Annotated in this window: 53 protein-coding genes (2 of these 53 running past the window's edge); 25 read left to right on the top strand and 28 right to left on the bottom strand. The window is 64.4% G+C overall.

Going from position 1 to position 56800, the window contains the following annotated elements:
- The 4 genes from P0204_RS17125 to P0204_RS17110 form a co-directional block, all read right to left on the bottom strand.
- On the bottom strand, positions 1-973 hold the 5' portion of the coding sequence (locus tag P0204_RS17125) for an ABC transporter ATP-binding protein (RefSeq protein WP_276223945.1). It extends 200 nt beyond the left edge of the window; only the first 973 of its 1173 coding nucleotides appear in the window; its start codon is at positions 971-973; its stop codon lies beyond the left edge, outside the window.
- A gap of 84 nt (positions 974-1057) precedes the next feature.
- Positions 1058-1936 (bottom strand): carbohydrate ABC transporter permease, encoded by an 879-nt coding sequence (locus P0204_RS17120; protein WP_276223944.1) that lies wholly within the window; start codon positions 1934-1936, stop codon positions 1058-1060.
- Entirely contained in the window at positions 1936-2868 is a 933-nt protein-coding gene (locus P0204_RS17115) for a carbohydrate ABC transporter permease (RefSeq protein ID WP_276223943.1), read from the bottom strand. Before P0204_RS17115 ends, P0204_RS17120 begins: the two co-directional genes overlap by 1 nt.
- A 42-nt stretch (positions 2869-2910) precedes the next feature.
- Entirely contained in the window at positions 2911-4359 is a 1449-nt protein-coding gene (locus tag P0204_RS17110; protein ID WP_276223942.1) for an extracellular solute-binding protein, read from the bottom strand.
- 348 nt (positions 4360-4707) lie between these two features.
- On the opposite strand from P0204_RS17110, the gene P0204_RS17105 reads away from it, so the two are divergent.
- From P0204_RS17105 to P0204_RS17075, 7 genes are all read left to right on the top strand, one after another.
- Positions 4708-5742 (top strand): galactitol-1-phosphate 5-dehydrogenase, encoded by a 1035-nt coding sequence (locus P0204_RS17105; RefSeq protein WP_276223941.1) that lies wholly within the window; start codon positions 4708-4710, stop codon positions 5740-5742.
- 269 nt (positions 5743-6011) lie between these two features.
- Positions 6012-6779, top strand: coding sequence for an IclR family transcriptional regulator (locus P0204_RS17100; RefSeq protein WP_276223940.1), 768 nt, complete (start codon positions 6012-6014; stop codon positions 6777-6779).
- A gap of 601 nt (positions 6780-7380) precedes the next feature.
- Complete coding sequence (locus tag P0204_RS17095; RefSeq protein ID WP_276223939.1) at positions 7381-10467, top strand: FAD-binding and (Fe-S)-binding domain-containing protein; 3087 nt, start codon at positions 7381-7383, stop codon at positions 10465-10467.
- Between the two features lie 93 nt (positions 10468-10560).
- Positions 10561-12060 carry an aldehyde dehydrogenase family protein gene (locus P0204_RS17090; RefSeq protein WP_276223938.1) on the top strand — a complete coding sequence of 500 codons (1500 nt, stop codon included), beginning with the start codon at positions 10561-10563 and terminating at the stop codon, positions 12058-12060.
- 1 nt (position 12061) lies between these two features.
- Positions 12062-12952: an SDR family oxidoreductase gene (locus tag P0204_RS17085; protein WP_276223937.1), complete on the top strand. Its 891-nt coding sequence runs from the start codon at positions 12062-12064 to the stop codon at positions 12950-12952.
- 90 nt (positions 12953-13042) lie between these two features.
- Entirely contained in the window at positions 13043-13921 is an 879-nt protein-coding gene (locus tag P0204_RS17080) for a fumarylacetoacetate hydrolase family protein (protein ID WP_276223936.1), read from the top strand.
- A gap of 128 nt (positions 13922-14049) precedes the next feature.
- Positions 14050-14754, top strand: coding sequence for an ABC transporter ATP-binding protein (locus tag P0204_RS17075; RefSeq protein WP_276223935.1), 705 nt, complete (start codon positions 14050-14052; stop codon positions 14752-14754).
- A gap of 54 nt (positions 14755-14808) precedes the next feature.
- On the opposite strand, the gene P0204_RS17070 is transcribed toward P0204_RS17075, so the two are convergent.
- The 8 genes from P0204_RS17070 to P0204_RS17035 all read right to left on the bottom strand — a co-directional run bounded on the left by P0204_RS17070 (position 14809) and on the right by P0204_RS17035 (position 22138).
- On the bottom strand, positions 14809-15888 hold the full coding sequence (locus P0204_RS17070; RefSeq protein ID WP_276223934.1) for a branched-chain amino acid ABC transporter permease: 1080 nt from the start codon (positions 15886-15888) through the stop codon (positions 14809-14811).
- Positions 15885-16766 (bottom strand): branched-chain amino acid ABC transporter permease, encoded by an 882-nt coding sequence (locus tag P0204_RS17065; RefSeq protein ID WP_276223933.1) that lies wholly within the window; start codon positions 16764-16766, stop codon positions 15885-15887. Before P0204_RS17065 ends, P0204_RS17070 begins: the two co-directional genes overlap by 4 nt.
- A 3-nt stretch (positions 16767-16769) precedes the next feature.
- Positions 16770-18014 (bottom strand): amino acid ABC transporter substrate-binding protein, encoded by a 1245-nt coding sequence (locus tag P0204_RS17060; protein WP_276223932.1) that lies wholly within the window; start codon positions 18012-18014, stop codon positions 16770-16772.
- A 115-nt stretch (positions 18015-18129) separates the two neighbouring features.
- Positions 18130-19230, bottom strand: a complete 1101-nt coding sequence (locus P0204_RS17055) for a cupin domain-containing protein (protein ID WP_276223931.1) — start codon at positions 19228-19230, stop codon at positions 18130-18132.
- Between the two features lie 154 nt (positions 19231-19384).
- Positions 19385-19555: a hypothetical protein gene (locus P0204_RS17050; protein WP_276223930.1), complete on the bottom strand. Its 171-nt coding sequence runs from the start codon at positions 19553-19555 to the stop codon at positions 19385-19387.
- 69 nt (positions 19556-19624) lie between these two features.
- A complete protein-coding gene (locus P0204_RS17045) occupies positions 19625-20026 on the bottom strand; it encodes an acyl-CoA thioesterase (protein WP_276223929.1) in 402 nt (133 codons plus the stop codon).
- Positions 20023-20769: an acetate--CoA ligase family protein gene (locus tag P0204_RS17040; RefSeq protein ID WP_276223928.1), complete on the bottom strand. Its 747-nt coding sequence runs from the start codon at positions 20767-20769 to the stop codon at positions 20023-20025. Before P0204_RS17040 ends, P0204_RS17045 begins: the two co-directional genes overlap by 4 nt.
- Positions 20762-22138, bottom strand: coding sequence for a CoA-binding protein (locus tag P0204_RS17035; RefSeq protein ID WP_276223927.1), 1377 nt, complete (start codon positions 22136-22138; stop codon positions 20762-20764). The genes P0204_RS17040 and P0204_RS17035 overlap by 8 nt, the downstream gene beginning before the upstream one ends.
- Positions 22139-22230: 92 nt before the next feature.
- Here P0204_RS17035 and P0204_RS17030 point away from each other — a divergent pair, with 92 nt between their 5' ends.
- Positions 22231-22980 (top strand): ABC transporter ATP-binding protein, encoded by a 750-nt coding sequence (locus P0204_RS17030; RefSeq protein ID WP_276223926.1) that lies wholly within the window; start codon positions 22231-22233, stop codon positions 22978-22980.
- A 33-nt stretch (positions 22981-23013) separates the two neighbouring features.
- Here P0204_RS17030 and P0204_RS17025 read toward each other — a convergent pair whose 3' ends face one another.
- Positions 23014-23634 (bottom strand): MBL fold metallo-hydrolase, encoded by a 621-nt coding sequence (locus P0204_RS17025; protein WP_276223925.1) that lies wholly within the window; start codon positions 23632-23634, stop codon positions 23014-23016.
- A gap of 84 nt (positions 23635-23718) precedes the next feature.
- On the opposite strand from P0204_RS17025, the gene P0204_RS17020 reads away from it, so the two are divergent.
- The gene (locus P0204_RS17020; RefSeq protein ID WP_276223924.1) at positions 23719-25128 is read left to right on the top strand and encodes an SLC13 family permease; all 1410 of its coding nucleotides are present in this window, start codon (positions 23719-23721) and stop codon (positions 25126-25128) included.
- Between the two features lies 1 nt (position 25129).
- Here P0204_RS17020 and P0204_RS17015 read toward each other — a convergent pair whose 3' ends face one another.
- On the bottom strand, positions 25130-26677 hold the full coding sequence (locus P0204_RS17015; RefSeq protein WP_276223923.1) for a class I adenylate-forming enzyme family protein: 1548 nt from the start codon (positions 26675-26677) through the stop codon (positions 25130-25132).
- Positions 26678-26785: 108 nt separating this feature from the next.
- Between P0204_RS17015 and P0204_RS17010 the strand changes: the two genes are divergently transcribed.
- A complete protein-coding gene (locus P0204_RS17010) occupies positions 26786-27721 on the top strand; it encodes a UbiA prenyltransferase family protein (protein ID WP_276223921.1) in 936 nt (311 codons plus the stop codon).
- Here P0204_RS17010 and P0204_RS17005 read toward each other — a convergent pair.
- The 3 genes from P0204_RS17005 to P0204_RS16995 all read right to left on the bottom strand — a co-directional run bounded on the left by P0204_RS17005 (position 27638) and on the right by P0204_RS16995 (position 29839).
- Positions 27638-28405 carry an IclR family transcriptional regulator gene (locus P0204_RS17005; RefSeq protein WP_276223919.1) on the bottom strand — a complete coding sequence of 256 codons (768 nt, stop codon included), beginning with the start codon at positions 28403-28405 and terminating at the stop codon, positions 27638-27640. The genes P0204_RS17010 and P0204_RS17005 overlap by 84 nt on opposite strands.
- 220 nt (positions 28406-28625) lie before the next feature.
- Positions 28626-29138, bottom strand: a complete 513-nt coding sequence (locus P0204_RS17000) for a gamma carbonic anhydrase family protein (RefSeq protein WP_276223916.1) — start codon at positions 29136-29138, stop codon at positions 28626-28628.
- A gap of 101 nt (positions 29139-29239) precedes the next feature.
- Positions 29240-29839, bottom strand: coding sequence for a GNAT family N-acetyltransferase (locus tag P0204_RS16995; protein WP_276223914.1), 600 nt, complete (start codon positions 29837-29839; stop codon positions 29240-29242).
- A gap of 99 nt (positions 29840-29938) precedes the next feature.
- Here P0204_RS16995 and P0204_RS16990 point away from each other — a divergent pair, with 99 nt between their 5' ends.
- Positions 29939-30337: a universal stress protein gene (locus P0204_RS16990; RefSeq protein ID WP_276223912.1), complete on the top strand. Its 399-nt coding sequence runs from the start codon at positions 29939-29941 to the stop codon at positions 30335-30337.
- Between the two features lie 3 nt (positions 30338-30340).
- On the opposite strand, the gene P0204_RS16985 is transcribed toward P0204_RS16990, so the two are convergent.
- Positions 30341-31693: a methyl-accepting chemotaxis protein gene (locus P0204_RS16985; protein ID WP_276223910.1), complete on the bottom strand. Its 1353-nt coding sequence runs from the start codon at positions 31691-31693 to the stop codon at positions 30341-30343.
- 141 nt (positions 31694-31834) lie between these two features.
- Positions 31835-32278, bottom strand: coding sequence for a MaoC family dehydratase (locus P0204_RS16980; protein WP_276223908.1), 444 nt, complete (start codon positions 32276-32278; stop codon positions 31835-31837).
- 170 nt (positions 32279-32448) lie between these two features.
- Here P0204_RS16980 and P0204_RS16975 point away from each other — a divergent pair, with 170 nt between their 5' ends.
- The 3 genes from P0204_RS16975 to P0204_RS16965 all read left to right on the top strand — a co-directional run bounded on the left by P0204_RS16975 (position 32449) and on the right by P0204_RS16965 (position 35515).
- Positions 32449-33774, top strand: a complete 1326-nt coding sequence (locus P0204_RS16975) for a CoA-binding protein (RefSeq protein WP_276223906.1) — start codon at positions 32449-32451, stop codon at positions 33772-33774.
- Positions 33775-33826: 52 nt separating this feature from the next.
- Positions 33827-34147, top strand: coding sequence for a hypothetical protein (locus tag P0204_RS16970; RefSeq protein WP_276223904.1), 321 nt, complete (start codon positions 33827-33829; stop codon positions 34145-34147).
- Between the two features lie 132 nt (positions 34148-34279).
- A complete protein-coding gene (locus P0204_RS16965) occupies positions 34280-35515 on the top strand; it encodes an FAD-dependent monooxygenase (RefSeq protein WP_276223902.1) in 1236 nt (411 codons plus the stop codon).
- Between the two features lie 242 nt (positions 35516-35757).
- On the opposite strand, the gene P0204_RS16960 is transcribed toward P0204_RS16965, so the two are convergent.
- On the bottom strand, positions 35758-38124 hold the full coding sequence (locus P0204_RS16960; protein ID WP_276223900.1) for a heavy metal translocating P-type ATPase: 2367 nt from the start codon (positions 38122-38124) through the stop codon (positions 35758-35760).
- Positions 38125-38184: 60 nt separating this feature from the next.
- The gene (locus tag P0204_RS16955; protein ID WP_276223899.1) at positions 38185-38934 is read right to left on the bottom strand and encodes a helix-turn-helix domain-containing protein; all 750 of its coding nucleotides are present in this window, start codon (positions 38932-38934) and stop codon (positions 38185-38187) included.
- A gap of 175 nt (positions 38935-39109) precedes the next feature.
- On the opposite strand from P0204_RS16955, the gene P0204_RS16950 reads away from it, so the two are divergent.
- Positions 39110-39613 carry an amphi-Trp domain-containing protein gene (locus P0204_RS16950; protein WP_276223897.1) on the top strand — a complete coding sequence of 168 codons (504 nt, stop codon included), beginning with the start codon at positions 39110-39112 and terminating at the stop codon, positions 39611-39613.
- A gap of 702 nt (positions 39614-40315) precedes the next feature.
- On the opposite strand, the gene P0204_RS16945 is transcribed toward P0204_RS16950, so the two are convergent.
- The gene (locus P0204_RS16945) at positions 40316-42598 is read right to left on the bottom strand and encodes a nitric-oxide reductase large subunit (protein WP_276223895.1); all 2283 of its coding nucleotides are present in this window, start codon (positions 42596-42598) and stop codon (positions 40316-40318) included.
- Positions 42599-42842: 244 nt separating this feature from the next.
- Between P0204_RS16945 and P0204_RS16940 the strand changes: the two genes are divergently transcribed.
- On the top strand, positions 42843-43421 hold the full coding sequence (locus P0204_RS16940; protein ID WP_276223892.1) for a type IV pilin domain-containing protein: 579 nt from the start codon (positions 42843-42845) through the stop codon (positions 43419-43421).
- Positions 43422-43441: 20 nt separating this feature from the next.
- On the opposite strand, the gene P0204_RS16935 is transcribed toward P0204_RS16940, so the two are convergent.
- The gene (locus P0204_RS16935) at positions 43442-44083 is read right to left on the bottom strand and encodes a helix-turn-helix domain-containing protein (RefSeq protein WP_276223891.1); all 642 of its coding nucleotides are present in this window, start codon (positions 44081-44083) and stop codon (positions 43442-43444) included.
- An 83-nt stretch (positions 44084-44166) separates the two neighbouring features.
- Here P0204_RS16935 and P0204_RS16930 point away from each other — a divergent pair, with 83 nt between their 5' ends.
- Positions 44167-45051, top strand: coding sequence for an alpha/beta fold hydrolase (locus P0204_RS16930; protein ID WP_276223889.1), 885 nt, complete (start codon positions 44167-44169; stop codon positions 45049-45051).
- A gap of 11 nt (positions 45052-45062) precedes the next feature.
- Here P0204_RS16930 and P0204_RS16925 read toward each other — a convergent pair whose 3' ends face one another.
- Complete coding sequence (locus tag P0204_RS16925; protein WP_276223887.1) at positions 45063-45281, bottom strand: hypothetical protein; 219 nt, start codon at positions 45279-45281, stop codon at positions 45063-45065.
- Positions 45282-45394: 113 nt separating this feature from the next.
- On the opposite strand from P0204_RS16925, the gene P0204_RS16920 reads away from it, so the two are divergent.
- Genes P0204_RS16920 through P0204_RS16900 form a run of 5 tightly spaced genes read left to right on the top strand, consistent with a single transcriptional unit; the run spans position 45395 to position 51109 of the window.
- Positions 45395-46228, top strand: a complete 834-nt coding sequence (locus tag P0204_RS16920) for an aldo/keto reductase (protein ID WP_276223885.1) — start codon at positions 45395-45397, stop codon at positions 46226-46228.
- Positions 46229-46285: 57 nt separating this feature from the next.
- Positions 46286-47743, top strand: coding sequence for an ATPase domain-containing protein (locus P0204_RS16915; protein WP_276223883.1), 1458 nt, complete (start codon positions 46286-46288; stop codon positions 47741-47743).
- Positions 47743-49617, top strand: coding sequence for a PAS domain-containing protein (locus P0204_RS16910; protein ID WP_276223881.1), 1875 nt, complete (start codon positions 47743-47745; stop codon positions 49615-49617). Before P0204_RS16915 ends, P0204_RS16910 begins: the two co-directional genes overlap by 1 nt.
- Positions 49618-49649: 32 nt before the next feature.
- The gene (locus tag P0204_RS16905; RefSeq protein WP_276223880.1) at positions 49650-50057 is read left to right on the top strand and encodes a hypothetical protein; all 408 of its coding nucleotides are present in this window, start codon (positions 49650-49652) and stop codon (positions 50055-50057) included.
- Positions 49985-51109 carry a PAS domain-containing sensor histidine kinase gene (locus P0204_RS16900; RefSeq protein ID WP_276223878.1) on the top strand — a complete coding sequence of 375 codons (1125 nt, stop codon included), beginning with the start codon at positions 49985-49987 and terminating at the stop codon, positions 51107-51109. The genes P0204_RS16905 and P0204_RS16900 overlap by 73 nt, the downstream gene beginning before the upstream one ends.
- 9 nt (positions 51110-51118) lie before the next feature.
- On the opposite strand, the gene P0204_RS16895 is transcribed toward P0204_RS16900, so the two are convergent.
- The 4 genes from P0204_RS16895 to P0204_RS16880 all read right to left on the bottom strand — a co-directional run bounded on the left by P0204_RS16895 (position 51119) and on the right by P0204_RS16880 (position 54170).
- Positions 51119-52180, bottom strand: coding sequence for an ATP-binding protein (locus P0204_RS16895; protein WP_276223876.1), 1062 nt, complete (start codon positions 52178-52180; stop codon positions 51119-51121).
- Between the two features lie 45 nt (positions 52181-52225).
- Entirely contained in the window at positions 52226-52678 is a 453-nt protein-coding gene (locus P0204_RS16890) for a thiol-disulfide oxidoreductase DCC family protein (protein ID WP_276223875.1), read from the bottom strand.
- 139 nt (positions 52679-52817) lie between these two features.
- A complete protein-coding gene (locus P0204_RS16885) occupies positions 52818-53177 on the bottom strand; it encodes an Ig-like domain-containing protein (protein WP_276223873.1) in 360 nt (119 codons plus the stop codon).
- A gap of 129 nt (positions 53178-53306) precedes the next feature.
- Complete coding sequence (locus P0204_RS16880) at positions 53307-54170, bottom strand: hypothetical protein (protein ID WP_276223871.1); 864 nt, start codon at positions 54168-54170, stop codon at positions 53307-53309.
- Between the two features lie 128 nt (positions 54171-54298).
- Between P0204_RS16880 and P0204_RS16875 the strand changes: the two genes are divergently transcribed.
- From P0204_RS16875 to P0204_RS16865, 3 genes are all read left to right on the top strand, one after another.
- On the top strand, positions 54299-55084 hold the full coding sequence (locus P0204_RS16875; RefSeq protein ID WP_276223870.1) for a hypothetical protein: 786 nt from the start codon (positions 54299-54301) through the stop codon (positions 55082-55084).
- Between the two features lie 420 nt (positions 55085-55504).
- Positions 55505-56209, top strand: a complete 705-nt coding sequence (locus P0204_RS16870; RefSeq protein WP_276223868.1) for a hypothetical protein — start codon at positions 55505-55507, stop codon at positions 56207-56209.
- 180 nt (positions 56210-56389) lie between these two features.
- Positions 56390-56800, top strand: the 5' end (the start) of a protein-coding gene (locus P0204_RS16865; RefSeq protein WP_276223866.1) for a hypothetical protein. It continues 726 nt past the right edge of the window; 411 of the gene's 1137 nt are visible here — the first part of the coding sequence; it begins with the start codon at positions 56390-56392; its stop codon lies off the right edge, out of view.

Here is a 56800-nt window from a genome sequence, read left to right as displayed (position 1 = left end):
GGTCTTGCTGGACGGCACGCAGGTAGACGTACGAGATACTCCCCATCGGTTCCACGACGTCGACTTCTGCCACGAACTCGTGGCCGCCGGTGGGTTCGTCGTGGAGCACGATATCTTCCGGCCTGGCACCCAGCACCAGTGAACTCCGGTCGTCGACCGAGGTCTGCATCCGCTCGGTCAGATCGAAGTCGAAGCCGTCGGCACGCAGGGTCCCGCCTTCGACGTGGCCCTCGAAGAAGTTCATCGACGGGGACCCGAGGAACCCGGCGACGAACTGGTTGGCCGGCCGGTAGAAACACTCCAGGGGCGTCCCGATCTGCTGGAGTTCGCCGTAGTTGAGGACGACCAGTCGGTCACCCATCGTCATCGCCTCCGTCTGGTCGTGGGTGACATAGAGTGTCGTGACGTCCAACTCGCTCTGGAGGCGGTTGATCTCGGTACGCATCTCCGCCCGGAGTTTCGCGTCGAGGTTCGAGAGCGGTTCGTCCATCAGGAAGACGTTCGGGTCCCGAACGATGGCACGGCCCAGCGCCACGCGCTGTTGTTGGCCACCGGAGAGCTGCCCGGGGCGGTCATCCAGTAACTCGCCGATGTCCATCATCTCGGCCGCCGAGGTGACCGTCTCCTCGATCTCGTCGTCGGACAGCTCCGTCGACATCTTCAGACCGAAGGACATGTTCTCCTCGACGGTCATGTTCGGGTACAGCGCGTAGTTCTGGAACACCATCGCGATGTCACGCGCACGCGGCCCGAGTTGGTTGACGACGGTATCGCCGATCTTCACGTCGCCCTCGCTCTGTGTTTCCAGTCCCGCGACGATCCGCATGAGCGTCGATTTCCCGCTGCCGGACGGGCCGACGAAGACGACGAACTCGCCGTCTCTGATGTCCAGGGAGACGTCGTCGACTGCGACGACTGACTCGTCTCCCTCTCCGAACCGTTTCGTGACGTCGTCTACCGTGATTTTAGCCATTATGTTGCCTCCGTTGTGCGGCTGTTTCCCGCCGCCGCAGGGGCGTGGTTCGCGAGCAGTGCGTGTCCTCGACCGGAGTCGTGCTCATTCTTTGATCACCACACCGAAGCTGAGTCCGGCGGCGAGATACTTGTTGACCGCCACGAGGAAGACGACGACGGGAACGATCATCGCCGTCGAGGCGGCCGCTAGCAGCGACCACTCGATGGATCGAGAGCCGATGAACGAGTAGACGAACAGCGTCACCGGCACCGCTTCGAAGCTCGTCAACACGAGGCCGAACAGCAACTCGATCCAGGCGAAAATGAAGCTGATGATGGCCACCGAGAAGATCCCCGGTTTCGCTGCGGGCAGGACCACCTTCCGGAAGCCCTGGAACTGCGTCGCGCCGTCGACGCGTGCGGCCTCCTCTAAGGTCTCGGGGATGCCGTCGAAGAAGGCCTTCATCACCCAGACGACCAGCGAGAGGTTGATGCTGACGTACATCAACACCATCCCGATCCGGGTGTCGAAGAGGTTCAGCGCCCGGAAGATGACGAAAAACGGGATGACGACGGCGATGGGCGGGAGCATCCGCGAGGAGAGAATCCACACGAGCACGTCCCGCTCCATGGGGATGTCGTACCGCGAGAGCACGTACGCCGCGGGCACGCCGATCAGCAAGACGATCACGACCGACGCCGACACCATCATCACGCTGTTGGCGAAGGCGGCGACGAAATCGGACTGCTGGACCAACTGGATGTAGTTGTACACCGTCGGCAGGAAGATCCAGTCCGGCGGCAGCGAGTTTGCCTGTCCCGGCGGCTTCAACGACATGGAGACGAGCCAGTACAGCGGGAACAGAACGACAAAGGACCATCCCAGGAGGATCGTGTGGCGAGCGACCGTGACGAGCCTCTCCCGCGTCTCCTTGTCGAGTCGCTGCGAGCCGATCGCGGCGTCGGGATCGGAGGTCGCCATCAGTCCCACACCCCCTCGAAGCCGACCTTCGCGATGATGATGTTACAGAGTGCCACCACGAGTACGAGGTAGACGATGGCGATCGCCGCGGCCACGCCCAGTTGGTTGTTGATGAACATCTGTTCGTAGATGTTGATACTCACGAGCTGGGTCGCCGTCCCCGGGCCGCCGTTGGTCAGCCCGTAGACGACGCCGAAGGTACGGAACAGGTCGATGAGCCGGATGAGGGTGGCGACGAACACCACGGGCTTCATGTACGGGATGATGACGTGGACGTACCGTCGCCACAGGGGCGCGCCGTCGACTCGCGACGCTTCGACCAGCGTATCCGGCACCGACGAGAGGCCGGCGTAGAAGATGATGAACATGAACGGCGTCCAGTTCCACGTATCCAACAGGATCACCGTCAACAGCGGCACTTCCGAGAGGAAGTTCGGCGCCGCAAGCGGCGTCGCCGTCTCGATCACGTACGGGATGATCCCGATCTCGCTGTTCAGCATGAGCCGACCGATGGTCGCCAGCGAGACGGGTGCGACCGCCATCGGGATGATGAACAGCACACGGTAGAACCCCTTCATACGGCCGGAGTCGACCCCCGCGACGAGTGCGGCGAGGACGAACCCGAGCAGCGTCTCCAGAGCCAGCGCGCTGACGACGACAGTGATCGTGATGACGAACGAGTGGAACGCGCCGCCCCGGGTGAAGGCCGTCTCGAAGTGCTGGAGGCCGACGAACTCCGCCTCGAAGACGTTGAACGTCGGCTCGGCGATCACGCTGAGATAGAGGTCGTAGGCACCGGGGAAGAAGGTGATCATCACCATCACCAGCACCATCGGTGCCATGAACCAGTACGGGAGGTAGTCGTTCCAGAGGTCCCGGAGTCTACCGAGGGCCGTCTGGTTCGCCGTTTCTGTCTGCGTTGGTGTGCTCATGGGTTTCGAAGTGTTCTCATGATGCTGGCTCGGTGTGATACGTTAGTTGCTGTAGATGTCTTCGGCGACTTCCGCGGCCCGCGTCATCGCTTCCTCGGCGGATTTCTGGCCGGCGATCGCACGCTGCAGTTCCTCGGAGTAGCGCTGGCCCCACTCGGGGTACTTCCGGTCGAACGGGTCCGGTGCGGCCGCCTGCAGGGATTCGAGCGTGACCTGTGCGAAGTCGTCCCCCACCCGCGAGCGGAACTCGTCGTTCTCCCAGACCGACTGGCGCACGGAGAACGCCGCCTCGTTTTCGAGGTGCATCCAGGTGTTGGTCGGTTGCGAGGACGCCCACAGCATGAACAGGAACGCCTGCTCGGAGTTCGAGGCGTTCTTCGACGTGGAGATCTGCCAGTTGAACGCGTTCGGCGAGAACGTCCCGTCGGCGGGCTTCGGTGCTTTCGCGATACCGATATTGTCGCCGACCTGGGAGTCCTCACCGGTCAGACCCGGCCAGAACAGGTTCGCGTCGGCGACGATGTGGCCCGCTCGTCCCTCCTGCATCGTGGCGAGAACGTCGGACCACGTCTGGGTCGACGCGCCCTCTGGGCCGTAGTCCTGCAGCAGGCTGGTGTACCACTCCGCCGCCTGGATGACGCCCTCGGAGTCGAGTCCCGAGTCGGACGGGAACTCGGTCCAGAGCTCTGCGCCGTACTCGCGCAGGAACGTGTTCAGGATGTAGATGTTCATCCCGTACCCCTTCTGGCCGCGACCGACCGTCCCGACCACGTCGGACTCGTTTTCGTGGATCGTCTGCGCGTTCTGGCGGAACTGTTCGAGCGTCTCCGCCACTTCGAGGTCGTGTTTCTCGTAGAGGTCCGTCCGGTAGAACTGTGTCTGGACCTCGACGGTGATGGGGATACCCGTCCAGGTGTCGCTGTAGCCCCCGCCGTGGGCCTGCCACTTCGACGCCTCGAAGAGGTCGTCGGGCTGGTACCACTCCTCGTCGTACAGACTGCTGTCGTTGAAGTACGGGTCGAGGGGTTGGATCCAGCCTTCCTCGCGGAACTGGTTGACCACCTGATCCATGTAGAAGATGTCGAACTGGCCGGCTCCAGTACTGACATCGGTCTGGCGCTTGGTCCGGAACTGCTGTTCCGGGAGGACGTTCCAGACGACCTCGATGCCGGTCAGCTCCTCGAAGACGGGCACCGCGGGCTTGATCGCCGACACCCACGGGTGCTGGACGGCACCGATGTTGATCTGTGACCCTTCGAACTGTCGCCAATCGATGTCGGCGCTCTGGTACTCTTCGAGCGGGATAGCGAGATCGCCGTCGGAGCCAGTTCCGGTATCGGTCGAGCTACCGCCCGAACCGCCGCTACTCGATCCGTCACTACTCGATCCGTCCCCCGAACCGTTCGAGCCCCCTCGCGTACAGCCCGCGAGGCCGCCGAGCAGTCCGACACCTGTCGCTTTGATGAAATTCCGCCTGTTGCGCTCAGTCATTCTGACTTGCCTCGGTTTAGCAACAAAGTTCATGCATAATAAACCTATCCCCTTCTTCGGCACTGATCGGCTCTGTGAGCGACCGAAGTCCGGGGAGTTCCGGGCCGAACCGTGAAAAGATTTTAATAGAGGGTCAGTCAACAGTTGGTTCGAAGCCACGGGACGACAGCACAAGTCAGCCAAACGGTCCACGGCGTCGCTCTGATCGAGTGTCGGTACTCGCCGGGGTTCGACGCCGAGCCACTGACGGTAGTCTGACCGACCACTAGCTATCATGACCAGAGAGAAACGCATCTCAACACAGCACCGAACCATCGCAGATACCGGACTCACCGTGGAGGGGCAGTAATGCGAGCGACCACACTCACGGGCGTCGGAGAGATCGAAGTCCAGGAACGGGATCGTCCCGAGCCGAAGGCCGACGAAGTCCTCGTCCAAGTCGGTGCCTGTAGTGTCTGCATGACCGACTATCACATGTATCATGGGACGTTCGCCGCGCCGACTCCGCTGGTCCTCGGCCACGAGAGCGCCGGAACCATCACGGAGGTCGGGACGGCGGTCGAGACGTTCGACGTCGGCGACCGCGTCGCGATCAACCCGACCGTCCCCTGTAACGCCTGTTCGTACTGCAAGCGCGGCGAGACACACCTCTGTGAGAACAACACGAGCATCGGTGGGGCCGGCGAGACGATCCTCGACGGCGCGTTCGCCGAGTACGTACGCGTCCCTGCGATCAACGTCGAGGACATCGGTGACATGTCCTTCGAGCGGGCCGCACTGGCCGAACCGCTGGCCTGTTGTCTCCACGGCGTCGAGCAGACCGATCTCACGCCGGGCGATAGCGTCGCAATCATCGGCGCGGGTCCGATCGGACTCCTATTGTTGCAGTCGTTCCGCAACGCCGGTGCCGCCCCTATCGTCGTCTCCGAACCCGACGACGAGCGGCGTGAACTGGCCGCCGAACTCGGCGCGGACATCGTCGTCGACCCCGACGAGGAAGATCCCGAGACGGCCATCCCCGACGCCGCCGGCGGTAAGGTCGACGTCGCCGCGGAAGCGATCGGGTTGGTTCCGACGATCAAACAGGCCAACGCGGTGACCGCAGAGGGCGGGTCGACCCTCGTGTTCGGTGTACCCGACCAAGCGGCGACGATGGAGGTCAGCCCATTCGACATTTTCTTCGACGAGGTCGACTACCGCGGATCGTTCTCGCTCACCGTCGAGGACTTCGAACGGGCGGTGACGCTGCTCCAGCACGGCCGTATCGACGCTGAGACGCTTATCACCGAACGGATCGGGCTCGACGACCTCCCCACCGCGTTCGACCGCATGGAAAACGGCGAGGGACTGAAGAAAGTCGTCGTCCCCGGTATCGACGGCTAAGCGGGACTGTTCTGCTCACCACGCCGGTGCTCTACTGTTCGCAATGGTTGGGAGTCGATAGCGACGCTGCCCAGTCGTCACCGGGACCTCTCGGTCCCCGGACCCGTTCTGCTCTCAAGAACGATATGATTTCACGCCAAATACTGCGTACAAACATGTTCTACATAGTCATTCATGATATGAAGACGAGGGGTGGACAGTTGTCACTCGAAGCTCGTTCTGTTCTAAAGAACAGAGTTATACCGGTCGGAACCGTACGATGAGGAAATATGAGCGAGACACCAGGCTACACGATCGACTCGACGGAAACGTCGCTGGATCTGCTCGAAACACTCGTCGACTCGGCGGACCCGATGGGTGTGACGGCACTTGCCGATCGTCTCGGGGTCTCGAAGAGCGTCGCTTACAATCACCTCTCGACGTTACGGACTCGTGGCTACGTGATCAAACGGGGCGACCGGTACGAACCCTCGCTCAGGTCCCTCGATCTCGGTTCGCGCACGCGGACAGCGATGCCGCTCTACGAGTCCGCACGCCGACATCTCGACAACCTCGCGGCCGCCTCGGGCGAAACGACAGTGCTGTTCGTCCTGGAGGAGAACTCGGGAGTCCCGGTCTACATCGCGGAGGCTGGTGAGGGATGGTCACCCCGCTTTCACGAGGGGCAGCGACTCCCGCTACACGTGAACGCACCGGGAAAAGCGATTCTGGCATCGCTCTCCGACGAACGCGTCGACGAGATCCTCGCAGCGACTGATCTGGTCGAGCCGACGAGCGCAACGATAACCCAACACGACGAGCTCAAGGCCGCGTTGCGAGGCGTTCGGGAGGATACCGTAGCGTTCTGCAGAGGAGAACAGTACGAGGGGATCGTGGGTGTCGCCTCACCGGTGACGAACAACGATGTCGACCGCGTCGCTGCGCTGGGCATCTGTGGCCCGGTAGACCGACTGAACGGCCGATACCTGGAAGAGGACATCACGGGTCAGGTCCTCAGCACTGCCAAATCGATACAGGTCGATCTCACAGGACAGTGACCAGCGTGCATCAAATAACGAGGGTACATCCGTTATTCTAACCGGCGTGGATTCGTCGGCTAAGAACTCAGATCATGCCAGGCGGGGATAACAGATGGGCTAGTGATACTCGGGGAGCGGAACCGAGGCCAGTTATCCGGGAGTCGAGATACGATACGCGATATATGACTCTCATTATCCGTATTTGTATTCATATATGATCTATTTTTTCTTATATTTTCGTATCTATATTTGTTTTTCGTTTTTGAGGGTTTTTCTCCGAGATTGGTGTCTGCCCTCCAGTAGTTTAGATTTTCTTTGGGGTGATACGGTTATTTCCGGTATATTTTCTAAACGTGGGAGGGGTCAGTCATAAATACGGACCGCCATGGGGCGTGGAATCCGACGAAAAGGCGACGGTACGAACTCGACAGCGTCCCCTCCCTCGCCGATCCGATCGCCATGACGAACATGCAGAACTGGACCCGTATCGTCAGCCGGGACAACCGAGAGGGACGGTGAAGAGTCCTGCTTACGAGGGGGACCAGCACCGAATCGCTGTTGTCGAGTCAGCGGCCGACAACGGGGGGATTAAGTGACTGGTTCACACAGGGAAACGTACATGCGCGACGACGATAGCGATGCCGCCACAGACGGTGGTATCCAACTCGCCCCGACGGCGAGCGACGACCGAGCGGACTACGACTACGTCGGCGGGTCCGTGGAGCGGCCGGGCCTCGTCTCCGACCTCGAAGCCCGGATCGACGGCGAGGTCCGGTTCGACACCTACACTCGCCAACTGTACGCGACGGACGCGAGTGCCTACGAGGTGACGCCGATCGGCGTAGTATTCCCCACATCGACTGCGGAGGCGGCCAGCGTGGTCTCGTACTGCGCCGACCGCGAGATCCCCGTCCTGCCGAGGGGTGGCGGGACGAGCCTCGCCGGACAGACGGTCAACGAGGCGGTCGTCCTGGACTTCACACGACACATGGACGCTGTCGTGTCACTCGATTCCGAGAGTCGAGAGGCCCGTGTCCAGGCCGGCACGGTGCTCGCGGACCTGAACGACCGGGCCGCCGAGTACGGCCTGACGTTCGGTCCCGATCCGGCGGCAGGCAACCGGAGTGCCGTCGGCGGCGCAATCGGCAACAACTCCACGGGGGCACACTCGCTGGTCTACGAGAAGACCGACCACTACGTCCAGGAGTGTGAGGTCGTCCTCGCGGACGGGACCGTCACCACGTTCGGCGAGGTGTCTGTCGACACGCTCCGGGAACGGGCAGATCCGGAGAGCGACGACCTCGAAGCACGGATCGCGGCGGGCGTCGTGTCGCTGCTGGAGGGCCACGCCGACGAGATCGACGACCGCTACCCCGAACTCAAGCGCAACGTCTCGGGGTACAACCTCGACCGCCTGGTCGCCGAGTACAAGGGCGAGTACGGCGAAACGGGAACGGTCAACCTCGCCCGGTTGCTCGCCGGCAGCGAGGGCACGCTGGCGATCGTCACCGAAGCGACGGTCACGCTGGAACCGCTCCCGGAGACAAAGTCGGTCGCCCTGTTGACTTACGACAGCGTCGTCGAGGCGGTCAGCGACGTCCAGCATGTCCTCGAACACGACCCCGCGGCCGTCGAACTCATCGACGACGTGCTCATCGACCTCGCGTCGGACACGACGGAGTTCGCCGACGTGGCCGCGCGGCTCCCGGACCGGGCGCGGGCCGCGCTACTCGTGGAGTTCTACGCCGAAGACGACGACCACGGCCGCGAGCAGGTGGCCGGGTTGCTGGCCGATCGGGTCCCGAGCGATAGCGACGACGGGGAGGACGAGACAGAGTCGGACCCGGACCGCTACGCCTTCGACGCGCTGGAGGCGTACGACGCCACCGAGCGCAAAGAACTCTGGAAACTCCGGAAATCCGGTCTCCCGATTCTGCTGGGCCGAACGAGCGACGCGAAACACATCAGCTTCCTCGAAGACTGTGCGATCCCGCCCGAACACCTCCCGGCGTTCGTCAGCGAGTTCCAGAAGGTACTGGAGGAAAACGACACGTTCGCCTCCTTCTACGCCCACGCCGGGCCGGGCGTGTTGCACGTTCGCCCGCTCGTGAACACGAAGTCACAGACCGATCTGGACGCGATGGAGGCGATCGGCGAGGCCGTTACCGACCTCGTCGTGGAGTTCGGCGGGTCGGTGTCGGGCGAACACGGTGACGGGCGCGCCCGTACCCAGTGGAACCGAAAACTGTACGGCGACCGGCTCTGGGAGGCGTTCCGGGACCTGAAGACGGCCTTCGACCCCGACTGGCTGTTGAACCCCGGCCAGGTCTGTGGGGACGTCTCGTTGACCGAGAACCTGCGGTTCGATCCCGACTACGAGTTCGACGCCGGCTTCGACTCCGCCCTGGAGTGGGACAACGAGAACGGGATGCAGGGGATGGTCGAACTCTGTCACGGCTGTGGCGGCTGTCGCACCCAGGCGTCCGAAGGGGGCGTGATGTGTCCGACGTTCCGGGCGGCCGACGAAGAGGTCACGTCCACTCGGGGCCGGGCGAACATGCTCCGCCAGGCGATGAGCGGCGACCTGCCCGACGACCCGACCGACGACGAGTTCGTCACCGAGGTGATGGACCTCTGTATCGGCTGTAAGGGGTGTGCGCACGACTGTCCCAGCGAAGTCGACATGGCGAAGCTGAAAGTCGAAGTCGAACACGCCCACCACCAGGAGCACGGGGCCGGCCTCCGCGAGAAGGTGTTCGCCAACGTCGACACGCTCGCCCGCGTCGGGAGCGCGCTGGCCCCGCTCTCGAACCTCGGTCCGAAGGTGCCGGGCGCACGAGCGGTGATGGAGAAGACGCTCGGGATCGCCCGCGAGCGGTCGCTCCCGACGTTCGAACGGGAGAGCTTACAGGACTGGTTCGCAGCGCGCGGCCCGCAGGTTCAGGAGACCGAGGCCGACCGGAAGGCCGTCCTCTTTCCCGACACCTACACGAACTTCAGCCACCCCGACATCGGGAAGGCGGCAGTTCGGGTCCTCGAAGCCGCCGGCGTCCACGTCGAGGTGGCCGACGTGACCGACAGCGGGCGGCCGTCGTACTCCAAAGGGTTCGTCGACACGACCCGCGAGACGGCCCGGGAGGCCGTCGACGCACTGGCTCCCCGCGTCGCGGACGGCTGGGACGTCGTCGTCGTCGAGCCCAGCGACGCGGTGATGCTCCAGTCGGACTACCTGGACCTGCTCTCGGGCGAGGACGTGTCCTCGCTGGCGGCCAGCAGCTACGGCGTCTGTGAGTACCTCGATAGCTTCCGGCTGGACGAGAAGCTGACAGTCGAGGCCCCGGAGCGCTCGCTGGCGTACCACGGCCACTGTCACCAGAAGGCGACCCGGAAGGACCACCACGCGGTCGGCGTCCTCCGGCGGGCCGGCTACGAGGTCGACCCGTTGGACTCGGGCTGTTGTGGCATGGCCGGCAGTTTCGGCTACGAGGCCGAACACCACGCGATGAGCATGGCGATCGGGGACACGCTCGAAGGCCAGGTGGCCGGGAGCGAGGCCGAGTCGGTCGTCGCGCCCGGCGCGTCCTGTCGGACCCAACTGGCCGACCTCGCTGTCGAGACCGACGGGGCCTACGCCGGCGTCGACCGGGACGAGCCACCGACACCGATCGAGGCACTCGACGCGGCCGTGGTCGGACACGATCGCTGACCGACGGCGCTTCGGCCTCGGTGGAGCCGATAGTGCGGGCCGATAACACCGGTGTCACCAAATCTTCATGGTTGGTTCGCCATATGTTGAAGTATGGCACAAGACAGCCTGTCCAGGTACAGCATCGACGCCGACTGGAGCACCCACTACATCGGCGGCGAGTGGGTCGAAAGCGAGAGCGGGGAGACCCTCGACGTGACGGACCCGTCGACACGCGAGACGGTGACGGAAGTCCCGCGGGGCACGGAGGCGGACGTCGACGCGGCCTACGAGGCGGCGGCCGCGGCACAGACCGAGTGGGAACAGACACCGCCGGCGGGCCGGGAGGAACTCGTCCAGACCCTCCTGCAGACGATGGAGGAACACAGCGAGGAGATCGTCGAGTTGCTGGCCACGGAGGCCGGCCAGATCGAGGGGATGGGCGAGACGTCCGTCCACCTCGCCGAGGACCAGATCGCCGAGGCTGCGACCCTCCCACGGCGGATGAGAGGCGAACACGCCGCGTCGAACATCCCCGGGAAGGAGAACATCGTCCAGCGCGAGCCACAGGGCGTCGTCACCGTCATCTCGCCGTGGAACTTCCCGCTGAACCTCTCGGCCCGGGCCATCGCCCCGGCCGTCGCCGCGGGCAACACCGTCGTCGTCAAGCCCGCCACGAACACGCCGATCGTGGGCGGGCTCCTGTTCGCCCGGCTGTTCGAGGACGCGGGCTTCCCCGACGGCGTCATCAACGTCGTGACCGGCCGTGGCTCGGAGATCGGTGACGCGGTCGCCAGCCACGACGAGAGCGACGTCGTCGCCTTCACCGGGTCGACCGAAGTCGGTCGCCGCGTCGCCGCCGCGGCCGGCGAGAACCTCGCGGAGGCCGCGATGGAACTGGGCGGGAACAACGCCCACGTCGTCACCGCCGACGCCGATCTCGACCAGGCGGTCGACGCCGGCGTCTTCGGCTCCTTCGCCCACCAGGGGCAGGTCTGCATCTCCATCAACCGCCATCTCGTCCACGAGGACGTCTACGACGAGTACGTGGAACGGATCACCGAGCGGGCGGCGAACCTGCCGGCGGGCAGCGCCCACGACCACGTCGTCGTCGGCCCCATCATCGACGAGTCACAGCGCGACGAGATCCTGGAGTACGTCGAACGGACCGTCGAAGCCGGTGCGACCCTAGAGACCGGGGGCGAGACAGTCGAGGTCGACGGCGTCGAGGACTCGCTGGTCGTCGAGCCGACCGTGCTCTCGGACGTGACAAACGACATGGCCGCGGCGTGTAACGAACACTTCGGCCCGGTCGTCCCCGTCATCCCGTTCTCGGACGTCGACGAAGCCGTCGAGATCGCCAACGACACGGAGTACGGGCTCTCCGGATCGGTCCACGCCGGCGACGTCGGCGCGGGCAAACGCATCGCCCAGCGGCTGGAGACGGGGATGATCCACGTCAACGACCAACCGATCAACGACGAGGCGCACGTCCCCTTCAGCGGGACCGGTGCCTCCGGCGTGGGCGGCTACAACACCGACGACTTCCTCGAGGAGGTCACCGAGCAGAAGTGGATCTCGCTCCAGCACGAGGCCCGCGAGTTCCCCTTCTGAGATGCTGTCGGGAACCGTTTGTGTCGTCGCCGGCGGCGGGAACGGGCTCGGAGAGGCCGCCGCACACCACCTCGCCGATCGCGGCGCGACCGTCGTCGTCAACGACCTGGGGACCGGCGTCGATGGTGAGGGCAGCGACCCCACAGTCCCCGAGTCGGTCGCCGCCGACATCCGTGAGGCGGGCGGCGACGCGACGGCCCACCACGGCGACGTGAGCGACTTCGAGTACGCCGAACGCCTCGTCTCAGAGACGGTCGACGAGCACGGGCGACTGGACTTCGTCGCGAACTTCGCGGGCATCCTCCGGGACGGGATGAGTTACAAACTCGATCCCGAGGACTGGACGGCCGTCGTCGAGACGAACCTCACCGGCCAGTTCGCCCCGCTGCGGGCGGCCGCGGCCCACTGGAAAGCGGCCGGCGAGGACGGCGGGTTCGACCGCCAGCGCTCGTATCTCGCGGTCAGCGCCGGGGCCGCCCGCGGGAACCTCGGACAGGCGAACTACGCGGCCGCGAAAGCCGGCGTCCTCGGGATGGTCCGGTCGGTGTCGACGGAGCTGTACCGCTCGGACGTCCGGGTCAACGCACTGGTCCCGAACGGCTACACGCGGATGACCGAAACCGTCCCCGAGGAACACCGCCCGTACACCCGCGAGGAGATGCCTCCGGAGAAGGTGGCCCCGATGGTCGCGTACCTCGCGAGCGAGGCCGCCGAGGACGTGACCGGCTGTACCCTCTACGCGGGCGGGGACCGCGTCGGAGTGCTCACGGATCCCGCCACGGAGGCCGTCGGCGTGGAACCAGACGGCTGGAGCCTCGACTCGCTGGCAGACCACTTCCGGGAGGACGTGGCCACCGACGTGGAGTTGACCCGCACGGACAGCCACTTCTGAGCGGGCGGCCCGCTCTCCCGGCGTTCGGGCACCGGTCACCGACCGGACAGAAAGGCATCTTTTATGCCGGTCTCGGACGATGGTTCGTCTATGCGATTCGTCCGCTACGACGACGGCCAGTTAGGGCTGCTCACAGACGACGGTACCGGCATCGTCGCGCTGAACGACCGGCTCGGCATCGACGCCGACGAACCACTCGTCGAGTACATCGAGGGCGACTACGACGCCAGCGAGTACGTCGACGCCGACCCCGACCACGACATCGAGGACGTAGAGGTGGGGTCCCCCGTCGGCCGTCCCGGGAAGGTCATCGCCGCCCCGCTGAACTACGAGAACCACATCGAAGAGGCGCTCTCGGACCGGGACATCACCACCGACGAGTGGTTCTCGATCAAGGACAAGGGCTACTTCCTGAAGGCCCCCTCCAGCGTCGTCGGCCCGGATCACGGCATCGAACTCCCCTTCTCCGACCGCCGGACCGACCACGAAGTCGAACTCGCCTTCGTCATGGAAGGAGACATCAAAGACGTCCCCGCCGAGGAGGCCTGGGACCACATCTTCGGCTACACGATCCTGCTGGACATCTCGCTGCGGGGCGATCAGGACCGCTCGAACCGGAAATCCTACGACACGTTCACCGTCATCGGCCCGTGCGTGACGACCGCCGACGAGATCGAGGACCCGCAGGACCTCCAGATGGAACTGCAACTCAACGGCGAACGCCGCCAGTACGAGAACACTGGCGACATGGTCTATACGTGTGCCGACGTCGTCCAGTACGCCTCGCTGGGAGCGACGCTGGAGACCGGCGACGTCATCACTACTGGGACGCCCGAGGGCGTCAGCGAACTCTCCGACGGCGACACGATCGACGCGGAGATCGAGTCCGTCGGCTCGATGACCGTCGACGTCACCGAACGTGACGTGAGCTACGCCGAGGCCGACGTCAAGAAGGGCGGCCAGGAGTAGACGACGACGGCGGTCGGCTCGTACCACTTCTTCGCGGTTCCGCACGGTCCGCAGTTGCGACACCGGCACAACCCGGGAAAGCTGAGGGGTAGGCTTAAGAAAACCGCCGACGAAAGACGTGATAATCGATGGCACTCCTCGAAGTCGACTCGATAGACGTGTCGTACGGGAACATCCAGGTGCTGTGGGACGTGAGCCTCTCCGTCGAGCGCGGCGAGACGGTCGCGCTGCTTGGCGCGAACGGCGCCGGCAAGACGACCACGCTCAAGACCATCTGTGGTGACCTGACGCCGACAGCCGGCGAGGTCCGGTTCAGGGACGAGAACATCGGCGAGATGCCCTTCGAGGACGTCGTCGGGAAAGGCATCGCACACGTCCCGGAGGGCCGGGAGATATTCACGGACAGCAGCATCCGGGAGAACCTCGAACTCGGCGCGTATATCGACCGGAGCAAGATCGACGAGCGCTTAGAGACGGTGTACGAGATCTTCCCCCGGCTGGAGGAACGAGCCAGTCAGCGCGCGGGCACGCTCTCCGGCGGCGAACAACAGATGCTCGCCATCGGCCGCGGGTTGATGAGCGATCCCGACTTGCTGTTGCTCGACGAGGCGAGTCTCGGGCTCGCACCCGTCCTCGTCGACGACGTGTTCGAGGCGATCGAGCGCATCAACGAGCAGGGGACGACCGTGCTCCTGGTCGAACAGGACATCTACAACGCGCTTCGGGTGGCCGATCGGGGCTACGTCATCAAGACCGGGCGGATGACACTCTCCGGGACTGCGGCGGAACTCGCAGGCGACGAACGCGTCGAGGAGTCGTACCTCGGAGCCTGACTCGAAGAACGAACGTCGAGCCGCTTTCTCCAGAACGGAATCGAAACGGGGCGCTCAGTCCTCGTCGGCGGCGATGTCCGGGTCCGTCTCCGGTGTCGCGTCGGTGGACTTGGGAGCCTGTGCCCCACCGCTCTTCCCGACGTCGGTGATGAAGTAGTCCTCCGCGAGGCCGTACAGCCCCTGCGGGAGGTAGATGATGAACAGGATGATGAGCGCGCCCTCGATGGTCGTCGCGACGCTCCCGACGATCGCGGCCAGACCGGTATCGAGCAGGAGGAACAGCGCCGCACCGAGGACCGGGCCGGCGAACGTCCCCATCCCGCCCAGGATGACGATGACCAGCGAGTCGATCGTCCAGGTGACCGCCAGCGTCGATTCGGGGTTGATGTACAGCGTGTAGTGGCCGTACAGTCCCCCCGCCAGCCCAGCGAAGAACGAGGAGACGACGAAGGCGTACATCTTGTACTTCAGGGGGTTGACCCCGAGGCTGCTCGCGGCCTCCTCGTCGTCGTGGATCGCCTTCATTCCCAGTCCGCCCGCGCCACGGACGATCCGGTAGGTTACGGCGATCGTGACGATCGTCGCGACGAGCGTCAGGAGGAACATCACGTCCCCGTGGCTGACGAACTCATTGAGGCCGAGATCGCCCTGGACGTAGTAGCCCGTCGAGCCCCCGGTGAGCGACCGCTGGTCCAGCATCACCAGCTCGATGACCGCAGCCAGCGCGAGCGTCCCGATGGCGAAGTAGTGGCCGCTGAGCCGGAAGATGACCGGCCCGATCACCAGCGCGATCAGTGCGGCCGCCAGACCGCCCAGGACCACCGCGACTAGTATCGGGAGCTGTATCGACGCGGGAAAGCCCGCCGCCGAGGGCGTGGTCAGCCACGCGGCGACGAACGCACCCATGCCGAAGAAGGCAGCGTGACCCAGCGAGATCTGTCCCGCGTATCCCGCGAGCAGGTTCCAGGAGACGCCCAACATCACGAACACCAGTCCCGTGAGCACGAGACCGGTCAGCGCGTCGGTCGTCACGAACGGGACCACGAGCAGCGCCAGCACGACGACGCCGAGCACGGCCTGGAGCCGCCGGTTCGCGACGAGCGGTTCCTCGGGGTGGCGTTCGAGGAAACTCACTCCCCGCCACCTCCGCTACCGAACAGCCCCTCGGGCTTGAGCAACAACACGCCGAGGAAGATGAGCAGGCTCACGACGTTGCGGTACCCGCCGCCGAGATAGAGTGCGCCGAGGTTCTCGGAGACCCCCAGGATGACGCCGCCGACCAGCGTCCCGAGGATGCTCCCGACCCCGCCCAACACGACGACGGCGAAGGCCTTCAGCAGGTACGACCAGCCGACGAAGGGATTGATCGGGAACAGCATCGAGAGGAGTGCCCCGGCCGCGCCAGCCAGCGCCGTCCCGACGGCGAGGGTGATGACGTAGATGCGGTCGGTGTCGATCCCCATATAGCGGGCGGCTTTCCGGTTCTGTGCGGTCGCCCGGATCGCCTGGCCCGTCTTGGTGTACTGCAGGAACGCCCACGTCGCGCCGATGAGCACGACGGCGACGACGAACGTGACCGTCCGGGGCAGCGACAGGAAGGCGAACCCGAGGTCGATCCCGTCGCCGGGGATGCCGAGGTCCGCCGTCCGGGCGTCACCGCCAAGCACGAGCTGGCCGATGTTCTGCAGGATCAACGCGAGCCCGAACAGCACGATGATCGGCTGTTCGATCCCCTCGCCGACGACGTGTTTCAACAGCACCTTCTGGAGGACGATCCCGAAGACGAACAGTAGTCCCATCGCCAGGAACATCCCGACCAGCGGTGTGATACCCGTCGCGGCGAACACGAGGATCGCGACGTAGGCACCGACCATCAGCATGTGGCCGTGCGCGAGGTTCACGATGTCCATGATACCGAACACGAGCGACAGCCCGAGGGCTGCGACGGCGTAGATGCCGCCCAGGAGGATGCCGTTGACGATCGACTGAGAGACGAGTTCGCCTGCGACCATCGCTCAGCGCTCGCCCCACGGCGGGATCGGGTATCTGAAGTCGAGCGACCGGTCGGAGTCGGTGTTCGGGTAGGCCAGCCGCTGTGCGCCGTCCCACCACTGCCCGGTCGGCGCCGTCAAATCGCCCTCGGCCGGGAGGCCGTTGTCCTCGAAGCCGAACTCGCCGATGACCGTCTGGAACGTCTCGCTGCGGAGGGCGTCCCTGATGGCCTCGGCTTCGGTGGAGCCCGCGGCCTGGACGGCCTGGAGCGCGACCTGCGTGAGGTTGTACGACCCGCCGACGTTGACCGGCATGAACTCGCTCTCGGTCTCGTACTCGCTCGTGTAGGCCTCGCGGAGGCGCTGGTTGCCGTTGCCCGTCAGCCCGGGGACCCACCCCGGACACATCAGCGCGTAGGCACCGGCCTCACCCAGCGCCGACCACCACGCCGAGGGGTCGGCCCCGCGGACGAACTTGAGCATCTGTGGCGACCAGTTGTTCGACTGCATCTGGTTGACGGCCGTGATACCGCCCGGCGGGGTCGGGTTCGACAGCAACACTTCGACCTCGGCGTTCTGCGACTGGCTGATCAGCGTCGAGAAGTCCTGAGAGCCGATCTCGAACGTCTCGCGCAGCACGATATCGTACCCTTCCTCGCCCAGCCGGTTCTCCCAGTATTCGGCCTGTTCCCTGCCCCACCCGGAGTTGGGCTCCCAGATACCGACGTTAGTCGGTCGCTCGCTCTCGGGGATGAGTTCAAGCGTCCCGAGTGTCGACCGGGCGACGTCGCGGGACTTCGGGAACGGGGCGTACGTCCACTCGTAGTTGTCGTTGCGGTGTGGCTCCTCGTAGGCAAAGGCGATGCCCAGGAACGGGAGGTTCTGGTTCTCCGCGAAGGCACTTCCGGCGGTGACTAACAGACTAGAGAAACTCCCCCAGATCATGTCGACGTCGTTGTTGCTGGTTATCTGCTGGAGGTTCTGTCGGAGCGTCTGGGCGTCGCTCTCGTCGTCCTGGAGGATGAGCTCCACGTCGCGGTCGAGTTGCTCGCTCATCCGTGCCTGGCCGAGTTCGTACCCGCGCCTGAGGTCCTGTCCGAGCGACGAGAACGATCCCGTCTCGGGAACCGTGCCGGCGATCGTCAGCGTGTCGTCGCCGCCACCGCCGCCACCGCTGAACGCACACCCTGCGAGGCTGGCGACCGCAGCAGCACCGGCAGTTCCTTTGAGATACGACCGACGTGAGACTGGACTATCGTCGTTTACCATACCGTATAGGCTGATGTAGATGATCGATTATAAAGATACCCGTTATTGCGGGGGTGACGCCACACCGACCCAGTCGGACGAGCGGCTGGGACGACCCAGTCGGTCGACGGCGCTGCTACGACGAGGGACTGGCCTCGGCGTAGAAGTTCATGGCCTCGAACACCGGTCGGTCGGACATCCCCAGCAGGATGGCCTCCTCGCCGTCCGGTTCGTGGTGGTGGGTGGCGTCCGGCGGGACGACGAAGATGTCACGCTCGGACCACTCCAGGGCCTCGCCGTCGACGTGGGTCGCGCCCTCGCCGTCGACGACGAAGTAGACCTCCGTCGTGTTGTGGAAGTGGGCGTCGGTCGCCTCCTGGAGCAGTTGTGCACGGAACGACATCGTCGGGAACAGCGGCGGCGACCCGGTGGCGGGGTTGACATACGAGAGGCTGTAGCCGTCGTAGGGGTCGGGTTCGTCGTTGTCGGCCCGCTGGCGCAGCGACTGGACCATCTCGGACCATTTGAAGCGGTACGGCGGCGTCGCCTCCCGGATCCCCTCGAAGGGGCCGGGGATGCCGTCGTCGGTGGTCGATTCCTCCGGGCGACCACGGCCGTATTGGGACTCCCAGTACCCCTGTGTCTTGGTGACCGGCTGTCGTTCGAGTTCGTGGTTCTCGAAGGTGTTCCGGGCGTTCATCGAGTCCAGCACCAGCGGGAGGTCGAGCACGTCGAGCCAGGCCGCCGTCTCGTCGGAGTCGTTGACGTGGTCGTGCCACTCCCACTGGGGTGTGGTGATGAGGTCGTTGTCCTCCATCGGGAACTCCTCGCCCGCGACGACGGTCTTCATGTCCTCGCTGCCGTCGATAGAGAACCGGAGCGCGTTCGCACCGTGTCGGTGCGAGGGCGCCGTCTCACCGGGCGAGACGGTCTGGACGCCGACGTAGATCGTGTTCGAGATAGCGTTCCCGAAGGAGGCGTTGATCGGGACCGCCACCCGGCGCTGGAACCCCGGTGGCAGGTCCGCGATGGGAACGTCGGCCTCGACACCGTCGATGGCGGCCTGGATGTCCTCCCACTTCCAGATGTCCGCCTCCAGATCGTCGATAGTGTTGCCGAAGTCGTCCTCGACCTCCCACAGCGGCCGGAGGTTGTTCCGTTCGAGGATGTCTCGCGTCCCGGAACTCAGCTCCAGTTGCTCCTCTAGCTCCTGATCGTCGGGCTCTGTCTGTGCCATACTGTACAAACACGTTACCACACGATCATCATAAGTCTACTGGACAAACACCACTGAGCAGCCGTGAGATGGCATAAAACGGGAGTTCAGTCGTACAGCTACTCCTGATCATCCTCTACAGACACCGGCTGTGTTCCGTATCGGCGCGCTGGCGCTATGCCTGGACCTCGAAGACATCGGCAGCGGCGAACACCGACCGGCAGTCCTCACAGACCATCTGTCGTTGGATCGCGTACTCCCAGAGTTTCCCGCCACAGTCCAGACAGTCGAAGTGCGCTTCGACGAACGGGTCTTCCTCGGCGTAGGGGTTCTCGAATTCAGCCATGTCGATACGTCGTTTCGGAATCGATAAAAACGCTTCGCTACCTCCAAACCATACTTTCGTCCGCACGAGTCACTCCTCGTAGGGCACCATTGCGTCCCGGAGATCGGCCGGAACCTCGATGGCACCGCCGCCACCGTGTTCGGCACACACCCGCTGTTCGTACCCCTCGAACGCGACGCTCCCGCCACACGTCGCCGTGTAGTCGAAGCGGACGCTCCGGGTTCCGACCTCGGGCGTCAGGGCGATCGTCACGTCGTCGCCGGCCTCGACGGGGGATTCGAACTCGAAGTCGATCTCGACCAGCGGCAGGCCGAAGCCGTGGTCCTGTGAGATCTCCCAGAACGGATAGCCGATCTCCTCCATGAACATGTCCGAAGTCTCGTGAAGTGCGTCGACAATACGCGGGTAGTGGGCGATACCGAACGGGTCCGTATCGGAGAACCGGACCGTCCAGACGCGGTCGTAGCTCATCGGTCCACCTCCGCGGCCGCGGTTCCACCTTCGCGGTCCACGGCGGAGTCCGAGTCGAGGACCACGAGCGCGTCGAGCGCAATGGCCCCGTCCGCCGAGACGAGCACGGGGTTGACGTCGAGTTCCGCGATCGGGTTGTCGGTCACGAGGTCGCCGACCGTCGCCACGACCTCGGCGAGGGCCTCGATATCTGCCGGTTCGCTCCCCCGATATCCCGCTAACAGTTCCGCTGCCTGGAGTTCCTCGATGGCCGCCCGTGCCTCGGCGTGGTCGATCGGGGCGATCCGGTGGCTCGTGTCCTCGAAGACCTCGGTGAAGACGCCGCCAAGTCCCGTGAGCACGACCGGACCGAACGAGGGATCACGCAGGCCACCGACGATGACCTCCGTTCCGGCGTCGACATCCATCGCCGCCTCGACGAGGACATCCGCGTCGATGTCCTGCTCGGTAGCCGTCTCGAAGATGCGTTCAACGGCAGTTCGGACGCCCTCGGCGGACGTGACGCCGACCGTGACGCCCGCGCCCCCGCCCCACTCGCTCTTGTGGGTGACCGACGGCGAGGACACCTTCAGGACGACGGGATAGCCGATCTCCTCGGCCGCCTCGACGGCTTCTTCGGCGGTCTCACACACCGCGAAGGGCGGTGTCTCGATGCCAGCGCCCGCGAGCAGCCGTTTCCCTTCGGCCTCCGTCAGCGTGTGCCGGTCGTCCGCACGGGCGGCCGCGATGGGGTCGTCAGTCATCGGCGACCACCTCCTGTCCCGCAGCGGGGCCAGCCATCCCGGCGTAGCGGGCCAGGACCGCCGCGGCGTCTGCGGCCCGCTCCGGCGTCTCGAACACCGGGACACCGGCGTCGGCAAGCGCGGACAGATCGTCGGCCATGTCCTCCTCGATGCCGTCGGTAGAGAACAGGATCGGCTTGCCGACGCGCTCGGCGAGGCCGGAAAGCGCCTCGACGGGGAACCCCATCGCCTGTTCGTACAGCTCGTAGACCAACACGATGTCGACGCCGTCGTCCTCGGCGACGGCCGTGACGACGTCGCCGAACGCCGGCATCGGCCTCCCGGTGTCGACCGGGTTCCCGGTGTAGGTGACCCCCGTCAGGATCTCGTCGACCCGCTGTTGGGTCTCGGAACTCAGTTCGGGAAGCCGGCCACCGCCGCGCTGGATGCGGTCGCTGATGATGATACCCGGACCGGCCTGTGCGGTGACGACGCCGACGTTCGGGCCGGCCGGTGCCGGCGAGTCGGCGAGCGCCGCGGCCGCGTCGAGCAGATCGTCGGTCGCGTCGACCGTCGGCACGCCGTACTGGGCGAAGCCGGCGGTGTACAGTTCGTGGTCGCCCGTGAGTGCCCCCGTGTGGGACTCGGCGAAGGCTCCCACGTCCGACTGACCCACCTTGTAGGCGACGACCGGCGTCTCGCTGGCCCGGCAGGCTTCCAGCAGACCACGCCCGTCGTCGGTCCCCTCGACGTGGAGGACGATAGCGTCGGTCCGGTCGTCGCCGTCGAAGTAGTCGATAGTCTCGGTGAAGCCGACGTTCGCGCGGTTTCCGAGGCCGACCATCGCGGAGACGCCCCGTCCCTGGCGTCGGGACTGGAACGCGAGCGCGTGAGCGACGCCGCCGCTCTGTGCGATGACGGCGGTGTTTCCCGCCGGGAGCTTCTCGGCCCCGCTGGCGAAGGAACACAGCAGGTCCCGTTCGGGGACGACGAACCCGCTCGTGTTCGGCCCCAACAGCGAGACGTCGTGGCGGTCTGCCGCGGCGACGACCGCCTCCTGTAACCGCTCGCCCTCCTCGCCGGCCTCGGCGAAGCCGCCGGCGTAGATGACCGCCGCGCCGATGCCGGCCGCCCCGCACTCCTCGATGACCTCCGGGGTCGCCGCGCCGGGCACACAGCAGAGCGCGAGGTCGACGTCGTCCTCGATGTCGGTCACCGAGTCGACGAAGGCCTCGCCGAATAGCCTCCCCTCCCCGGACGGGTTGACCGGGTACACCGGGCCGTCGAACTCGACCGCGTTGGCCATCGCCTCGTAGCCGATCTTGCCCTCGGTCGCGGAGGCCCCGACGACGGCCACGGCGGCTGGATCGAACATCTGTTGCAGAGTCACAGCCGGTAGTTATCGCAACACCCTCAAATCGTTTTCCCCGCCAGGACGTGACAGGGGTAGGTTTATTTGAGTGGATAAGGTACCAACTGGCAATGACGCTACTCGAAGGGCAGCATCTGACAAAGAAGTTCGGCGGCGTCGTCGCCATCGACGACGTCTCGTTCTCCGTCGACCGCGGCGAGGCTATCGGGCTCATCGGGCCGAACGGGGCCGGGAAGTCCACGCTGTTTCGGACCGTCACCGGCGTCCACGAACCCACCGAGGGGCAGGTGTTCTTCGACGATGAGGAGATCACCGGCAAGGCACCACACGAGATCTGTCACCGCGGGCTCGCGAAGACACACCAGATCGTCCGCCCGTTCGAGAGCATGACGCTGCTGGAGAACGTCGCGGTCGGCGCCGAGTTCGGTGGCCGCGAGTTCGACGACGTTCGGGGGCGTGCCAAGGAGATGCTGGAGTTCGTCGATCTCGCGGAGTTGCAGTACAGCGAACCCGACGAGCTGAGCGTCGGGCAGCTCAAACGCTTGGAGATCGCCCGGGTGCTGGCGACCGACCCGGAACTCGTCCTCTTCGACGAAGTCGCCGGCGGGCTCGACCCCGAGGAGACCGAAGACATCATCGACCTCATCGGCGACATCAAGGACGAGGGCAAGACCGTCTTCCTCATCGACCACGTGATGCGGGCGCTGATGAGTGTCAGCGAGCGGGTCATGGTGTTGAACAACGGCCGGCTCATCGCCGAGGGGACGCCCGACCAGATCCAGAACGACGACGAAGTCATCGAGGCGTACCTCGGCGAGAACGCGAACGAGGACCTCTCGAACGCCGTCGCCGGCGACTGACCGGTCCGGCACGGACGACGCAGACGGCCGCAGTTACGGTTTTCCGGCGAAATCGACGAACGAGGCGAGTTTCCGGCTCGCGCCGTCGGTGACGCTCGACCCGTGGTAGACAAGTCCCACCTCGAACTCGTAGTCCAGCAGCCGTTCGAGGTGCTCGTCGGCGGCGGCCACGTCGGCCGAGAAGAAGGCCGTCGGGAGGACGAAATACCCCGCGGGGAGCCCACGTGCGTCCGACCCGAACACGGCGTCGCCCAGCACTGCGATCCCGCGTGCTTCGTCGACGAGCGCGTGGTGGTCGGCCGTGTGGCCGGGCACGTGGACGGCGGTAAACGGGCCGACCGTGTCGCCGTCGCCGTACCGATGGTCGACCGAAACCTCGGTCTCGACACCGTCGGGAACCCACGATTCGGCGCCGTAGCGGTCGACGATCCCGGCGAGTCCGCCGACGTGGTCGGGATCGCCGTGGGTGACGATCACGCGTTCCGGACGGATGTCCAGGTCGTCGAGTTCGTCGGCGAGGACATCGACCGTGTCCTCGAACCCGGTATCGACGAGCGTCGGCGTCTCCCCGTCGAAGAGGTGGACGCGCCAGCGGGCGTCCGGGGCAGTCTTGACCGTGATGTCGTACACGTCCGGGGCGATCTCGGTGGCCATACCGGAGCGTGGGTCGACAGCAGCAAGCCTCTTTCGGGACCGGTACGCTGATAGTGGTTCACACTGTGTCACTCGGTACTGAGAATGTCGGACCGAACTGTGAGTCCAACAGCCGTCCTCCGAGGTGTCGACCCGGCCTGGCTCTCCGTCCCGGCCGGACTGTTCGCAGCGGGTGCCGTCCTCCGGTTTGCCCCGCTGGCTCCCGACGCGGCCCGGATGCTCGGTATCACGCTGTTCTGTATCGCGCTGTGGGTCGGCGCCCCGGTCAAACCGTGGTTCACTGCCCTGATCGGCATCGGCCTCATCGGCATCACGTTCTCGACCGAACTCGCGCTGACGGGGTTCCAATCGCCGGCGACGTGGCTCGTCGTCGTGGGCATCCTCATCGGCGAGGCCGCCCGACAGAGCGGACTGGCCGACCTCGTCGAACGGTTGGCGTTGTCCCGGATGCCCGCGGGTGTCGCGACCGACGCCGTCGCGGCCTACCGGTACCTGTTAGTCGTTCTCTCGTTCGGGAGCCTCGCGCTCGCGGTGTTGATCCCGTCGTCGCTCGTCCGGGTGCTCATCCTCGCACCGATCCTCCAGTCGCTGGGGGAGCGGTTCGAGGAGCGGCGAGCGAAGATCGGCATCTTCCTCGGTCCGCTGTTCGCGACGTTCTACGGCGCGTCGGGGATCCTCACGGGCTCGCTGGCGAACATCATCGTCACCGGCCTCGTCGAGTCGGGCGGCGGCCCGGCGATCACCTGGACCGAGTGGACGCTGTGGCTCGGGCCGGTGATGGGGATCGGTCGGGTCGCACTCATCGTCGGTATCACGTACCTCCTGTACCGCCCGCGGGACCGTGACGGCGTGAGCGCGCCGGACCGCGGCGGGAGCGTCTCGACGACGCCACGGGAACGGCGGATGCTGGGCTTTCTCCTGCTCGGGGTGGCAATCTGGGCGACGGACTTCCTCCACGGTCTGCATCCGCTGTTCGGCGCGGTCGTGGTGACGCTGCTCGCGTTCGCGCCACGGATCGGCGTCGTCGGCGCCGACGCCGTCGGCGACGCCGACTTCTCGATCCTCTTTTTCCTCGGCGCGATCTTCGCCATCGCCGAGGGGCTCCGACAGACGGCCTTTACCGACCTCGCGGCGAACCGACTGTTGTCGACGCTCCCGGCGGACCCGTCCCTGCCGCTGGTGCTCGCGGTCGTCGTCGTAGCGGCGCTGGCGCTGACACTCGTGATGGAAGGGCTGGCTGTCGCAAGCGTGCTCACCCCGGTGTTGGTCTCGTTCGCGAGTAGCGCCGGAGTTCCCCTCGTCCCCGTGGCGATGATCGAGGCCGTCGCGCTGAACGCCTACTTCTTCCCGTACCAGTCGGCGGTGCTGGTGGCGATTCTGGGCCTCGACGTCGTCGACTCGATGGAACTGACGAAGATGGCCAGCGTCTGCTCGCTGGCGACGCTGCTCCTGCTGGTGCCGATCCAGATCGGGCTGTTCGCGCTGTTTTTCTGAGCTACCGGTCGGGGAAGTGGTCCTCGACGAGTCGGTTCCGGAGGACGGTCCCGGTGTCCGACCGCGCGAGGGGGTCGCTGGTCACGGCGTACTCCCGGGGGCGTTTGAAGTCGGCCAGCGACTCCGTTTCGAGGCAGTAGTCGTCCAGTTGCTCGGCCGTGAGGTCGCTGTCGGTGACGACGACCGCGGTGACGACCTGGCCCCACTGTTCGTCGTCGAGGCCGAAGACACAGACCTCCTCGACCTCCGGGTGGCTTTCGAGGACAGTCTCCACTTCGGCGGGATAGACGTTCTCACCGCCGCTGACGATCATGTTGTCGACTCGGTCGACGATGTAGAGGTAGCCGTCCTCGTCGACGGTCGCCACGTCTCGGGTGCGGAGCCAGCCGTCGAAGTACGTCTTCGAGGCCGCCTCGGGGTTGTCGATGTAGCCCTCGGACTTCCCGGGGCCGCGAGCGATGATCTCGCCGCGCTGGCCGGCGTTGACCGTCGCCTCCGGGTCCGGATGCTCGTCGAGGGGTGCCGTCTCGACGACACGGATCTCCCACGAGAACGATTCCTTCCCGATGGTACCCGGATGGTCGTCCTGAGCGCTCGGGTGGGCGAAGGTGAGGTCCGGGCCGGCCTCGGTCATCCCGTAGGTGTTGTAGACTTGATCGGTCAACTGTTCGGTCGTCTCCTCGACGAGGTCCTCGGTGACGATGGAGCCACCCGTCCTGATGTACGCAAGCGTCCCGACATCGAAGTCGGCCTCGCGCTGGACGTCGTTGAGCGCCGTCAGTTGGGTCGGGACGGCGAGCAGGCCAGTCACGTCGTGCTCTTCGATGAGCCCCAGCGACGCCGCCGGATCGAACGAGGACTGGAGGACGATCGTCGCACCGGCGACCAGGTGGGGGTAGAGCCACGCGTCGGTGGTCACCATGTGGTACCACGGTGTCGTACACAGTGCCGTGTCCGTCTCGTCGACCCCGTGTTCCATCACGACCTGGATGGCACCGTACCACAACTGTTCCTGGTCGAAGGGGACTGCTTTGGGCGTGTCAGTCGTCCCGCTCGTATAGAGGATGCCACATTCGTCGCCGACCGGGAGCGCCGGGTCGCTCTCGGCGTCAGCGTCGGCAACGACGGCCTCGTAGGACTCGACCAGCTCGTGGTCGATCTCCCGGTCGCCGGCGTGGATCGCGGCCTCGAACCCATCGCGGTCGAGCAGTTCGAGCGCCGTCTCGGCGTTGTCGTCGTCGAAGACGAGCGCACGCGCCGACGCTGTCTCGACCATCCGTTCCAGTTCTGCCGGCGGCGCCCGGTAGGACAGCTGTACGGTCCCCACCCCTCGCTTGTTGTTGGCAAGCATCGACTCGATGGCCGGAAGTCCGTTCAAGGCAAGCACGGCACACCGCCCGTCGCCGACCCGCTGCTGGAGTGCGTTCGCCAGGCGTGTGCTCCGCTGGTCGAGGGTCGCATAAGTAATCGACCGCCCGGCCTCGGTGATGATCGCCGTCTCGTCGGGGTAACACCGTACTGACCGGGCGAATGCCTCTCTGAGTTGCATGGTGGTGTCGGTACCGAATACCAGACTAACTGCAGTATTAATAGTTCTGGTTACGCCGGTGTGACCGGGACAGTGTGGCTTATGGCAGTCTATCGAGTAATCCGTGGTATGGCAGGACGCCTCGCCGGGCTTGCCGCACACGTCCGTCCCACGTTCATGCTGCCGGTGGTCGGGACATCGGTCTGTGGCGCGCTGCTCGCACCGACCGTGAGCGGCTGGCTCGGGGTCCAGCACGCCGTCGCCGTCGGAACGGCGCTGTTCGTCGCCCACCTGCGGGACGGCCTCGTCGACGGCCACGTGCGTGGCGAGGAGGAACCGCCGCTGTCGGTATCGGCGTATCGATGGGCGACAGGGGCTGGGACCGCCGTAGCGCTCCTGCTGGCGGCCTCACTGACCATGAGCGCCGGTGCCCTGGCCGGCGGGTCAGTCCTCGTGTTACTCGGTCTCGCGCTGTTGCACGCCCCGTACCTCGACCGGCATCCGGTCCCGGTGACGGTCGACTATCCGATCGGTATCGCGATCACGCTCGCCGGCGGGTTCGCCACACAGACCGGGCGACTGCCGGCCGGCGTCGTCGCGGTGGCCGCGAGCACAGCGGTGCTGTTGGCGGGGATCAAGGTCGGCATCGACCGGCTCGACGCCGCCTTCGACCGTACGATCGAGAAACGGACCGTCCCCGTCATCGCAGGGGCGACAGGTGCTCAGGCGGTCGCGGTCGGGAGCTTCGCTACCGCGGCGCTGTCGGTGGGCGGCGTCGTCTGGGTGGGCGTCCTCCCGCCGATGGCCGCCGTCGCCGCAGTCGCTGCGGGCGGGTGTGCTGTGGCCACGCTGCTCGTCCCGGCTCGATCGGCCGTGCGAGTCCAGATGGGCCTGAGCTACGTGTTCGTTGGCACGCTGGTTGCCGCTCGCTGTGACGGTGCGTGTGCCGGGTGGACAGTGGTGACCAAGGTGGCCCCGCTCTCAGCGGTACGCCAGGTTCAGTTCGATCTCGTCGGTCGCGGCCCGGAGTTGATCGAGTACCTCACCCTCGCAGCGTGCCCGTGAAAGCCGGTGAGCCGGCCCTGCGATGCTCAGGGCACCCTGTATCTCCCCCTCGAACGTCAGCGGGATCCCGATCGCGTGGACACCCTTCAGATCCTCGCTGAGGTTCAGCGCGTACCCCTGGTCGCGGATCTGTGCGAGTTCGTCGAACAGGGCCTCCCGCGTGGTGATCGTGTTCTCGGTCCGGGCCGGTAGCCCGTGCTCGTCGACGATAGCGTGGATCTGTTCCTCGGGCAGGTGCGCGAGGATCGCCTTCCCGCCGGAGTTGCAGTGCATGTACGCCCACGTGCCGAGGATCGTGTTGATGTCGATGTCGTTCTGACCGCCACGGCCGTAGAGGTACATGGCCTTCCCGTTCTCGTGGGTGATGAGCCACGCCATCTCCCCGGTTGCCTCCTCCAGTTCGTCGACTGCTTGCATCCCGGACCGGAAGATGCTCTGCTGGCCTCTGACGTACTGTCCGTAGTCGAAAAACCCCAGCCCGAGATGGTAGTCCGTCCCGTGTTTCACCACGAAGCCGTGCTCGCGCATCGTCGTCAGATGACCGTGGATAGTGCTCTTTGCGACATCGAGGCGTTCGGCCAGTTCAGTCACGCCCGCCCCGTCTAGCTCCCTGAGTGATTCGATGAGAGCGAACAGCGTTTCGTCCGATTTTATCCCGCGCCCGGTTTTCGGGGGCTGTTCCATACCCACAGCTACGGATACGTCACAATTAAGCATTACTGACCGGTCGAGGAGCCGTCGACAGCCCTTCGAAAAGCTGTTCGATACTATCGAACCGCCAATCCACGGAGTCGGCGTCAACTGGATAACAGCCGTACATCTATTATGCCGATCCGGTGCCGTCACGCTGCCGGCTTTCGGTGGACGCGAGGAACTGGGCGAACGGCCGTTGTTCGGCCTTCGATCAGTCGTCGGTTCCTGCTTCCGCCGCCGTCCCGCGGTAGGTCGCCGCGAGTTCGACGTAGCTCTCGTGGGTCTCGCCGATCTGTGCCAACTGTTCGTCGGTTAGCGGGCGTGTCTCGGCGGGAATGCCGTAGGCCATATGTCCCGACGGGACCCGCTGTCCCTGCCGCACGACCGCGTTCGCCGCGACGATACAGTCCGATTCGACCGTTGCACCGCCCATGACGGCGCTCCCCATCCCGACTAGTGCGTGGTCGTGGACGGTGGCGTAGTCGACGACCGCCCCGTGGCCGATCGTCACTTCCTCGCCGATGGTCGCCCCGTGCAGCATCGTGAACTCCTGAACGTTGCTTTCCTCGCCGACCGTGACCGTCCCGCCATCGCCACGGAGACAGACGAACGGCCAGATGCTCGCCCGTGGACCCACGTCGACATCGCCGACTGCGTATGCCATCTCCGAGACGAACGCCTCGTCCGCGACCCGTGGAGTCGTACCGTCGAACGGTCGTTGCATAGCTACCGCACCGTCGGCGAGCGACTAAAACCTGGCCAAACGTTCCTGATAGACCGTTCGACGTTATCGAACAGACCGGGCCGGCCGGGATGCCAGGTCGTTTACCCCTCACGCTCGGCCGGTGGACGCTGGACTGCATCGACGACTGGGGACGAAAGCGAGAGGTGCATCTCGAGTTCGCCGCCGAGTTGTTCGATGACATCGAACCCTACGTTGTCGTAGACGGTGATAGCCGCGTCGTTGTCAGCCTTCACAGTCAGCACGAGCGTCTCGTGACCGCGGTCGGCCGCGTAGGCCACCAGTTGCCGTATCAGTTCCGAGCCGATACCCCGGCCCTGGGCCTCGTCGGCGACGAAGACGACGAGATGGGGTGCCGCCGCGTCCCCCGGTGTCACGCCCGCGTGGCCGACGACAGTCGTGTCCACCTCGGCGACAAGGCTCCAGCCGTCGTCGACGAACCGGTCGAGCCACCGCCGGAGTTTGGTCTCCGTAGCAGGAGGGAGGCCCATCGTCCGATCGTCCGGATCGAAGTCGAGGTACATCCCGACGAGTGCCTCCAGGTCTTCGGGTTCGTGGGGCCGAACGATCCCTCTCGCCGCCTCACGGTCGGTAAAGCGTGGACAGCGCGGCGGACAGAGCGGTGTCCCTACACACTGACTGCTGTCCCAGCCGTCACAGGCCAGGTCGTCTTCTCGACCCATGTGAACAGATATCATCTATAGATACTTAACAGATACCGCGAACGCCTCCTGCCAGGAACACGCAGTAGTTATAAGGACGCATACGACGAACGGGACCTCATGGTACGATTGTTGGTGGCGCTCGACGACGATCTATCCCAGGCACAGGCACAGATCGAAGCGATCGAGGACATGGTAGAGACGGCGGAGGGCGCGGAGGCGTTCCTCCTCCACGTCTTCGACGACAACCCCGAAGGGGCCTCGGTCAACCAGGTAGAGGCGGTCAGAGAGACCACGGACCGTCTCGAGGCCGCAGGTGTCACCGTCGAACTCCTCGAATCCAGCGGGGACCCGGCGGAGGAGACACTCAAACACGCCGAACAGTACGACGTCGATCAGATCTGCGTCGGTGGCCGCAAGCGAAGCCCTGCAGGGAAAGCGCTGTTCGGAAGTGTCACACAGGACGTGATTCTCGGAACTGACCGCCCGGTGCTCGTCTGTGGGAGTACGGAGGAGTAGGCGTCAGTTCGTCTCGACGACCTCGTCGAGGTTCTGCTCCAGCGCCTCCACGCCCTCGCGAATCGTCCGGATCTGGGCGGTCTGGCGCTGATTCGCCGATGCGAGTTCGGCGACCTCCTCGGCGACCTGCTTGACGCCCTCGACGGTTCGATCCAGTACTGCCGCGATCTCCTCGGCGCTTGTCGCCTGGTCGTCGGTCGCATCGGCGATCTGGCCCAACTGCGTCGAGATATCCGTGATCGCGTCCTGGATCTGCCGTTGGTTCTCGTTCACCGCCCGGATCTCCGTTTCGATGTCCGCGACTTGCCGGGTCGTCTCTTCGACGCTATCGACCGTGTCAGTCGCTATCGCGGAGATATTGTCGATCAGTCGCTCGATCCGGTCGGCCTCGGTCTGGGACTCCGAGGCCAGGTTCTTCACCTCGTCAGCGACGACGGCGAACCCCGCGCCGGCCTCGCCGGCACGCGCCGCTTCGATCGACGCGTTCAGCGCGAGCATGTTGATCTGCTCGGCCAGGTCGTCGATCGTCGCCACCACGTCGTCTATCTCGTCGATCTGCTCGGCCAACTCGGTCGCATCCGTCGCCATCTGCTCGCTCGCGTCGGTGACGGCGTCGACCGTTTCCAGGAGGTCCCGAGTCGCAGTCTCGGATTCTTCGGCCAGCGCCTCCGTCTCGGTGCTCTGTGTGCTGATCGTCTCGACGCTCGATGCGACTTCCTCGGTGGTCGCGCTGAGCGTCTGTACCTCCTGGTCGATACCGTCGATGTTGTCGGCCTCTTGTTCCGCGATGTCGGCGATCTCCTCGGCGTTCTCGGTCACCTGTGCCGACGCGGATTCGAGATCGCTGACGGACGTCTCGATGTCTCTCTGGACCTGTTCTTGGACGTCTTGCATCGACTTACGCTGTTCGACGAGTCCGGTGACACGACTGACGTACTCGAAACAGCCGACGACGTCGCCGCCGGGAGCGACCAGTGGCACACCGGTCGCTCGGACGTGCCAGTCGGTGCCGTCCTCGTGGGTCCCCGATCTGACATCGGTCTCCCGGACGGCCTCGCCGGTTCTCGCGACTTGTTCCGCGAGGGTCTCTGTCACGTCTTCGGTTCCGACCACCTCGTGTGCCGGCCGGTTCAGCGCCTCGTCGGCCGGCGTCCCGATAAACTCCACTTGCTCGTCGTTCCAGTGTGTCAATCGTCCGTCGTCGTCGACGACGATGACCGGTTCGGGAAACGACGCGACCAACTGGTCGAAGAGGTGACGCCAGTAGTCACGCTCGGCACGGAGCCGTTCGGTCTCGTCTGCTTCCTCCGGGAGGGGAGGATCGAGTGTCGCGTCGTCCGAGGCGCTCTTTGACATACCCTGACGTGTCGGATCATCTGTGATAAAGGTAACTGTCCATTCACTAACGCTTGTGGAGGGTGACCAGTCGCACCGGTGGCCCCATCGTCTCGGAGAGTGCAGGAAACCTGACGGACCTACCCGACGACCCCGGAACGGCTACTCGTCGCTGTGCCGCCGGACCATCGCGGTCGCCTCGTAGGAGATGACCAGGTCGTCGTCCTGGTTGACGCCCTCGTGGCGGGTCGTCACGAACCCGCGATCGCCGCGGCTCTCGGAGGGACGCTTCCCGATGATCTCGCTGCGAAGTCGGAGCGAATCACCCGGCCGGAGTGGGCGGTGCCAGCGGAGGTCGTCGATGCCGACCCCGGCCTGGGTCGCCGTCTCCTCGCTGCTCTGGACGTGGAGGCGCATACAGAGAGCGGCCGTCTGCCACCCCGAAGCGACCAACCCACCGAAAACGGAGTTCTCTGCCGCCTCCGGGTCCGTATGGAACGGCTGGGGGTCGTACTTCTCGCCGAACTCGATGATCTCGGACTGGGAGATCCGGTAGGGTTCCGAGCGATACTCGTCGCCGATCGAGATGTCGTCGTAGAAGCGCATGTCGGTGTGGTGGCGATGGACCGACAAAAAACCGACGTGCTGCCGTCGGCAGGTGTCCCTGAGGTAGTGCGTAGCCTCTAGTTGATCTGCCAGCGTGTCCAGCGGAGCAGATGAGCGCGATCGAACTGCACAGTCGAAAATTATATTCAGTCCAGTGGAGAAGCGTACGTGTGAGTCTCACAGCGTTGTTCGATCCGGACAGCATCGCAGTCATCGGTGCGTCGAAGACACCGGGGAAACTCGGAAACGACGCGATGGCGAACGCGAAGGAGTTCGACGGCCCGGTGTACCCGGTCAATCCCTCGGGCGAGGGAGCGGTCTACGGCTACGAGTTCGTCGACTCCGTGGGCGACACCGACGCGGATCTCGCGCTCTGCTGTGTCCCCGGCCCGGCGACCCCGGAGGTCATCGAGGAGTGTGGCGCGGCCGGCGTCGGTGCAGCCGTCGTCTTCGCCGGCGGCTTCGCCGAGTCGGGTGACCGCGGGAGAGAGCTCCAGGCCCAGATCCGGGACACCGCAGACGAGTACGATATCGCCGTCCTCGGACCGAACACCGCCGGACACATCATCCCACACCGGGACCTGTTCAGTTCCTTCGTGCCGGGGTTCGACGAGATCGAGTCCGGTGACGTGGCGATCGCCGCACAGAGCGGGGGCGTCGGTGTGACCGCGACCTTCCAGTTGGACCGCGAGGGGTACGGGACCGCCGGGATGTACGGGCTCGGAAACCGTGTGAACACGGACTTCGACGACGTCGTTCCGATGCTCGACGAGGACCCGGCGGCCGAGGCCATCGCGCTCCACATCGAGGGGACGAACGAGATCGACGCCGCGATCGACGCGATCGACGAGGCCGACACGCCCGTCGCTGCGCTCAAGTCGGGCAACCGGATGGCGGAGTTCGTCGAGGCACACACCGCAGCGCCGATACAGGAGTACGAGCGCTACGAACAGGCGTTCAGGGACGCGGGGGCCGTCATGGCCGACTCGTTGACCGAACTGCTCGACGCGGGACGCGTCCTCGCACAGTGTCCGCAGGCGGACGGTCCGAACGTCGGCCTCGTCACCGCACAGGCCGGCCCGGGGATCATGATGGCGGACTCCCTCCAGGAACGCGGCGTGACCTTCCCCGAACTGACCGAGGAGACCCGCGAACGACTCGACGAGATCCTGCTGGGGTTCACCTACGACAAGAACCCGGTGGATACGGGCCGGCCGATGCCGGAGTTCGGCGACGTCATCGACGCCGTGGGACGGGACGACAACGTCGACATCGTCCTCGTCTACGAGATCTTCGAGCATTCGCTGGGGTACCCCGTCGAGGAACTCGAACGGCTGACGGCCGATATCGACAAACCCGTCGTTTTCACCGTCGCCGGCCCCGACGACGCGCTGGCCGAGGACCGCGAACGGTTGGAAGAGCTCGGTGTCGCGACGTTCGACACACCGGAGCGTGGTGCCTACGCCGCGTCCGTCCTCGCCGAAACGTCGCGGTAGGCACGCCTACATCACCAGAAGCGTTTAGTTGATATCGTCCATTATCTACCACATGGTTCGAGAAAGCGACCTGGCAGAAGTGGCTGCTGAAGCCGAGGACCTCCCGCACCCGCGTGACGTCGTCGGAGAACACGAGGAGATCCCCGTCGAGGAGATCTTCGACGAGACGTTCATGCAGGAACACACCGACTTCGAGACCTTCGACGAGATGGTCGCGGCCAGTCCGTCGGACGCCGAGGACGCCGGAGAACTGGAGTTAGTGCCCGACGGGACCTGGGACACGTTCGTCGCAGAGACGACGGTGTTCGAAGACGAAGAGGCGATGGTGTTTGCGGCCCGGGACCACTGGGTCGAGACGCAACTGGGCCTATAGGTGGCTCTCGTGGGGCGTCCGCTCCTCCGGATAGCCGTGGGCGTCTCGGCCGATATAGCGTCTCTATTCCCGAATTTCTCGGGAAGACCACAATAATTATGATGGTCGTGTCACAAGGAATGGGTAGACACGATGACCACTACTGATGCGGAACGCCCAGTGTTGATTGCAGGTGCGGGGCCAGTCGGGATGACCACGGCGCTCGCACTGAACGCACGCGGTGTGCCCGCGACGATTCTCGAAGCGGAGTCCGCGGACCGCGACCGGTCGGGGAGTCGCGCCATCTACGTCCACGGGACAACGCTCCACACCCTCGAACGGGTCCACCCGGGCCTGGGCGAGAACCTCGTCGAGGAGGGGCTGGTCTGGCCCACCCGACGGACCTGCTGGCGAGGGAAGGAAGTGTTCAAGCGGACCTACGACAACCCCGGCGGCGACGGGAAGTTCCCACACTTCACCAGCGTCCCGCAGGTCCGCACCGAGGAGTTCATGCACGAGGCGCTGGACGAGGCCGGGATCGACATCCACTGGGACGCAGCCGTCGAAACCGTCGAGAGCAGCGCCGACGGCGTCCACGTCGAGACGGCCGACGGCCGTGAGTGGGAGACACCGTACCTCGTCGGCGCGGACGGCGGCGGTTCGACGGTCCGTGACGAGATCGGCGCACAGTTCGAGGGCGACCAGTCGAAGAACTCCTTCATCATCGCCGACGTGGACGAACTCGACGACGAGGACGAACAGTGGCCACTGGAGCGTCTCTTCCACTACGACGACCCGAGCGTCGGCGGCCGCAACGTCATGCTGGTTCCGTTCACGGGCGGATGGCGCCTCGACATCCAGTGTATCGAGGGCGACGACCCGGACGAGTTGGTCACCGACGAGAAGATGCGGGAGTTCGTCACCGCGGTGATGGGCGACGCCTACGCCGACAACCTGACGTGGGTGTCCAGCTACAAGTTCCTCCAGGTGATGGCGGATACGTTCGTCGACGATCACCGACGTGTCCTGCTGGCCGGCGAAGCGGCCCACCTCCTCGCGCCGTTCGGCGCACGCGGGATGAACTCCGGGATCGCCGACGCCGACGAGGCGGCCTCGGCGATCGCTGTCGCCTATCGCGCCCAGAGTTCGGCCGTGGCCCGTGACGAGGTCGAACTGTACGCGGCCCGGCGGGAGAAAGCCTCCGAATACAACCTGAACGCGGCCGGGCAGGCCCTGGAGTACCTCCAGGGGGACAATCCCGCGACCGTCCTCCGGAAGGAGGCCGCCGCCTCGCTGGCCGACTACTTCGAACCGGCCGGCGAGTACCTCGACGACGCCCCCTACGGCCCACACGATGCGCCGCCGATCGTCTCGACCGGCAACTACTGAGCGCAGGGAGGAAGACGCCGATAGCGTCTCCGCGCCGTTCTCGCGTTTCTCATCGTTTTCTGGAGTTGTGGAGATGGAACTGTCTTTTTGTCGTTACTTTTTGCCGGCAAAGTGTCTTAGTCGGTTCTAAAAATGAATGTTAGCCGTATTTAATTCCATAATTCACCACTATCGTAGTCGATTCGAGAAATAGGGGTTTTCGAGGGGTGTTCTAACTGTAGAGGGGTTCGAAGTAGAACCGTTTACTGTGAATTTAGTTCCTCGGGCGTAATTCTGGAGAGTCGCATCGCGTTGCCAGTCACACCGAGGCTCATTCCCATGTCGCCGACGACGACGGCCAGCGCGACACTCACTAATCCCAGGGGCACACCCAGTGCGAGCAGGAACTTCACGCCGAGGCTCACCCAGATGCTCTGTCTGATCACGCCGTTGGCGGTGTGTGACAGGTCGTACAGGTACGGCAGCTTCCCGATGTCGTCGCCCATCAGCGCGATGTCGGCGGTCTCCAGTGCGGTGTCGGTGCCGGCCGCGCCCATCGCGATGCCGACCTCCGCGGTGGCCAGCGCCGGCGCGTCGTTGATTCCGTCACCGACCATGGCCACCGCACCGTACTCGGATTGCAGTGCCTCGACCGCGTCGACCTTCTCGTCCGGCAGGAGTTCGGCGCGGTACTCGTCGACGCCGACCGCCTCGGCGATCGCACGGGCGGTCCCCTCGTTGTCGCCGGTCAGCATCACGACCCGTTCGACGCCGAGTTCGTGGAGCCGTTCGACGGCCCGCTTCGAGGCGGGACGCACCTCGTCGGCGATGGCGATGGCGCCCAGTACCTTCGATCCCGTGCCGACGACGACGACCGTCTTTCCCTCCCGTTCCAGCGCGGCGAGGGTATCCTCGGCGAACGCACCGCTGTCGGACTGGCTCGTCTCTTCTGCAACGACGCCACCGTCGGTCTCACGGCGGGCGCGCGAGAGGTCGAACCCTAACTCCTCGAAGAGCGCGGGCTTCCCCGCGTAGTACGTCTCACCGTCGATTTCTCCACGGATGCCTTTGCCCGTCAGGCTCTCGAAGCTCGTCGGCTCGGGCAGGTCACCCAAACCCGCCTCGTCGGCCCGGGCGAGGATGGCCGCGGCGATAGGGTGTTCGCTGCGACGCTCCAGTCCGGCAGCGTAGCGGAGCAGCTCGTCGTCGGTCGTGTCGAGTGAGAGGACATCCGTGACGGCGAGTTCCCCTTTCGTGAGCGTCCCCGTCTTGTCGACGGCGACGGCGTCGACTCCCCCCATCGCTTCGAGGTAGTTGCCGCCCTTGATCAGGACGCCGTTCTTGGCAGCGCTAGTGATACCCGAGACGACGGAGACCGGCGTCGAGATGACGAACGCACAGGGACAGGCGATCACGAGCAGGGTGAGTCCGTGGACGAACCACGTCTGCCAGTCGCCGGCGAAGACGAACCCGTATCCCGCAACCTCGACCGACACGGGATCGGCGATGACCAGCGGCGGGATAGCAGCAGTCAGGATCGCCAGCACGACCACGACCGGTGTGTAGTACCCGGAAAAGCGGTCGACGAACTGCTCGGTCTCGGTCCGCTTTGCCTGTGCGCCCTGTACCATCTCGATGACCCGCGAGAGCGTCGAATCACCTGCCGTCGACGTGACCTCGATTTCGAGATAGCCCTCCTCGTTGATCGCCCCGGCGTACACCTCGTCGCCCGCTGCCTTGTCCACGGGGACGCTCTCGCCCGTGATCGGCGACTGGTCGACCGCGCTCTCGCCCTCCCGAACCGTCCCGTCGAGCGGGATCTTCTCGCCGGGCCGGACGACGGCTGTCTCGCCGACTTCGACCTCGCCGGCCGGCACCGTCAGTTCCTCGCCCGCGCGGAGGACTGTGGCCTCGTCGGGCGACAGTTCCATCAGTTCACGCAGGGAGTCCCGCGCCCGATCCATCGCGTATTCTTCGAGCAGTTCGGCGATACTGAACAGGACGGCAAGCGTCGCAGCCTCGACGAAGTAGCCGATGCCGGTCGCGGCGATGATCGCCGTCCCCATGAGCAGGTCGATGTCGAGACTCCTGTTTCTCGCCGAGTAGTAGCCGCTCCGGACGACAGGGATGCCGCTGGCGGCGACGGCAGCCAGGAACAGCACGTCCGCGATGGAAAGCGGATAGTCGAGGACACTCGCCACCGCGACGTTCTGTGTCGTGAGGAGGAACTCGAAGAGGAGCCCGGCGACGACAAACACCGCGCCGATCCAGGTCTTCTTCGCGCGGGGCGTCGTCCAGACCTCCGACGGCGGCGCGATGTCGACGCCATCGCCCGTCTCCCCTCGGCCGTCGTCGTCGGTGCTCGAACCACCTGCGACCTCGTAGCCGGCGGCCTCGATCGCCTCGATGACATCGGCCTCGCTGATCCGGTCGGAATCGTAGGTGACGGTGGCCGTGCCGGTAGTCGGCTGGAGCGTCGTGTCGACGACACCGTCGACGCGCCGGAGGCTCTTGTCGACCTTCTGCGCACAGGAGGGGCAATCCATCTCGGGGACGACGAGACGGGCAGTCAACTCCCGGCGTCGACCGTCACCGCCCGCCCCCTCGTCTTCGTGTGATCCGTCGGTCATTACCCTGAGGTAGGGGTGTTAGTTCGATAAGCCTTTGTTGGAATATTCCAACTCCTGCCGTCAGATCGGTGGTGACGGCCCGTCAGTCACTCCCTCGCCGGTGACGTGCTGTTTCGCGAGGTGTTCTTCGGCCCGTCGGAGTCGATACGTGAGCGTCGACCGTGGGACGTCGAGGTGTTCGGCCAGTTCACCGACATCGACCTCACGCGGGGACTCGTAGTACCCGTGTTCGACGGCGCCCCGGAGTGCGGCTTCCTGCTCCGGAGTCAGATCAGTCGACGCCCCGTCTCTACCCCCTGCTGATGCCGCCGTCTCCGCCGTTCGGAGCATCTCCATCTGTGCACACTCCCCGATGGCAGCCTGGAGAGCGTCGAAAAACGCCGCCACGTCACCCGCACCGGAGTGGATGAGTCGCCACGTGTAGTGTCGACCCTCGTGGCGGGTCTCGAACAACACGCCGTCGCCGAGGTGATCGTGGGCGATATGCGGGACAGACGCACAGGACGGGGTGCGCTCCCAGTCGGAGTAGAGGACGAGCGTGTCTTCGGTGCGGTCGAGGACGCGAGTCGTCTGTGTGGCACCGCAGTCCTCGGTTGTGAGACAGTCGGCGTAGTAGTCGCTGTTGAGGAAGGCCTCTTCGATGGCCGCAACTGCGGCCGGGGGTCCGGTCGCGTGGTCGACCCGCCAGAGACGGTCGGCGGTTGCGTGCAGCGAGAGCGAGCGGACGCGGGCGTCGGGGTGGTCAGCGAGAGCGTCAGCGACCCGGTTACAGCCGGGTTTGTATTCGAGAGCGAAGACGAGCTCACGCATAGACCGGCTTGGTGCCGGCGAGATATAAGCCACCGGCTCGCCGAAACCGGTTGCATCGTCACCGTCGGCGTGGAAACGGACACAACTGGCGGAGTCGGTGGAGCCACTGCCACCGTCGGCGGCGGGACACCGGATGCAAGCGAAGCCTTATCGGCTCACCGACACGAATGGAACCGTGTCACGACGAGACGAATACGAAACTGAGCTGACCGGCAGTCGTGCGGAGATCGCCTCGGTATTGGACGGTGTGGCTGACGGGCTCCGGACGGGTGCCGTTCGGTTAGGTGACGAGACGGACGCTGTGACCGTCGAAACGCCCGAAGAACTCACCCTGGAGATCGAATTCGAGACCGAGGACGACGGGGCGAGTCTGGAACTGGAGCTAGAATGGTCCGTATCGAGCGGTGAGTCGCCTGTATCGTCCGCCGAGCCCGCTTCCGAGGAAACGGCCGAGGAACCAACAGTCGTGGGAGCGGCCGATGGCTCCCAGTCACTGGCCCGGTTCGAGGTCTACCGGGGTCGTGACGACACGTGGCGCTGGCGACTCCGCCACCACAACGGGAACATCATCGCGACCGGCGGGCAAGGCTACACGCGTAAACACAACGCCTTGAAAGGGCTCCGGAGTGTGATGGCGAATTCGCCAGAAGCAGCGATCGACGGGGAGTTCACGGACTAATGGGCAGTCCGAGCCTCGACCGACGATCGTAGGGGGAATGCCGTTCGGATCGGGCCTGCTGTCGTAGTTCGACGACGGCAGATCGAGCTTGTGGTTCGCTTTCTGCGGCGCACACTCGTCGCTGGCGTTCCAGGGGATAGGGATGGAAACGAGCTGCCGTGTCGAGAGAGGACGGATCGGTAGTTGTCCCGTCTCAGTCGGCCTACCCGGCGATACCGAGCAACAATACACATCGATAGCGGTGTGTGAACACACCACGATAGACCGGACAGACGCGTCCCGATCGTGAGACGAGTCGTCGCTGTTCGACTCTCCTCCCACGCAAATCTTTATATCCGAGACGGGGGAACGCCAATCCACGATGAATCGAACAAAACTCATCGCGATCGTCGCTATCGTCGCTATCGTCGTCATCGGTCTCCGCCGCCGTGGCGGGAACGACGAAGAACCGACCGAATAACGGATCGGCGTCTTCCCCGAGTTCACTCCGACCGACTTCTCCTGACGCGTGGGAACCCACGGAATCGAACGCCGAGTTCAGCGAGAGCCACGCCGTCCGAAGAGCTTATTTCGATAGATTTTTCGAGAAACTATGGGGGAGAGCGGCTAGCCCGCTTTTTGATACGGTTCGTTTGAAACCGCCAGTAGCAGTGTCTCGGACCGCGAGACGAACGATATCGGTCGAATGTCCGACCGACGAGTTCAATCGTCGTTGAGTACGCCGTCCGCGACGGCGACGTCGTCGACGCTCGGGTCGTCCGCGGACTGCCTGAGCACGAACCGCTTGCGGATCAGGTCCGCAGCGTAGATGACCGTCCCCAGGATGATTAGCGTATCACCAGGGAGTCGTGCCCAGAACAGCGTCTGGACGATCGGTAGGTTGTAGAACGCCAGGCTGCGCGCGGCGTCGTAGCTCTGGGTGAACACCGTCTCCAGTTGCAGGAACCCGACCGGCAGGACGGAGACGAACACCATCAACGCCAGGCCGACGTTCCAACACCAGAAGGCGGCCCGGAGCCAGGAACCGTCCCACCGACTGGGCTGGATCGACAGCTGGAGCATGTAGCTGACCATCCCCAGCGCGAGGAAACCGAAAGCCCCGAACATCGCGGCGTGGGCGTGGCCGACGGTGAGGTAGGTCCCGTGCTCGTAGTAGTTGATCAGCGGGAGGTTGATGAAGAACCCGAGCACGCCGGCGCCCACGAAGTTCCAGACGCCGCTGGCGATGATGAACATGAACGGGAGTTTGTAGGGGAAGCCGCCGCTCTCGGACATCGCCTGGTACTGACCTAGCGCCTCGTAGAGGATGAACACGAGCGGGATCAACTCCAGGGTAGAGAAGGCGCTCCCGATGGGAATCCACATGTCGGGCATCCCGACCCACCAGTAGTGGTGCGAGACGCCGATGACGCCGGTCCCCATCACGAGCAGCGCCTGTAGCATGACGGCCTTCTCGGCGCTACGCCGGGAGAGGAGGTTCATCGACACCAGCGTCAGTCCGACGATGGCGACGATGAAGAACTCGAAGGCGCCTTCGACCCACATGTGGACGACCCACCAGCGCCAGAACTCCGTGACGGCGATGTTGGTGTCGGGGGTAAAGAGGAATCCGGCGGTAAACAGCAGTGCGATGGAGCCGCCGGCATAGAGGATCATGTGGCCGAGACCGAAGACAGGCTCCTCGTCGAGCAACGGCTTGAGACCGCGGATCGACAGCACTGCCCAGATCCCGAAGCCAGCGAGCAGTCCGACCTGCCAGATTTTCCCGACTTCGAGGTACTCCAGCCCTTCGTTGCCGAACACCCACCAGAGGTCGCCGAAGTAGCCGTGGGAACCGAGCCAGATGCCGCCGAGGCCGCCGACGGTCACGACGACGATGGCACCCAGCAGGCCGTCGATGTACGTCGACTGCCGCTTGGGCTCGTGGCCGGTCAGCAGGGGCGGGAGGAAGAGCCCTGCACCGAGCCAGGTCGCGGCGATCCAGAGGATCCCCAGATCGATGTGCCAGGTCTTCGCGATGGCGAAGGGCAGCAACTGGAGGATGTGGACGCCGAATATCTCCTCGATACCGAAGAAGCCGGCCCGTTCGATGTAGAAGTGCGCCAGTAACCCGCCCAAAAACACCTGTGCGAGGAACAGCCCGGCCGCGACGGGGATGAACCGCAGGGCCGCCCGCTGGCTGGGGAAGATCTCTACCTCGCTCGGTTCGGGCACCGAGAGCCCGTCGGCGGAGGGTTCCGGGAGTTCGACCGACCGGTAGAGCCAGATCCCGAAGCCGGCGGCGCCGACCAGCAGGACCATCGCGATGACGCTCCAGGTCATCGCGGCGGCGGTAGCGTCGTTGCCTGCACCGGGCGCGTAGGGCCACTCGTTGGTGTAGGAGTGGTCACCGTCGGGCCGGTCGGTGTGGGAGAACCAGGCCGTCCAGAGCGCGAAGTCCGCGAACTTCCTGGCGTCGGCCTCGGAGTCGATCATTCCCTCGGGGACCCCGCGCTCGTGGCTCCCCTCGTGGTAGCGCTCGACGTATTCTTCCCGGACCTGCTTGTGGGCGAACAGTTCGGCGGCGGAGTACTGGATGTCGCCGCCGTCGTACTGGTCGTCCAGGTCCTGTCTCACGACGTCGTCGATCGCGGCCTGCTCACTGCTTTGCAGAGCCGTGTAGTCGTCGCCGTAGCGCTCACGGGCGTAGTACTGGCGCATGTACTCGGTCTTCAGATCGAGCGTATCGGCGGTGTAGTCGGGGCCATAGTACGCACCGTTGCCCAGGATCGACCCGTGGTTCATCAGGCCGTCCCGCTGGAAGGCTTTCTTCCCGTCTCTGATCTGTTCGTCCGTGACGACAGTCGCCCCGTCCGGACCCGTGATCTCGTCGGGGATCGGCGGGGCCTCCTGGTAGGCGAACCAGGCCCCTGCCCCCATGACGACCAGGTTGAGGACGAAGGCGGCGGCGATGAATTTCGCGATCGTCTTGCGTTGTACTTCCATACAGGCGGTGGTTCGACACGGACACTCCAAAAGTGCCTACCGGGTTCCCAGTCGCCGGGCGGGTGCGCGAACATGTTCGGTATGGGGTCGGGCGTTCCGGACCGGAGCTAGATCTGGGGCAAAATTGTCGCTCCAGGAACTATTATCTGGATGGATACTCACAGTGGTAGTAACGCAGCCGATGGGTGGTTCGTCTGTTCCATGGAGAGACCGGGGCGTCTCGTCACTGATCGGTGTGGTCCTCATGGTCGGCGTAGTCGTCCTCGTGGGAACGCTCCTGACGGTGCTCGCGTTCTCGTTTGGCGACAGCGTCTCGTCGGTCGCGCCGACGGCCGACATCGAGTTCGAGTCCCGCTACTTCGAGGACGGTGTCGCGAAAAACGACTCCGTCGTCATCACGCACGACGGTGGCGACCGACTGCGACGGACGCGCCTGGAAGTCGTCGTCGGCGGGACGACAGTGTTCAACGATACCGCCGACAGCGAGAGCAACAACGACTCGCCGTCGACCGACGTGAGAGGGCTGATCGTCGAGATCAACGACGACGAGTTCAACGACCTCAACAAGCCCCCGTCGATCGCACCGTCAGACACCCGTGGCGGACCCCCGGGCGACGGGGACGGCTCCGACCCCGGTGTGGTCAACGAGTGGGAGGAAAACGTCACGGCCGGCCAGCGACTCGTCATCCAGGAACGGAACGATCCGGAGGCAGTCGACGTTCTCGAACCCTGTGATCCGATCAAGGTCATCTGGCGTGGCCAAGCGGCGACGGCGATAATCGACGAAGGGACGGTCGCCCCGGGAACAGGCTGTGATGGGTGAGAGAGCGACCTGGTGGCTGTTCAGCCGTCCCCGACGGCCGCTGCGACGAGCGCGGCCTCTGCCTTTCGGAGGAGTTCGCCGGCGGTGCTGTGGGCGCAGTCGAGTTCGGTCGCCACGTCGGCGACGCTCCCGGTTCTGGGTATCTCGTAGTAGCCGACCGCCGACGCGGCATCGAGGGCTGCACGCTGGCGATCGGTGAGAACGCCGGTCGCCTGTCGGCGCTCGAAGGGGCGGACCCGCCGGATCGTCGTCGGGACACGCTCGTCCAGTGCCTCGTAGAACTCCCCCAGTGTGGCCCGGCTTCCGACGGCTTCGACCGTCGCCTCTCCCGCTTCCTGGAAGACGACCGGCGGGAGGAAGATGACGCGTGCGTCGGCGACGACAGCCAGCACGCCCGTATCGAGTTCGTAGTGGTCCTGTTCGAGAAACGCGTAGGTGCCCGTCCCCTCCCCGATCAGTTCCCTCGTCGTGGAATCGACCGCATCGAGCAGGTCTTTTGCCCGGTCCGGCCGGCAATCGAGCCACAACAGCGACGTGATCCGGCCCGTCGGCCCCCACATCAGCAGTTCGGCGCGCGAGACGCCCGCAGTCGTCTCGACGGCGTCGTGGAGTGGATGCCTTCGATCCGGCGGATACGTGACGGCGAACTCGACCCGTTGCACGGCCGACCGATCGGCGCTTGTATATAAATAACCGGATGCATCCGCCGGAGGACCTTCGTATCGAGGAGCGGTAGCGACAGGCGATGCGAGCGAGCGCTGCGGCCCCCGACCGAGAATGTGACCGAGCGGCGCAGGTGTCCCGCGTCCCGATCGGTGGCGACCGTCACGTGGCCTACGCCGAGTACGGCGACCCCGATGGCACACCGCTACTCCTGTTCCACGGCACGCCGGGGTCACGCCTCGTCGGTGCGCTCTTCGACGACCCCGCCAACCGGAAGTCAGTTCGAGTCATCGCGCTCGATCGACCCGGCTACGGCCGATCCAGCGTCTGGCCCGACCGTCGGCTCGACGATACCGCGGCGTTCGCGCTCCCAGTGCTGGACGATGCCGGCGTCGATACGGCGACGGTCGCGGGGTTCTCCGGCGGTGGTCCCCACGCACTCGCACTGGCGAGGACACGGCCGGAGCGTGTCGACCGTGTTGCGGTCGTCTCCGGGGCGGTGCCGCCGAGCCTGCAAGAGGAGCCGCCGGCCGTCCAGCGGTTCCTGGGCGTTCTCGGGAACCACGCCGGCTGGCTCCTGGCCGGGGCGTTCGCCGTCACTGGCCGCCTGGCACGTGTCCTCCCGCCGTCGTTCGTCGTCTCGCAGTACACGACCGCGGAGGGACCGGCGCTCAGTGAGGCCGAGGAAGAACTCGTCCACGAGGAGTTCGTCGCCGCCATCGAGCGAACTCGAAGCGGCGCGGTAACTGAGGCGGGGCTACTCGCCGATCCCTGGGAGTTCGACGTGGCGGCCGTCGAGTCGCCCGTCAGCCTCTTTCACGGAGAGTTGGACACGAACGTTCCGCTGGCGGCTGCCAGACGCTTGGCCGATACTATCCCCGGTGCCGAACTCCGCGTCGACGACACCGATCATCTCACGACGCTGCTTCGCGCTCGGGAGCGCGTTCTCACTGCCTGTACGCAGTGATGGGACAGCACTCACCGGTGAAGGTTACCCCGCGCCCGGTCGCCGGTCCCAGCGGTGATCGTCCGGAGCTTGCTGACGCCGGTGTAGGCGACGTGAAAGAGGATCAGGAGACCGACAGCGATCACCAGGAGACCGATCGGCGAGGTCGTGACGCCGAAGAGCACGGCGCCGACGACCAGATCAACCGCGGCGAGGGCGACGGCACGGAGGGCGTGGAGGAGGTTCGTCATGGTACTAGCGACGAAACGCGCGGTCCCCGTAAAGGCGGCTTTCGCTCAAACGGCGACTGAGCGACGCCAGTCGGCGGCGTCACTTACTCCTCGATCCGTGCCGTACCGCCGCTATGCATTACGTCTCGGCCGGTAACGCTGACATCCCGACTCTCGGGGTGGGGACCTTCCAGATGGACGGCGGGGAGTGTCGGGAGGCTGTGCGAACTGCTCTGGAACTGGGCTACAGGCACGTCGACACCGCGGAGTACTACGGGAACGAGGCGGCGGTCGGGGACGCGATAGCGGCGTCCGCTGTCGACCGCGACGACGTGTTCGTGACGACCAAGGTGTGGCGGTCGAACCTCCGTGCCGACGACGTCCGGCGGGCGGCACGGGCGAGCCTGGACCGACTGGGGCTCGACTTCGTCGATCTGTTGTTGATCCACTGGCCACATCCACGGGTCCCCGTCGAGGAGACCCTGGGCGCGATGGCCGGCCTCCGCGGCGAGGGGGTGGTCGAGCACGTCGGCGTCAGCAACTTCACCCGATCGCAACTGGCCCGTGCTCGGCGAGCAGTCGACGTCCCGATCGTCGCCGATCAGGTCGAGTACCACCCCTACAAGGACCAGCGGGAACTCCGGGAGTACTGCGCCGACAACGACCTCGCACTGACGGCCTACAGTCCGCTGGCACGGGGCGACGTGCTCGACGACCCGATCCTCGACGGCATCGGGGACAGCTACGGCAAGAGCCCGGCCCAGGTCGCGCTCAGGTGGCTGGTCCAACAGGAGGGAGTCGTCGCCATCCCGAAAGCCCGCAGCCGGGACCACCTGGAGGCGAACCTCGACGTCTTCGACTTCTCGCTGTCCCGGGCGGAGATGCGGCGAATCCGGGATCGGACCGGCAGCATCGGTCGTCGACTCCGCAACCAACTCCCGAAACTCGTCCGGTCGTTCCCGCTGTAACGGCCCGCGTTTCACACGGCGGGAGGTTTTATCATTGCTTGCGGCCCTCATATCCATATGGCAGATTCGGTCGAGCGAGAGCGGGTCCCGTCCGGAACGCCCGGCCTGGACGCCGTGTTACACGGCGGGTTCCTGCGTGGACAGACGACGATCGTCAACGGAGGACCGGGGACCGGCAAGACAGTGCTCGCACTGCAGTTCCTCGCTGCCGGCGAGTCGGGACTGTACGTCGGATTCGAGGAGCGAGCGGACGATCTCCGGCGCAACGCCGCGACCCTGGGGATCGATCTCTCGAGCAGTACGATTCTGGATCTCAGCGAATCGGAATCGCGGTTTTTCACCGAACAGGGGTACTCCCTCCTCTCGCCCGAGGAGGCCGAGGGGACGGAACTCATCGGGAAGATCGGGGACGCGATCGACCGCGAATCGCCCGACAGGCTGGTGATCGACCCGCTGACCGAGCTCCGTGCGCTCCTGCCCGACGAGTATCAGTTTCGGCGCCACATCTCCTCGCTCGTCAACGCACTCAAAGAGCGGTCGATCACGACAGTCTGTACGGCACAGGCGACGAGCGAGAACGAAGAGCGGGACATCCAGTTTCTCGGCGACGCGTCGATCGAGATTCGCCGGACGACGGACCACCGGAGTCTGGAGGTCACGAAGTTCCGCGGCTCGGACTACGCGGGTGGCAGACACACGTACCGCATCCGCTCGGGCACGGGCGGCCACGTCTATCCGAAGTTAGTCCCCGGCGACCACCAGGACGAGCGCTCGCGGGAACAGGTCGGCTCCGGGATCGAATCGCTGGACAGCCTCCTGGGTGGCGGAATCCAGCGTGGGTCCGTGACAGTGATCTCCGGACCCTCGGGCGTCGGGAAGTCGACACTCGCGACCGTGTTCCTGCGGGCGGCGGCCCAGCGCGGCGACCGTCCACAGGGGTTCCTCTTCGAGGAACTCGCCGCTGATTTCCAGTATCGGGCGCGCCAACTCGGCCTCGACCTCGACGAGTTGATCGAACGGGACCAGTTACTGCTGACCGAGATCGAGTCCCTCACACAGAGCCCCGACGAGTTCGCCGCGATGGTCAGAGACAGTGTCGAAGAAGACGGCGTCGGGATGGTCGTCATCGACGGGATCTCGGGGTACCGGCTCGCCCTCCGTGGCGGCGATTCGCAGACCCAACTCACCCGTGAACTCCACGCGCTGTGTCGATATCTCAAACGCATGGGCGTGACGACGCTTCTCCTCGACGAGGCCTCGACCGTCACCGGTGATCTGACCGCCACGAAAGACCAGATCAGCTACCTCGCCGACAACATCGTCTTCCTCCGGTACGTCGAGATCGACGGGGAGATCCAGAAGGTCATCGGCGTCCTCAAGAAACGATACGGTGACTTCGAGCGGACGATCCGGAACGTGGAGATCGGTGCCGACGGGCTCACCGTCGGTCCCTCGGTGGCGGGCTATCAGGGCGTGCTGACCGGCGTGCCCAGACGGGCCGACGAGGGCGACTGATGGCCGACGACCGCTCGCCAAACCGCCTTGCGAGTGGTGGCAGGGGGGCCGGCGAAGTTCCGCTCCCCGAACGAGGGGCGACCACGGTCACAGTAGCCGTCCCGGACGGGCGTGATCAACAGCTTCTGACCGAGACGCTCTCTGAGTACGAACTGCGACGCGTCGAGGACGGGATCTCCGAGGGAACGGATATCTGTGTGGTCGGCGTCGGTCAACTCGACGACTGTCGCACACGGATCCGTGACTGGAAACGATCCGAGCGGCCGGCGATGGCACCGGTCTTGCTGTTGGTCCCCGACAGTGTGTCCGACCCCTGGTCACAACACGCCGGGGAGTTCGGTGACGTGATCGACGGGATCATCCGGATACCGGCATCGAAACGCGCGATCCGCTCACACGTCGACGGGCTGATGGCCGTCCGTCAGTACTCGCTGGTCGCCGCACGCCGATGGGAACGGCTCGAACTGTACAGCCGCGCGATGGACAACGCGGACATCGGCATCAGTATCGCCGATGCGCGTGCCGAGGGAGCCCCCCTGATCTACGTCAACCGTGGGTTCGTCGATCTGACCGGCTACTCGCTACCGGAGGTTTTGGGGCGGAACTGTCGGTTTCTCCAGGGAGACGGGACCGACGAGACGACGGTTACGCAACTGCGCGAGGCTCTGGAGGCCCGGGAGCCGGTCTCCGTCGTCATCCGAAACTACCGGAAAAGCGGGGAGCCGTTCTGGAACCAACTGGATATCGTCCCGGTCTACGACGATGGCGGGACGGTGACACACTTCCTCGGGTTCCAGCGGGACGTGACCGAAGAGATCGAACGCAAGCGGCTGCTCGAACAGTACGAACACGTCTTCGAGTCCGTCAGTGATCCGGTCGTCGTGTTGCGTGCGGACACGACGGTGGTCCACGCTAACGGTGCCGCGATAGACGTGTTCGGAGCCGGGTTCGCCGGTCCGGAGCCGACCGTTCTAGCGGACCGTCTCCCCACAGAGCTTGCCGCCATCGTCCGTCGAGCCTGCCGGATCGTCGTCGAGACGGGCCAGACCCAGGAACGGGAGCTGTCGCTTTCGGTTCCGACAGGTCAGAAGCGGACGTTTCAGGTGAAATTCGAACACGAATCCGTCTCGGAGCGCGACGGCGACCATATCATCGCGATCGCGCGTGACATCTCCGCGATCCGCGAACAGCAGGGCCGACTGACCGTACTGGACAGAGTCCTCCGGCACAACCTCCGGAACAGGTTGACGGTCATCTCAGGCCAGGCCGAATACGTCACGACCCACGCCGACGAGCTGGACCCGTCGGCGCTGGCAGATAGCGCCGGAGCGATCCAGGCCGCGTCGGACGATCTGTTGGACATCGTCGATACCGTCAGGCAGTTCGAGATCGGGCGAAACCCCGAGAAATCGAGCGATCCACTCGACGTACCGACACTCGTTCGGTCGGCAGTCTCGACGCTCCGGGCGGAGTATCCGGAGATCGAGTTCTCGGTCGACGGCCCGACGACCGCGAGGGCGCGCTGTCCGCCCCAACTAGAACTCTGTCTCGAACAGCTCGTCGAGCGCGCTGTCGACGGGTGGGAGCGCCCGTCGGGGCGGTTCGCCGTACGGATCGTCGACGATCCGTCGAACGACACAGTTCGAGTTCGGGTAGAGGTCCCGGGTATGGAGTTCTCGGAGATCGCCCTCAGTGCGCTGGAGGCCGGAAGCGAGACGCCGCTGGAACACACACAGGGAATCCGACTCTGGCTCGTCAAGTGGGCTGTCGAGAACGCTAGCGGCTGGGTGTCGCTCGAAAACACCGAGAGCGGTGGCGTGGTGATTCTCTCGTTCCAACGGGACGCCGAGACGGGGAGCAGACAGACACATTGACGGTTCTGCGGTCGCTGGAACGTGTACGGACTATGGAGGGGTGCCAAGCAGTCGTTTTCAGTCACGACGAGGAGTACGTCGACCGGATTCAGGCGCACGTCGCGGAGATCGAACTCGGACAGGCCGAGACGGTCGACGACGTCGTCGGTACCGAGATCGACGTCGGTGTCGCCGTCCTGGATCTCGCGACGCTGGCGGTCGAGGTCCCAGAGACCGTCGAAGAACTGGACGCCAGCGTCGGAGCGGTGCTTCTGATCGCAGGGAGCGAGACGGCACCCGAGACGTGGTCGATAGCCTGGAAGCCGGTGCCGTCGGATACGTCGAACGCGATCCGCCAAACGGAGGCCCGACCCGTGTCGCGTCGTCGATGGAGGCGACGGATAGAGCCAACGACAGGACACGGGAGACCCCGTTCGTCGATCTGTTCCGGGAGGAACTGATCACCCGCCGACACGCCGACGCGCGGTTGGCCGCCGTCATCGACTGTGTCCAGAACCCAACGTTTCTCAAGGACGCTGACGGTCGATACGTGGTCTGTAACGACGAGTTCGTGTCGTTTGTCGAGCGGGATCGAGACGCGATCATCGGCAAGCGAACCGCGGAGTTCCGCCCGGATCTCGCAAGGGTCTGTGATACCACCGACGCACAGTTGCTCGCCAGTGGTGGCACCGAACAACTGGAGTTGACGATCGAACTGGCCAACGGGAACCGGGACATCGTCGTCGAGCGGCGCGGCTACGACGGGGACGGGTTCAGTGGAATCGTCGGTGTCATTCAGGACGTGACGCTCCAACAACGCCGTGAAACCGAACTCCGCGAGCAGACACGGAACCTGGAAATACTGAACCAAGTCACCCGCCACGACATCCGAAACGACATGCAGGTCATCCTGGGGATGGCCGACGTGTTGCGCGGGTACGTCGACGAGGAGGGACAGCAGTACCTCGAACGCCTCGCCGAAAGCGGTAAACACGTCGTCGACCTCACGCGGCAAGCCCGGGACCTGACCGAGACGATGTTGAGCGGCGACGAGGAGCTGACGGCGATGTCGCTTCGCCCCGCCTTGGAAGCACAGGTCGACGAGGTGGGGTCGGCATACGACAGGGCGGTCGTCACTATCGCCGACACCATCCCGGAGGCGGAAGTCATCGCGGACGAGATGCTCTCTTCGGTCTTCCGGAACATCATCGCGAACGGCATCCAGCACAACGATTCCGAGGTCCCCAGAGTGACCGTCACCGCGACGACAGACGAGGACTTCGCCGAGGTGCGGATCGCCGACAACGGGCCTGGCGTCCCGGACGAACGCAAAACCGAGATCTTCGGCCGCGGCGAAAAGGGCCTGGAGAGTTCCGGGACCGGGCTGGGGCTGTACCTCGTCGACAGCCTCGTCGAGAAGTACGGCGGCGAAGTCCAGGTCACCGACGGCAAGGAGGGTGCCGAATTCGTCGTTCGGCTCCCGCTCGCGACTGCAACAACGGCTGTGGAGTGAACCGGAGCTTCACTCGGCGGTCGGCAGGGTCACCTCGACAGCGGTCCCGCCCAACGGCGACTCGGTAACGTCGAGCTCGCCGCCGAAGTTCTCCACGAGCGTCGCAGCAAGCGAGAGACCGCCGCCACCGGTGGCGGCATCGGCGTTCAACAACTGTTCTTGCCCCACCGAGTCGATCCCCGGGCCGTTGTCGGCGACCGTGATCGTGACTGTCTCCGGCTCGTTGTGGACTGTTACCTCGACTCTCGGCTCGGCCGAGTCGTTGTGTTCGATCGCGTTCTCGACGAGATTGTCCAGCACCGAGCGGATACCGGCGTTCGCCGAGACGACCGCCGACTCCGGGAGATCGACCGTGACCGTCGCCTGGAAAGCGTCGTCGAACTGGGTCGTTATCTCACGGACGATCGGGACGACATCGACGGGGTCGAGTTCGGGGTCATGGAGGAGCGTCGAAGCGATCGCTCGACTGGTCTCGATCCGGGTCAGGGCCTCCATGGACTTCTCACGGACGATCGCTGGATCACCCGGTTCGTTCGTGTTCCGGTCGGCGTCGGCGAGCAGGTCCGCGTGTCCGTGGATCACGTTCAGGTCGTTCCGGAGGTCGTGTCGGATGAGCTCGTTGACGAACCCGAGCGCGTTTCTGGCGGTAGTGGCACGGCGTGCGCTCGCCCGAGCACGGGCGTTGTAGTAGCCCCCCAGAAAGCCGGCGACGCCACCGGCCTCGGCAGCGATCAACAGCGAGAAGCCGGGTTCGGAGACCGTCCGCCCTTCGATGAACTGGATGCCGAGCGTCGCTCCGATGACGGCGACGAACAGGATGACACCGGCGAAACACCAGACACACACCGTCCAGCGTTCGCGTTGATCGAGGGTCGTCCGCGACAACCAGTAGCCGGCGTAGGTCAGTCCCACCGCTGCGGGGACATCCAACACCAGCGCAGCGATCGGCCCCACGGCGGTGTCGAGAACGAACAACTCCGTAATGTGATGGGTGATGGCAGCGACGAGCAACAGGACACCGACTCCGGCGATAAGGGCTGGCGAGGAGGATCGGAAAGAGCCGGAGGACATATTTCAACGGATAAGTCAATCCTGCTTAGCTGTTGTGGAACCGACCTACGATCCCGACCGGGACCGGGGAGAGTCGGTGCCGCCGACGAACCGGTCACTGATGTCGTCGTCGGGGACCATACACTGGTCTTTCCGGCCGAACCACTCGTAGCGACGGTCGGCGACGAGATCGTAGACGAAATCGCTGATCCGGACGGGAACGAGTCGGCCGACAGTAGCGAGCCGGTACGGCCATCCAAGCAGCTCCAGGACTCTGATGACGGCCCGTGACTTCGTGTAGACCCGCTCGCCATCGACGAGGACGACGGAGTCGAGCGAGTCCGTCGAAAGGCCGTGGGACGCTCGGACCCGCGTCCCGTACTCCGATTGCAGTGACGCGAAACTGATCCGACCCTCGGGGTCCCGGGGGACGATCGTCTGGACGAGCCAGTTACAGAGGTTACACACGCCGTCGAAGAGGAGGACCGGGCCGTGATCCTCGTCGCTGGCCTCGGCCACCGATCGGGAGTCGTCTGTCTCGGAGATATACGGGTATTGGTCGTTCGGCCCCTTTATTCCGACGGTGCCAGCAGGCAGCGGTAGCGTGGCGGGGCCGCCGATACCAGCCCGTCGGTCGTCGGGAGAACGGTCTCGACCGCTACTCGTGGCCCTGCTCGATTGTCACGTCGTCGTCGGTGAGCCTCACGACGATCGTCCGGGCCGGGGTGTCGCCGACGCGGACTGTTGCAGTGGTCTCCGTGTCGTTGTCCAGTGTCACCGTGACAGTGTAACGACCGTCTGAGAGCAAGTCCAGCGAGCAGCCGCTCTGGCCGGGGTTGAGTCGGTACGTCTCCTCGTGGCAGACGCCGCCGTCGTCCGTGACGGTGATCCGGATTTCGTGGGCCGTCTCCGAACTGTCGTTGTGGACGGACAGGTCCTCGCGGCGTCGGCGCCACACCGTGGTCGATCCGAGAACCGGTCGACTACCCGAGACGTCGATGGAGGGCAATCCGGGCATACTGCGGAGGACGGACAGCGCGGACTTATAGTCGGCTAAGGGTTCAAGACTGATTTGAGCCACTTACAGTCCGTCACAGTTCGGTTGGAGTCGGTCTTCAGACTGGCGTCGTGTTTGGCGAAGGGCAGATCACTCTGTTTCGATTTCGACTCGGCCGATCGGGACGTAGTGGTTCGCAGCGGGTGAGAACTGTTCGGCGGTCGATACGGTGAACAGATACGTGCCACTTTCAGTGGTCTCGAAGACGTATGTACGCCGGATTTCTCCGCCAGGCTCGATCCGCGGGCTCACCTCACCGACTGACAGTCCCGTATACTCTCCGTCCGACGGAATATCGCTGGAAACCTCACTTGCCGATTGATACACCTCGTCGTCTTCGGTTACGACCGCCAAGTCGTCTTTCCAGACAGTGACCGGTTCCTCCCCCCGATTTTCCATTCGAACGACGACGAGGAGGTTTGTTTCACCGGGAGAGCCGTCTTCCTCACCTGGCTGGAGTGTCGGGACTGTTCGAACTTTCTCAACCGTGAATCCAACAGTGCTGGCAGTTCCCTCGACGGTAAACTGTTCACCTGTATCATGCTGTTTGATCGTCGGCGGCTCTGACTGGCTTTCTTGGAGGTAAATGGCACCGAACGACGCCCCTGCGACGAGCAGGACGACAGTAGCCATGACCGCCCGTTCAAATCTGATTTCAAACCGACTCGTCAATCGATCTCTAGCTGGCGGCAATGCCAACAGCCCGCTTAGGATACCCAATACACCGCCGATTACCGTCGAACTCACGAACAGGAGTCCCAGTAGAATTAACACCACACCGCCGAGCCAGAACAGTGCCTCCGCGATCTGGAAGTCAAACTGCACTGCCGGAAGGAAGTACAGCCCCACCAACACGAGAACAACGCCAACAGGTGGGGCACCGAACAGAAACACAACGCCGAGGAGGAGCAATAAGAGACTCCCAACCCACGAGAGAACCGATTTAACGTTCACACGGAAGAGCTAATATGTTGTTAGGTAATATAATTACCGTATCCATTCAATTTTTGTATCGGTATATCCCAATATTTTATCAGATCGAGTATCAACGAGGTAGCACGATGACTGGAGTAAATAGATAAATGTCCAACAGGATTTCCAGAAGGGAGTTTGTCATATCAAGTGCTGGCATTGTCAGTGCGTCGCTTGCAGGATGTGCCAGTCTTGGAGGCCCAAATATTTCAGAAGAAGAGTATCCCGCTGGGACCTCGCAAGACGGGATCACTGATCCCGCTACCATTGTCGGTTCCACACGTACTGCGTTGGCTAACAATGGGTACGATGTCAAACTAGAGCATGATGGGACGACATTACGATTTCACAGCAGTCTCCAGGACAGTCGTCACTACCGGAAAGTCGGGGACGCTGATTTCGCCAATGAAGTGCTTCTCGATGAGGGGATGCTATATATAAAATACGAGACACATAGTGGGTACGAATACTACACCGGAAAGACAGAGCGATCTTTCAGCGACTTTCACGCATCGAACAGTTATTATAGAGAAGATCTGCCTGGTGATGAGGAGATTTTGTGGGCGAATATCATCAAACATATCCGAGGGTATTTTCTCCAAAATATTCTCGAAGTTTCAGAGTTTGCTCCGGTCCAAGCAACCGATCGTAGTGGTCGGGCAGTTGTTGAATTCGAGATAGAGAGCGTAAGCCAAGATGCCTTTGACGACACCGTTACGGGGTCAAGTGGGTCACTCATAGTTGACCCGGAGAGTGTATCTCGCTCTGTAGAGATCCAAGTGAGAACGTCGTCATCGGGAGAGACGAGCACAGCTGAAAACAGAAGATACCAGGTCCAAGAACTGGGAAATACCGTTGTTTCACGGCCGTCTTGGGTTGAGGAAGAGTTCCAATGACTACCTTGTGGTTATCAATCAATGACCAATAGAATGTCTGATACTTCCCATATAGATCGGAGAGCAGTGCTTCGCACGTTGGGTGGTGCAGTCACGAGTGCCAGTTTGACGGGCTGTCTGGGAGCGTTCGATGAGGAAGAACGCGACGTGACGCTACATAGTTCGAACTGGATCAAACCGTCCGAAAACGGTCCCGGGATTTCGTCCGGCTATGCGGAACCCTACGACCTCTATAACCACGTGAAAACGATGGACGGTGTCACGTGGTCCGAGTTTGTCTCGTGGCTGTCTGCGCCCACAGCGTACGTGAATGAACAGGGGCGTTTACCACTGATTCCAAAGGACGTGGTCGCTGGCGGCAAACCGTTTGTCGTCGGGAACGAAGGAAGCGGATGGCACCATAGTCGAGATATTCCCGCCATGGCCGCGCTCACGATCGACAGGACCGGGGAAGCAGAGGAACAGCGCCATCTGGCTGTATTTCAACTTCCGGACTCCTCCTCGAAGGCAGAGCTGAAACAACGCCTGCTGGACGTAACCGGAGCGGACGCGCGGGAAGTAAACGGCATGACTGTGCTGGAGGGGGGTGGAGGGGGAATCACCGATAACGGACAGTTGATCGAGAGAGTTGTGGTAATCGAGGACGGGCTTTTGCTTGCCGCTGTCGGCTCGGATGGCGAACTAACAGGTGATGAGAGTGATTACCATCTACAGGAGGCGCTGGAGCGGGCCGGAACGGAACGCAATCTGGAGAACCACCCAGTCAGACACGTGGAGAAGATGGATATCGTGACGACATACGGGCCGGCTTACATCGAAGACGCCGAAACGGCTCCGCGGTCGCAGTCGGTCGGTATTGATCTGGAGGCACAAACCAAGACAGTGGTGGCTACGTATCCAGACCCGGACAGGGCAGCCGAGACTGCGAAACGGTTCAGAGTCGACGACGGCAGCATCCAGTTCACAACTGACGAGGGGACTGCGCGATTCACACCGATCGCCGTCGAGTATCGGACGGTTCGACGGGCAGGGCGAGCACTCCTCTTCGAAGCCGAGATTCCCGATCTAGTTGGGACGATCAAAGAGGGTCCCCCGACGTGGTCGTACGGGGTCGTCGGCCGGTGATCGCTCGTCCGTGAGTCCTCAACGAAGAAAGCAACCAGGGTTTCCAGGCGCCTGTTTCGCTGACTCCCGCGGTCGGTCTGCGCACTCGATTACCCGAGGGCTACAGTCCAAGAAGTTCGATGGGTTTCTGCAGGAATGGTAAGATTAGTGTTCTTTCAACGGGACTTGTAATCTGTCTCGATGGGACGGAAATCGTATACACGGCGCCAGTTGATTCGAACGAGTGGTCTCGTCGGAACAGTTGTACTCGCAGGATGTAGCGGCGAAGATGAGTCGGTAACGGATCCGGACCCACCGACCGTCGACGATGCCACAGAGGTCGACACAGTGGAGTCGGCTGAAACTGCGGAAGACGATCAGCCAGTGACGTTTCGACCGGAAGAGATGGTCATTGCCGATGACGACAGTGTGGTATCGGTGACAGGACAGCAGAATATCGGCGGGCGAGATATCGATCTCTACACGAGCACGTTCGATGGGTGGCTGGGTGCATGTCTTGAGCGGTATTGGGTGGAGTCCTATTCGAATCCCGAACTCGAACGGGGTGAGGGCGAGGTATCAGCGTCAGATCACTACCGATTGCACGTGTTG

This window comes from Haloarcula halophila (genome assembly GCF_029278565.1).
Taxonomy (GTDB): domain Archaea; phylum Halobacteriota; class Halobacteria; order Halobacteriales; family Haloarculaceae; genus Haloarcula; species Haloarcula halophila.
Note: the sequence above shows the minus strand (reverse complement) of the source record. Positions and strands in the feature narration are given on the sequence as shown.

Excerpts from the sequence above, each read along its gene's own strand:
- P0204_RS16920 (WP_276223885.1), top strand. The coding sequence starts at position 45,395 with ATGCATTACGTCTCGGCCGGTAACGCTGACATCCCGACTCTCGGGGTG.
- P0204_RS17085 (WP_276223937.1), top strand. The coding sequence starts at position 12,062 with ATGCTGTCGGGAACCGTTTGTGTCGTCGCCGGCGGCGGGAACGGGCTC.
- P0204_RS16910 (WP_276223881.1), top strand. The coding sequence starts at position 47,743 with ATGGCCGACGACCGCTCGCCAAACCGCCTTGCGAGTGGTGGCAGGGGG.
- P0204_RS16925 (WP_276223887.1), bottom strand. The coding sequence starts at position 45,281 with ATGACGAACCTCCTCCACGCCCTCCGTGCCGTCGCCCTCGCCGCGGTT.
- P0204_RS17030 (WP_276223926.1), top strand. The coding sequence starts at position 22,231 with ATGACGCTACTCGAAGGGCAGCATCTGACAAAGAAGTTCGGCGGCGTC.
- P0204_RS16900 (WP_276223878.1), top strand. The coding sequence starts at position 49,985 with ATGGAGGCGACGGATAGAGCCAACGACAGGACACGGGAGACCCCGTTC.
- P0204_RS16955 (WP_276223899.1), bottom strand. The coding sequence starts at position 38,934 with ATGCGTGAGCTCGTCTTCGCTCTCGAATACAAACCCGGCTGTAACCGG.
- P0204_RS17045 (WP_276223929.1), bottom strand. The coding sequence starts at position 20,026 with ATGAGCTACGACCGCGTCTGGACGGTCCGGTTCTCCGATACGGACCCG.
- P0204_RS16945 (WP_276223895.1), bottom strand. The coding sequence starts at position 42,598 with ATGGAAGTACAACGCAAGACGATCGCGAAATTCATCGCCGCCGCCTTC.
- P0204_RS16940 (WP_276223892.1), top strand. The coding sequence starts at position 42,843 with ATGGTCGGCGTAGTCGTCCTCGTGGGAACGCTCCTGACGGTGCTCGCG.
- P0204_RS17105 (WP_276223941.1), top strand. The coding sequence starts at position 4,708 with ATGCGAGCGACCACACTCACGGGCGTCGGAGAGATCGAAGTCCAGGAA.
- P0204_RS16875 (WP_276223870.1), top strand. The coding sequence starts at position 54,299 with ATGTCCAACAGGATTTCCAGAAGGGAGTTTGTCATATCAAGTGCTGGC.
- P0204_RS16870 (WP_276223868.1), top strand. The coding sequence starts at position 55,505 with ATGGCCGCGCTCACGATCGACAGGACCGGGGAAGCAGAGGAACAGCGC.
- P0204_RS17050 (WP_276223930.1), bottom strand. The coding sequence starts at position 19,555 with ATGGCTGAATTCGAGAACCCCTACGCCGAGGAAGACCCGTTCGTCGAA.
- P0204_RS16915 (WP_276223883.1), top strand. The coding sequence starts at position 46,286 with ATGGCAGATTCGGTCGAGCGAGAGCGGGTCCCGTCCGGAACGCCCGGC.
- P0204_RS17090 (WP_276223938.1), top strand. The coding sequence starts at position 10,561 with ATGGCACAAGACAGCCTGTCCAGGTACAGCATCGACGCCGACTGGAGC.
- P0204_RS16985 (WP_276223910.1), bottom strand. The coding sequence starts at position 31,693 with ATGTCAAAGAGCGCCTCGGACGACGCGACACTCGATCCTCCCCTCCCG.
- P0204_RS16965 (WP_276223902.1), top strand. The coding sequence starts at position 34,280 with ATGACCACTACTGATGCGGAACGCCCAGTGTTGATTGCAGGTGCGGGG.
- P0204_RS17065 (WP_276223933.1), bottom strand. The coding sequence starts at position 16,766 with ATGGTCGCAGGCGAACTCGTCTCTCAGTCGATCGTCAACGGCATCCTC.
- P0204_RS17100 (WP_276223940.1), top strand. The coding sequence starts at position 6,012 with ATGAGCGAGACACCAGGCTACACGATCGACTCGACGGAAACGTCGCTG.
- P0204_RS16980 (WP_276223908.1), bottom strand. The coding sequence starts at position 32,278 with ATGCGCTTCTACGACGACATCTCGATCGGCGACGAGTATCGCTCGGAA.
- P0204_RS16895 (WP_276223876.1), bottom strand. The coding sequence starts at position 52,180 with ATGTCCTCCGGCTCTTTCCGATCCTCCTCGCCAGCCCTTATCGCCGGA.
- P0204_RS17005 (WP_276223919.1), bottom strand. The coding sequence starts at position 28,405 with ATGGAACAGCCCCCGAAAACCGGGCGCGGGATAAAATCGGACGAAACG.
- P0204_RS17080 (WP_276223936.1), top strand. The coding sequence starts at position 13,043 with ATGCGATTCGTCCGCTACGACGACGGCCAGTTAGGGCTGCTCACAGAC.
- P0204_RS17020 (WP_276223924.1), top strand. The coding sequence starts at position 23,719 with ATGTCGGACCGAACTGTGAGTCCAACAGCCGTCCTCCGAGGTGTCGAC.
- P0204_RS17025 (WP_276223925.1), bottom strand. The coding sequence starts at position 23,634 with ATGGCCACCGAGATCGCCCCGGACGTGTACGACATCACGGTCAAGACT.
- P0204_RS16995 (WP_276223914.1), bottom strand. The coding sequence starts at position 29,839 with ATGGGTCGAGAAGACGACCTGGCCTGTGACGGCTGGGACAGCAGTCAG.
- P0204_RS16970 (WP_276223904.1), top strand. The coding sequence starts at position 33,827 with ATGGTTCGAGAAAGCGACCTGGCAGAAGTGGCTGCTGAAGCCGAGGAC.
- P0204_RS16990 (WP_276223912.1), top strand. The coding sequence starts at position 29,939 with ATGGTACGATTGTTGGTGGCGCTCGACGACGATCTATCCCAGGCACAG.
- P0204_RS17060 (WP_276223932.1), bottom strand. The coding sequence starts at position 18,014 with ATGGTAAACGACGATAGTCCAGTCTCACGTCGGTCGTATCTCAAAGGA.
- P0204_RS17055 (WP_276223931.1), bottom strand. The coding sequence starts at position 19,230 with ATGGCACAGACAGAGCCCGACGATCAGGAGCTAGAGGAGCAACTGGAG.
- P0204_RS16960 (WP_276223900.1), bottom strand. The coding sequence starts at position 38,124 with ATGACCGACGGATCACACGAAGACGAGGGGGCGGGCGGTGACGGTCGA.
- P0204_RS17110 (WP_276223942.1), bottom strand. The coding sequence starts at position 4,359 with ATGACTGAGCGCAACAGGCGGAATTTCATCAAAGCGACAGGTGTCGGA.
- P0204_RS17120 (WP_276223944.1), bottom strand. The coding sequence starts at position 1,936 with ATGGCGACCTCCGATCCCGACGCCGCGATCGGCTCGCAGCGACTCGAC.
- P0204_RS16930 (WP_276223889.1), top strand. The coding sequence starts at position 44,167 with ATGCGAGCGAGCGCTGCGGCCCCCGACCGAGAATGTGACCGAGCGGCG.
- P0204_RS17075 (WP_276223935.1), top strand. The coding sequence starts at position 14,050 with ATGGCACTCCTCGAAGTCGACTCGATAGACGTGTCGTACGGGAACATC.
- P0204_RS17010 (WP_276223921.1), top strand. The coding sequence starts at position 26,786 with ATGGCAGGACGCCTCGCCGGGCTTGCCGCACACGTCCGTCCCACGTTC.
- P0204_RS17015 (WP_276223923.1), bottom strand. The coding sequence starts at position 26,677 with ATGCAACTCAGAGAGGCATTCGCCCGGTCAGTACGGTGTTACCCCGAC.
- P0204_RS16905 (WP_276223880.1), top strand. The coding sequence starts at position 49,650 with ATGGAGGGGTGCCAAGCAGTCGTTTTCAGTCACGACGAGGAGTACGTC.
- P0204_RS17095 (WP_276223939.1), top strand. The coding sequence starts at position 7,381 with ATGCGCGACGACGATAGCGATGCCGCCACAGACGGTGGTATCCAACTC.
- P0204_RS17000 (WP_276223916.1), bottom strand. The coding sequence starts at position 29,138 with ATGCAACGACCGTTCGACGGTACGACTCCACGGGTCGCGGACGAGGCG.
- P0204_RS17040 (WP_276223928.1), bottom strand. The coding sequence starts at position 20,769 with ATGACTGACGACCCCATCGCGGCCGCCCGTGCGGACGACCGGCACACG.
- P0204_RS16885 (WP_276223873.1), bottom strand. The coding sequence starts at position 53,177 with ATGCCCGGATTGCCCTCCATCGACGTCTCGGGTAGTCGACCGGTTCTC.
- P0204_RS17115 (WP_276223943.1), bottom strand. The coding sequence starts at position 2,868 with ATGAGCACACCAACGCAGACAGAAACGGCGAACCAGACGGCCCTCGGT.